The organism is Rhizobium sp. 05L419 (genome assembly GCF_056397845.1).
This window is the reverse complement of record NZ_JBFTOF010000028.1, coordinates 1-56215: the sequence shown is the minus strand read 5'-3', so window position 1 is coordinate 56215 and position 56215 is coordinate 1. Positions and strand designations below refer to the sequence as shown.

The following is a 56215-nucleotide window of genomic DNA, read 5'->3' as shown; positions in this document are numbered from 1 at the left end:
CTGGGCTGGGTGACGATGGCGATTTTCGGCGGCTATCACGCGCTCAATCCGCGCAAGGCCGAACGCCGCCTCGCCATGATCCAGTATTGCGTCTACACCGCCGGCGTCGTGCTGATGGTGCCGAGCCTGTACCTGATGCTGCTTGGCAATGCCGCGATGGAACCGATCGTCGCTATTTCGTCGATCATCACGTTCATCGGCGTACTGCTCTTTGCCTTCATAATCTTCTCAGGCGAGGAAGTGGCGGTAACGCCCTCGGCGCAATCCTATCGATGAGCGCCGCCGAATAGCTATGTCTTAGCGCTGGCGGTGCTCTCCCGCGAGGCAGAGGACCGTCCACCGTTACTAGTGCACGATCTGAATGCGAATTTGCTCTTTCGCCGCATAGGAATGGCAGTCGGTCGCCGCATCGCCGACAAATATCACGTCGCCATCTGAATCGAAGAGGCCCCAGCAGGGCTCGTCATCGACGTACACTTTCCTGACGTAGCCGAACGGTTCGGCATCGAAAAAAACGTTGGGTGCATCTGCAACAGTTTCAAGTTCTCGCATGGACAGCTCCGATGAGTCGCTTCTGTATTAGTGCATGCGTATATTGCATTCTGAAGCTGACGCGGAGCTATCCCGAAAAATAGGGAGGGGAAACTGAGGTTGACGTTCGGGCATACTGCGATCTGCGAATCGTTCGGACAATGCGGTCAGTCTCATCGGCTGCCCCAGTCTCCCGAATTCCATGACGCTATCAAGCGGTCTCCAAGGCACCACCAAGTGCGTTGCGCGTGGCCGATGAAATCCCTATCTAGGGTCGGAATTCATCATTGAAGGATTGTCCCATGGCCGATTTGAAGGCTCGTCACCGTCCCGTTGGCGCCACCGCCGTTCTCGGTCGCACCGGCTTCCCGCACGTCACTTCAGCCACCAAGGGCGAACTCGACATCGTCACGGGACCATCGCAGCCCGGGTTCAATCCGCTGGACCTGCTCTATTCGTCGCTGTCTGCGTGCCTCGTCCTCAGTGCCCGCATCGCGGCCAGTCAGCTCGGCGTTCTCGACCGGATCACCGAGATCACCGTTGACGTGACGGGTGAGAAAGCAACCGAAGGGCTCTCGCGAGTGCAGAAGTTCAACATTGCCTTTTCCATCAAGGGCGATCTCGATGAGGAGATGCGCCTGAAGATCGCACATGCTGCGGAAGACGAGATTTGCACGGTGAGTAACACCATCCGCGGAAATCCGGAGTTTTCGACCGTCATATCGGGTTGATTGATGCCTTGTTGCTGCGCCGGCACGGCAATTTGCCGTGCGTTGCGGATTTTGCATGCGGCTGTCGCTCTGCGACTATTCTCGACAGGTGGCTTCTGTTAATCGGCTGCTGGAAGGCGCCCTACGCAACCGAAGTGGCGCGGAAAGCATCGGAAATATGTCGCAGGCCCCTTCCGCCGTTACACAGCCCGCTCCGGCCAATCGATTTGCCCTGGCTGCCCTGGTTCTGGGTGGTGCGGCAATAGGCGGCTCGCCGATCTTTGTGCGCCTTTCGGACGTGGGTCCGATGGCCACTGCCTTCTGGCGCGTGGCTTTGGCGCTGATCCCGATCTTCATCTTCTCGCTCGTCAAAGGCAGCGACGCAGGCCCGAAGCCGCAGAAGCTGAAGGACTATGGAATGCTGATCCTGCCGGGCGTCATTCTCGCGATGGACCTTGCGTCTTGGCATCTCTCCATCACGATGACATCGGTTGCCAATGCGACGCTGCTTGCCAATCTGGCGCCTGTCTTCGTCGCTGGGATCGGCCTTCTGCTCTTCCACGCGACCGTGACGCGCGTCTTCCTGTTTGGATTGGCGCTTGCGCTTGCGGGCGTCGTCATTCTGAAGGGCGGCCCGGCAGCTCTCGGCAATGGCGACTTGCGGGGCGATGGTATCGCAGTCGTCGCTGCCATGTTCTACGCAGGCTACATTCTTGCAATCGGCAAGCTCCGCAGCCGCTTCGACACGATTCGCATCATGCTCTGGAGCACGGCGTCGGCCGCCGTCTGCGTGTTCCCGCTGGCCTTTTTCTTCGAGGGCAGCATGTTGCCGGCAACGGCGCACGGATGGGCCATGGTTTTCGGCCTGGCTTTCGTCAGCCACGCAGGTGGCCAGGTGGCGATCACCTATGCGCTAGCGTATCTGCCGCCGGCTTTCTCGTCGCTGACGCTTCTGCTGCAGCCGGTCGTGGCTGCAATCCTCGCCTGGATTCTGCTGAGCGAGCCGCTCGGGCCGATGCAGGCGGTCGGCGGCATGGTGGTGCTCGCCGGGATTCTGGTGGCCCGGCGAGGCTGATTGCGTTCAGGCAACCACGGCCCGCTCGACCCGGCGCGCGTCGAGGATGGCCAGTGCATCATCGACTGTGGGTGCAAGGGCCGCCCTGTCGCTGTTGCATGTGCCCCAAGCCTCGATGAAGCTGCTGGTCTTGCCGTAGCTGTTGTCCAGTACACAATGATCGGCACCGATCAGCACGGACATGATGTGTCCGTGCATGCGGTCGGTGATCACTTGCCGTGCCGAACTCAGGAGCGCCACGCCGCGATCGAAACGCTGCTGCGCCCGTTCGCGATAGGCAAGCTCGGTCATCCTTGCGCGACCGCCGATGCGGCCGGTCATCAGACCCTTGAGGATGGCGGCATGCTTGGTCTGCCGCTGGAAGTCCGCGGGGTCGTCCGTCCAGTCGGACTTCACGGTACCGGGACGGATCGTCGCCGCCGTCAGATCCTGTGCTGCGCCGACCTCCACATCATCGCGAAGGTTGAGCAGCAGTTCGTGCTGCGGTGCAGGGCGTTTCACCGGGCCGATGCAGAACGCAATGTCGGGGCACATGCGCACCTCGCACTGGAACCACAGCCGGGCAAATTCGAAGCTTTTCTTGTCCCGCACGAGCAATGTGAAGTTGCCGTGCTTTTCGATGGCGCGTGCCATGCTGTCGATGTTTTCCTGCGCGCGGAACTGCAGTGTCTGCGGCATCTGCACGATGGGTCGGCCTTGGTACTGAGCAAGCAGGTATTCACGAAAGTTGCTGTAGTGCGGCCACACATCCCCGAAGTTCCCGCCGCCGTTGATGAAGATGCGCCCGTGACCGATCGCGGCATCCATGCGCTCGCCGTCGAAGGTGGACATCTCGCTGACATAGGACGGCCGCGCGCGTTGGCGCTCGAAATAGGCAAGAGCGCCGAGCCAGATGGCGCTGTCGCCGATATTGGTGTGGTTCGGGAAGTTCAGGAGCGCGAAACGTTCGGACGGATCGAAGAGGTCCGCGTGGCAATTGGTGATCAGGCCCTGGAGGCGATTGATCGTCATGGTGTTCGATTCAGGCATGGAAGGCTCCTTGTGTCACTGACAAGAGGTCTGCATGGAAGCTCATGTTCTCTGTGTATCGGCCTGTCTGCGCGATGGCAGCAAGGAGAGAGCGAGCGCGATATAGGGGCGAATGGCCGACCGGCCGAATGTCGGCAGGAAGGCGGCGTAGATCAAAGCGCCGAGACCGACGCTGAGGCCCAGGGAAAGCCACCGGTTCGAGACATGGGCGACGATGACGGGATGTGCTAGCCAGACGCAGACTGCCATGAGCGCTGCGCCGCAGAAGGGCACTGCAACGGCCTTGAAGGTGCCCTTGGCGTCAATGCCGGCATACTTGCTCAGCACATACTGCTGGTAAGGCATGGTCAGCCAGGCGCGCAGTGTATAGCCCGCAGCAACGGCGACCACGCCGTAGGGAACGAGCAGCCACGTTAGCACCAGCGTTGCGGCAAGCTGCAGCGCCGCCACCGAAAGGATAGATTCCGCCCGGTTGACGGCCGACAGCGCCGAGGACGCGAAGAAATTCATGACGAACGGCACCGACATCAGCACCAGCACCGTGGCTATGTCGCCGGCATTGCCCCACTTGTCGCCGAAAAGCAGCGCGATCATGTCGTTGGACAGTGCGCCGAAGCCGAGAAGCAGCGGGATGGTGCCAAGCGCCGCCGCGCCGACGATCTTGTTATAAGCATTGCGGAAGGCCACCCGGTCGTTCTGCAGCCGCGACAGCGTCACCAGAGCCACGCTGCCGATCGGCGCGAGCACGGCTTGGCCGATCAATTCGATCAGCCGCCAAGCGATGCGATAGCGCCCGACCTCGACCGGTCCGTACCAGCGCGAGATGAAGATGTCCTGCACGCGGGCGAGCAGCATCCACATCAGCTGCGTGACGACGAGGCTGATGCTGAACAGAAATACCGAGCGGAACAACGGGACGTTGAACCGGAATTTCGGCATCCAGGGATAGGCCACCCAGCCGAGCAGCACCGTTACCACGGCGTTGACCGCAGTTTGGGCGACGAGCGCCCAGACACCCCAGCCGAGGTAGGCGCAGACGACGGCGGTGATGCCGGAAAGCAGGCTGGCGGCGATCGCCTGTGCCGCGAGGTTCTTGTGACCGAATTCACGCGCAAGGCGCGCGTTATGAATGACGGCGAGCGAGGACACCGGCAGCAATGGCGCCAGCCAGCGCAAGATGCCCGCGACGGAGGGATCCCGGACCAGATCGCCATAGTAGGGGGCAAACACGAACACGGTGGCCCCCACCATGCCGCTGAAGGCAATCGTCGCCCAGAAGGCGGTGTCGGCGAGCTCTTCGTCAAGGTCGAGTTGTCGGGTGATGGCATCGCCCAGTCCCGCATAGGCGAGAACGCGGCCGATCTCCACGAAAAGACTCGCCAGCGCAAAGGTCCCGAAATCGCCGGGACCGAGAATGCGCGCAAGGATGACGAAAATCACGAAAGTCGCGACTGTGCTCCAGGCAACGCGAATGACCGACCAGAGGACGGAGAGGGCGGTTTTCTTCTTAAGCTCGGCGCGGGCAATTGCCGTATCAGCCATTCACTGTCCAATCGAATAGGCGCGAGCAATCGCGCATTTGTCTGCAGGCGCAGAGGCCGGTTAAGCGGGGCGTCCCGACTTCTGGCCTCGCCAATAGGCGAGCATGCCGGTGAGATTGTCACGAAGCTGACTGCGATAGGTCAGGCCAAGCTCGTCGCTGAGCTTGCGCCGGCCGATCGCTTCCAGAACCGCCTGCCGGATATCCCAGCGCAGCATGCCGCGCATGTTGGAGCGGCGGTCGAACAGGTACTTGGCGTAGAGCGCGCCGTTGCCGAAGGCATAGCCGCTCTGGAGCTTCTTGACGTCGCCCAGTTCGCGGCGTCCGTGGAAATGCTTGACGGCAAAGTCTGGCAGATACTCCACGCGGATGCCGGCGTTGAAGGCGCGGTGTACGTAATCGGTGTCCTCGCCCGAGCGGAACGGCGAGCCGGCCCCGAAGCGGGTATCGAAGAGGCCCACGGTCTCGATCAGCGTGCGCGGAAAAGCCATGTTGGCACCGTGAATGAAGCCGCCGGCATGCAGGTCGCTGGTCAGCACCGCGGGCTCAAGCTCTGTCTTTATCGTCACCGGCAGGTCGCGTGCGTCTCCGAGCTCAATCCGGCCGCCACGCATGATAGGCTGCTTGTCGGCCGCAAAGAGCGACGCGAGCAGGCTGAAATAGTCGGCGAAGATCTCGCAATCGTCGTCGGTGAAGGCGAGGATGCGACCTCGCGCTGCCCTCATGCCGGCATTGCGTGCAACGGCGAGCCCCGCCGTCCCCTCATAGACAAGGTTGGTGCTGATCTGCGCGGTCTTCGCCCATTCGCGCACGAGGTCGGAGGTCGAATCGGTGGAACCGTTGTCGACGAAGACCAGTTCCAGTCTCAGGTAGCTTGCCTGGCGGGCGGCGATAGAAACGGCATCCAGGCAGTTCGTCAGTCCATATGCCCGATTTCTCGACGAGATGATCAGGCTGATGTCCACGGGCTGAGGAGGCATTCATTTTCCCCTTCTGCGATCGATGTTGAAGCGAGGATAGGGCGCGCATCCGGCCTCGACAAGAAACATTTTGCATTGCAGCAAAGCAGTACAGGAGGTTGAAAAAACAAAAGAATGTGGTGATTTCTTGCTTCATTATTATAAATCAGCGCTGACGGGTTTTAAATCCGAAACATCATGAATTTAAAGAATAGTAATTGTAATAATTCGTGTTCTCGTAATATTGTAACCGATTGATTGTTTGGTGGTTACCTATGTTTTCACGATCTCAATTCAGGATATACCTAGGAAATATGCATATTTATGTTCTGTCTGCGTCGGGTTCGTATGGCGGCGGGTCATTTACCAATTAAGGTTCTTCGCATTTGCGAAAAGCCTCATGCGGGAAAGATTAGTGTTTCAACCTGCCGGTCCCATCGGCAAAAATTGCYAGCCTGGCTCACGCTTTGCTGCCGCAGATCGGCGGCTGTCGCTTCCAGAAACAATGCCGAAGCAGTAGTCGAGCAGACGTTCGGCTCGGGAAACCATCACGCCAGAACGCCCGGTCGTCGGCAATGCTTCATCGTCCGCAGGCGAGGGCCACCTTAGACTTTGGAGCTTGCTTCCGGATACAGGCCCGTGCCGGATCATTACTCATCTTCGTTCAGCCATTTGCGGATAACAGGCACATCGGCGTCGCCGAGGTCGTGACCGCTGGGGATGACAGTCGAATCAACGGTGGCCCCTGAGCTCTTCAGGCGGGCTTCGAGGTCGGTGGCATATTTGCCGTAGGCATCCGTCTTGCCGCTGATGACAAGCAGGTCAGTGCCCTTGAGGTCGGCATGCGGAAAGTTGCTGAGAACTGGCATGGAGCGCAGAAGCACTGCTTTGTGCACCAGGTTCGGGTGGAGATAGAGCAACGAGTTCAGGAGATTTGCGCCATTGGAATAGCCGACGTAGACGAGCTTCTTCGGGTCCAGCCCATAGGATTTGACGGCCCCGTCGATGAACGCTGCGAAGGCTTCCGCCTCATTCTTGATGTCMTGTTGATCGAAGGAGAAGGGCGTGATGCGCTTGTACCAGCGCGGGATGCCTTCTTCGGTGGCGCGTCCACGCACGCCGAGGAGCGTGGCGCGAGGGGCAACCTGGTGCAACAGCGGCATGAGCGTTGTTTCGTTCCCGCCCGAACCGTGCAGCAACACCAGAACGCTGCCGTCCGGATCGGGCGGCGTGTAGAAGCGGTGCACGAAGGGCAGGTCCCGATAGTTGATGCGTGGTTCGCCAGGCATCGAAAATTGCGGCAGCACGACCTTCAGGTCCTTGAGATCCATGATGGCGTCCTTTGGGACGAAAAGCTTGCTACCGAGCGTGGCCTGCGGTTCGTCGACCGTCATGCCGGGCTTGTCCGTCGCCAGCTCGATCAGCGTTCCTCCCGGCTCGCGAACGTAGAGCGAGCGGAAATATCTGCGGTCATGCATGTTGGTTGCTGACGCACCCTCCTCTTCGAGGGTCTTGTGGACGCCGAGCAGTGCTCCGTCGTCGGCGGCCCGGAAGGCGACGTGATCGAACGTCCCCGTTCCCGGCGCGCCGGACCAGAACCCCTGCGCATTGCGGATATCGATGACATCGCCGGATTGCGAAACAAGCCTGTCTATATTGCCGCGGTTTTCCTGGAAACGGTAGCCGAAGTGGCTTTCCACGAACTTGCGGCTTTCCGCCGGCTTCTCCGTGAGCATCGTGGCGCCGCGTACCCGCTGGATTGCATGCTCGAGCGGAACGCCGGCGCCGTCCCACGCAGCCGGGGACTTGAGCTTCGGTGCGCCAGCAAGCTTGACGATGATATTGTCAGGATCCTTCAGCCGCAGAACCGGCTCACCGAATTCGTCCGCCGGACCTTCGGATCGCAGGCCGAAACCCATGGCGCGCGTCAGCCAGTAGCCGATGCTTGTCGGATCGATCGCCAGCGACAGTTCGCTCAGTTGGCCGAAGCCGGGGCGGCCCGGGGCACCGTCCTCCCAGACGAGGAATGTGACGAGCGATCCGGGTGTGCCCTCGGCGTCGCCGTAAAAGAGGTGGAGTTGCGTCGCGTCCTCGAAGCCGGCCGTCTGCTTGACCAGTCGCAGGCCGAGGAAGCCCGCATAGAAATCGACGTTTGCCTGCACCCTTCGGGTAAGAAGCGTGATGTGATGAATGCCAGATACCATAGGAAGCAGCCCGGATTGCATGGGGGACAGAAACAGCGCGGAGATGAGAGTGAATATGAGTATCATGCCGTCGCAGATGGAGTGTCTCGTGAGTGTTCCGCACACAGAATAGGGCATCTCCGCGGGGCTGCAAATCCAAAGTGTCAACGCTCTCTAGCGCGACCTCCAGCTGCTGCAGCGTTGGCGGCTTGACCATGCAAGCGCGCGCCGAGCGCCTTGGCGTTGCATGTCGTCCTCGTCGCTGGACGTGCTGAGGATGCAGACGGGGATCCTGTTCAGTCGCCCGTCCGCAGAAAGCGCACTCAGCACCTCGAACCCATCCATGATCGGCATATTGATGTCGAGCAGCATCAGGTCGATCGACGGATCACGGCCGCCGGCTGCGCGCTCTGCCAGAAGCCGCATGGCATCGCGCCCGTTGCTCGCGATATGAAGATTGAAGCTGACTTTCTCGCGCTTCATCAACTTGATCTTGAGGATCTGTACATCTGCGGGACTATCCTCGACGAGCAGGACTTCTGCCAGGCGCAGAGGTCGCCCCGCACGCTGTTCGGACCGTTCTTCGTGCAGCCCGTTCCGCGGCATGCTCTGTGCTCCTGGCCGGGCAATCGGCAGGCGGCGACTGCAGATCATGGGATGCTATGGCGAGGAAACGCTTCGTCTGTTCGTCGTCGCCAGCTGACACATCTGGCCGCTCTGATGACATGCTGCAAATCTCCAACCCCAGGCGGGCGGAGAATAGAAAGCGGGCGCCGGCTCTGCAACCGGCGCCCCACATTAATTTCGCATTGGCAACCTTCTTAGCCGGCCGACTTGCGCGGCTCCGGCGGAAGGATTTCCGCCTTCGCCTCGTTTGCCGTCACAGCCGCACGATGGCGCCGGCGCCAGTCGCCGAGGAAGAGCAGGATCGGCGCTGCGATGAAGACCGACGAAGCGGCCGCGACGAGGATGCCGAATACCATCGGCACCGCGAAGCTTTCCACTGCGCTGCCGCCCCAGATCGCCATCGGAAGCATGGCGAGGAAGGCGGTTGCACCCGTGTAGAGGCTTCGTGCCAGCGTCTCGTTGATCGACTTGTCGATGATCTCGCGAAGCGGCATCGACTTGTAGAGGCGCATGTTTTCGCGCATGCGGTCGTAGACGACCACCTTGTCGTTCACCGAGTAACCGACGAGGGTCAGAAGGGCTGCGATGGCCGTCAGGTTGAAATCGAGGCCGGTCAGCGCAAAGAAGCCGACCACCTTTGTCACGTCCAGGATGAGCGTTGCGATGGCGCCGACCGCGAACGGCCATTCGAAGCGCCACCAGATGTAGAACAGCATCGCAAGGCTGGCGAGCACGACAGACATGATGCCGGCCCATGCGAGTTCACCGCTGACTTTCGGGCCGATTACGTCGGTACCGGTGACGGTGGCCTGTGGATCGAGCTTGACAATTTCATCCTTCAGCTTGGTGACTGCGGCCGTCTGCGCCTCTTCGCCACCTTCCTGGCGCTGCGCGCGCACGGCCATGGTATTGTTGTCGCCGAAGGACTGCAGCGAAACCTCGCCGAGCCCGAGCTCGTTGAGCCCCGTGCGGAAGGTTGAAAGGTCGACTGTGCCGCTCGTCTTGACCGACATCTGAATGCCGCCCTTGAAGTCGACGCCGTAGTTGAGGCCCGGAGTGATGAAGAGCACGATCGATGCGACCGACAGGATGGCCGAAACCGTCACACCGATAAATCGTGCCTTCATGAAGTGGATGTTCGTGCCATCTGGGATCAGGTGCAGCGGCAGAAGCGGCTTGATGTGAATGACCTTCATTTTGCGCCGGCGGGCGATCGCGATCATCACGACGCGTACGATGGCCACAGCTGTGAACATCGAGATCATGATGCCGAGGCCCATGGTGACGGCGAAGCCGCGAACGGGGCCGGAGCCGAACCAGAATAGGATAGCGGCGGCGATCAGCGCCGTCATGTTGCCGTCGACGATCGTCGAGTAAGCACGGCTGAAGCCGGCATCGATGGCGGCAAATGCGCTCTTGCCCTTGCGGGTTTCTTCGCGGATGCGCTCGTTTATGAGGACGTTCGCGTCGACCGCAAGGCCGATGCCGAGCACGACACCGGCGATGCCGGGCAGTGTGAGCGTCGAGCCGATCAGCGTCAGGCCGGCAAACGTCAGGATGACGTTGAGCGCCAGAGCGGCGTTGGCCAGAAGTCCCCAGGCGCCGTAGAGGAAGAAAATGAAGGCGGCGACGAAGGCGAAGCCGATCAAGCCGGAATAAACACCCTTCTTGATGGCGTCTGCGCCAAGGTCGGCACCGACGGTGCGCTCCTCGATGACGGTGAGCTTGGCGGGCAGGGCGCCGGCGCGCAGCATGGCGGCGAGCGTCGTTGCGCTGTCGGCGGAGAAGCTGCCGGAGATCTGCCCGGAGCCGCCGGTGATCGGTTCGCGGATAACGGGCGCACTCAGCACCTTGTCGTCGAGAACGATGGCAAAGGGATTGCCGACGTTCTGGCGGGTGATATCGGCAAAGCGGGTGGCGCCAGCGCTGTCGAAGCGGAAGCTGACGACCGGCTCGTGGGTGTTCGGATCGAAGCTCACGCGAGCATCCGACAGGCGGTCGCCCGAAATCTCGACGCGGTCGAGAACGGGGTAGGCCTGGCCCTTTTCATCCTTCAACATCGTCACGCCGGGTCCCGGCGCGTTGGTCGGGGAGAGCATGTGGAAGGACATCTTCGCGGTCGAGCCGAGAAGCTGGCGAAGGCGTGTGGGATCCTGGGCACCCGGCAGCTGAACGAGGACGCGATTTGCGCCGATGCGCTGGATGGTCGGTTCGGCGACGCCCACCTGGTCAACGCGCTGGCGGATGACCTCGAGGCTCTGCTGGACCGCCGAATCGACGTTGCTGGCGATCCCGGCAGGCGAGAAGCCGACCGTGATATTGCCGCCGCTTGCGTTGACCGACAAATCCGACTGGCCGGCGCTGATGCCGGTGCCGATCGTGTTGCCGAGCGTCTTGAGCTGGGTCACTGCATCGTCGCTCTGCGCCGGATCGGTCAGCACGACGACGATCTGGTTCTGGTTGCGAACGACCGACTTCGTGGCGATGTTCTTTTCGCGAAGCACGCGGCGGGCATCCTGCAGAAGCGACTGCAGCCGCTCGCGGGTCAGGTCCGCTTCGTCGACTTCGAGCACGAGGTGCGAGCCTCCGCGAAGGTCAAGGCCGAGCGAAACCTGGCTATGCGGCAACCAGGACGGCATACGCTGCAGGACGGATTGCGGCAGGGCGTTCGGCAAGGCGATCAGAATGCCGAGGAGAATGACCACCGTATAGGTGATCACCAGCCATGGTGAAGTGCGCATATGGTTGTTTATCCTTGATAACGCTTGACCCTGCGCGTGTCGCGCGGGCGGCGTGTCGTAAATGCAGATAGGAAGCGCCAGTCAGGCGCGCATGATCAGGCCGTTGCCGTCGGCGGCCCACGCGAATCGTAGGCTTTCGCGCCGATCGCATGAATTGGCAGGCCGATGGGCGACGAGAGTGATGGACCGCGACCAAAGGCAAATTTGACAGTCGGAGGATTTGCTAGGATCGCTTCGCCGGAATCGAAGGCCACATATTTCGGCGCTATCCTGCGGTCGGCCGCGAGAATTCCCCGCACCCCGTCCCGCGCACTGAGTTGCAGCGGCTGGCCGTCCTTGCTGGAAGACGAGAATGCATTCGGCCCGCGCGCCGGACCCAGGCTCAGGTTGCCGCCGAAGAGAAGTCCGAGATAAGCGAAGATCGCGACGGCCAGAGAAACGGCAACGCGACCCGTCATGCGGCGTGCGTCGAGCCTCATCCCGTGGTCGTCTGCATTTTCAATCTCGAACCGGCTCAACGGCGCAGAATTCTCTCATTCTTTGACTGGAGAAGGAGTTTCCTCGGTCTGGATTGTAGCAGCCTCGGCCTCGTCTTCATAGGGTTCACTGTCATGATGCACTTGAGAGAGGCGGTCAAGCATGCCCATCGCGATTTCCCGCTCGCCCATGATGACGGTGTCGGCGCCATATTCCTTGAGTTCTTCCACTTCCGCGTCAGAGTGCGCACGGGCGACGATCAGGACGCCGGGATTGGCAGCGCGCCCCTGTTCGGCGACGCCGCAAGCTTCGAAGGCATTCGGGATCGCGATGACGAGGCTGCGCGCGCCGGCAAGGTTTGCGAGGTTGAGCACGTCACGCGAAACCGCATTGCCGCTGATGACCTCGATCCCTCGATCCCTGAGTTCGGCGATACGCTTGTCGGAGTCCTCGATCACGAGGAAGGGTGTTCCGGACGATTTCAGATTTTGTCCAACGATGCTGCCGACGCGCCCGTAGCCGACGAGGATGGCGTGCCCGCGAAGCTCGGTCTTGTGCACTTCATCTGCGACAGCCAGCGGTGCTTCGGTCGGCTCGGGGGCGGTCACTTCCTCGAGCTCTGCGGCCGGCTCTTCGCGCTTGGCCGGTTCGAGGAACGGACGCAGCCGGTCGCAGGCATAGAAGAGAAGAGGATTAAGGATGATCGAGATGATCGCGCCGGCAAGGATCAGATCGCGTCCCTCTTCTGGCAGCAGTCCCAGATCGACCCCCAGCGCGGCTAGAATGAAGGAGAATTCGCCGATCTGCCCAAGGCTCGCCGAAATCGTCAGCGCCGTTCCTATCGGCTTTCGGAACAACAGCACGATGAGAAAGGCGGCCAGCGATTTTCCGATAACGATGATGAAGACCGTGGCAAGCAGCGGGATTGGCTTGTCGACCAGAATGTTCGGATCGAACAGCATACCGACGGAAACGAAGAACAACACCGCGAAAGCATCGCGAAGCGGCAGGCTTTCCTGCGCGGCCCGGTGGCTGAGCTCGCTTTCGGCCAGAACCATCCCGGCGAAGAAGGCGCCGAGCGCCAGCGACACGCCGAAGAGTTTCGAGGCGCCAAAGGCGACGCCGAGAGCGATCGCAAGCACGCCGAGGCGGAACAGCTCGCGGGAACCGGTGTGAGCGATGCGGTGCATCGTCCAGGGGATGACGCGGCGGCCGAAAATCAGCATGACGCCGACGAACAGCGCCACTTTTATAAGCGTCATGGCGATGATGCCGCCGATGCCGAAATCAAGGCCGAACAACCGGCTGACGGCAGCGGAGAGTGGCTCAACTGCTCCGTGGCCGCCGCCGATGCTGGCGGCTGCCGGTATGAGGACGAGCGCCAGAACCATGGCAAGGTCCTCGACGATCAGCCAGCCGACCGCGATCTTGCCGCGTTCGGTCTCGACCAGCCGTCGCTCCTGCAGCGCCTTCAGAAGGACCACTGTCGAAGCGACGGAAAGAGCGAGGCCGAAGACCAGGCTCCCTCCCGTCGGCCATCCCATGATCGCTCCCAATCCCCAACCGAGCAGGGTGGCGAAGGCGATCTGAACGATAGCTCCGGGAACGGCGATGCCCCGCACGGAGAGCAGATCCTTGAGTGAGAAATGCAGGCCCACACCGAACATCAACAGGATGACGCCGATTTCCGCGAGCTCGGGCGCCAATCCCTGGTCTGCAACGAAGCCGGGCGTGTGTGGACCGACCAGAACTCCGGCGACGAGATAGCCGACCAAAGGTGGCATGCGGAGCCTGTTGGCAAGCGTGCCGAGAATGAACGCAAGCACGAGACCCCCGACGATTGTCGAAATCAAAGGTGTATCGTGCGGCATCATTCTCTCCCGAACTAGAAATCCCGTTTAAAATATGACATATATGACCTATATCAACCAATATGGGTGGTTTGACGGTATGGGTCAAGGCGCGAAAGAAACAATTCTGACACCTGCACTATGCCGCGCCGCTCGCGGATTGCTCGATTGGACGCAACTCGATCTTGCCGATCAGGCTGCCGTCTCGCGAAGCACCATCCGTGACTACGAAGGACAGCATCACGAAATCCACCGTGCGACCGAAGCGCAGTTGCGCACGGCTTTCGAAAAAGGTGGTGTTGCGTTTGTCGAAGTCGAGGGCGTAGGAACCTGCCTCTGCCTTCCGCCGACGCAATGATGTGTTACCTAGTGCCCGTTAAACAGCGCGGCGAGACTTTATACGCGTAGATGGTCTTGCCGCGATAGTAGCCGTCAGCCGGTTTCCAGGACGTGATGGCCTGCGAGGCCTGCGCGCAATCAATGGGCTGGGTCGTGATGAAGACAACGTCCTCGCTGACGTCGTTCGGCAACGGGAAAGTCTGTTCGTAGTAGTTTTCTGGTGCGGCTGCAGGCGGCCGCGCGTAGAGGCGAAACGGTTCGTTTCTGAGCGTATGGAACATATCGGCAAGAATGTCACGGCTGTCGCTGACGATGTCGGTGAGGCCGGATTGGCGTGCGAGATCGCCGGCCTCACGGCTGACGGCGCTGCGTCCCAGATAGCGTTTCATCGCCTCGTCGCCGTTCGGCAGCTCGAGCTGATGCGCGAAGACTGCTGCCAAGGGAAAGACGATGCTTGCGAAGCCATTGACGGCCAGGGAAATCCGCAAGCCTTTCGGCCACTCGCGGTGGAGCAGCCAGACGGCAAGGATGGTTCCGGCGACGTAGGCTGTCACGGCCCAGTTGGCATAGGCCTTGGCGACCACCGCCTGGAAGGTGATGAGAAGGATGACGGGAACCGAAAGCCAGATCAGCAACCTTTCGAATGGGTTGCTGTTGCCCCTGATGGCTCGGCAGACTGCCCACAGGATGGCACAGAAAACGATCGGTCCGACGACGCCGAATTGCGCCGCAACGAACTCGATGCCGTGGCGCAAGTCGATGCTGAGCGCGCTCCAATGCGCAATGCTCGTCGTATGCTTCACCGTCGTCGCATCGTGCGTGAAATTCCACCACAAGTTTGGCGAGGCCACGGCGATGGCTGCGGCAGAGGAAATGAAGAAGTCTCTCCAGGCGATGCGTGCCGATGGCATCAGGATCAAGGCGATCAAACCGCCGGGGACGACGAACAGGATCGCATATTTCGACAGGAAGGCGCAGCCGAAGGCGATCCCCAGGAGCAACGCCAGCCCGATCGAGCGTTGTTGGGTAAGGCCGAAATAGGCAAACAGCGCAGCGGCGAGGAAAAACAGAAGGACGACGTCGGTCGAGAAGAAGACGGATGACAGCGCCACACCCGGCAGGGTGATGTAGGTAGCGCCTGTCCAGCCTTCGATGTCAGGCCCAACGAACCGCTTGGCTGTCTTCATCAACAAAAAGGCGGTCGCCATGTGGATCAGCGGTCCGCAGAGCCGGATCCAGAATATCGACGTCGACCCGGAAATCTCAGTCATCGCCCGGATGATCCAGGCGATCATCGGCGGCTTTGAATAGTAGCCGAAATCGATATTTTGCGACCAGAGCCAGTATTGCGCTTCATCGACAAACAGATCCGTGCTGTCGAAATGTAGCGTGACGACACGCCACAGCGTGATGCCGAAGATGACGAAGAGACCTAGCCGGGCAGACATGAACCGGATTTCCGTTGCACTGCCCTAGGACCCAGGGGGGCCGGTACAGCTGTTGCATGACAATTAACGCGTCAGCGTCGTCATATTGTGATTTTATGACGGAGATTCAAAGGACGCGAAGAGACAAAGCGCCGCGGTTTGCCGCGATACGATCCAGCAGCGCAACGGCTGCAAGAACGGCTATCGCCAGTAAGCAGGAACCCAATCCGAGAACAATCATTGCCCAATCCTTCAGACGTCATGTCGTAGTTTGGCGGGGATATAGCACGAAGCTTGCTTCAGACTTGTAGCAGCCAAGCAACGCAAGCCCAGTAATTCATAGATGGTTATTCGCGTTGCCACGAAAGCGGGCATTCATAAAATGCGTATTAACCTTCAGGCAAGGAATTAACCATAAACATTGCACTCTACGTCGGAATGGGAAGATTGACTCGTCCCCACCAGGCATGACGCCGAACCGCCGTACCGGGTCGATCCGGTATCCATCTCTCAAGCAGCTTTGCAGCACTACGCACTGATCGGGAGGCTTCAGCCCGCCGGCGATTGCCGGTGTCCTGCCGCCTGTGATCGGCGCATGTTGGATGAAGCATGGATTTTTTTGCCGGGCGTCCGCCCGGACAGTGTTGGGGACAGGCGTTGGGGCAGGATATGCCATCGGATCAGGCACGAGGAGCACAGGCAGGCAGCCTGCGCGACCGACTGCGCTTTGCCGGCCTTGATACCGACCAGTGCGACATGGTGCGCCGCCACAGGCCGGCCCTTCAGCAGCATCTGTCGGCCGGCCTTCGCGATCTCTTCCACCGGTTCCAGTCGTTTCCGGATGCCGCGCGCAATTTCGAAAGCGAGCGGCAGGTCGAGCGGCTCCATGATCTGCAGGCGTCCCATTGGGACGTGCTGACGGATGCGCGTTTCGACAGCCTCTACGCGGAGCGCGTGAAAGTGCTTTCGGATACCGAAAGCAAAATGGGCCTCGACCCGCGCTGGCATATCGCTGGCCATGGCGTCGTGCTCGAACATGCGATCGCCGGTCTTGCAGAGGAGCTTTCGGGACGTCCGCTCCTGCCGGGCGCCAAGCGTCGCGCCCGGGAAACAACCCAGCTTATGAACGCCATCATCCGGCTTGTCATGGTGGATGTGGAGATTGCCGTCTCATTGCGATTCAATGCGCTGCGGGCTTCCCAGCAACGGCAGCTTGCCGACCAGCGCAACGCCGACAAGGCTGAGGTCTCCCGGTTGTTTGCGGATGTCGTCGAGGGCCTTGCTGCCCGTGACCTCACGGTCCGTGCAGCCGTCGAACAGGACGGTCCACATCGCGACATCGCCGACGCGCTGAACGGCGCCCTCGATGTCTTGCAGTCCGAATTCAGGGCGATCAGCGAGAAGACGGCAGTGGCGGAGGCTTCGGTGCAGGTGCTCGGTGACTCGTCACGGCGTCTCGCGGACAATGTGTCCGGTCATGCCGAAGAGTTGCGGTCTTCGGCCGCGGCTCTTGCCGATCTTTCCGAAGGTGTTCGTCAGGGAGCTGCGGGTAGCCGCGCAGCCGAGCAGGCCGCCGCTTCGACCCGTGTAGCCGCTGAGGAAAGCGGGGAGGTTGTAGGCCGCGCCATCACTGCGATGGCCGATATTGAAAAGTCCGCCGAACGGATCGGCCAGATCATCGGCGCGATCGATGAAATCGCCTTTCAAACCAATCTTCTTGCCCTCAATGCCGGCATAGAGGCGGCACGRGCAGGCGATTCCGGCCGCGGCTTTGCTGTCGTCGCGCAGGAAGTACGCGCTTTGGCGCAACGCTCCGCAGATGCCGCACGCGAAATCAAAATGCTGGTCAGCACGACTAAGGCTCAGGTCGGCGCCGGCGTCCAGATGGTCGGTCGCACGCAGGATTCGATCGGCAGCATCGCCCGTCAGGTCACGGAGATCAACGCTGCGATCGCCACAGTCGCCAGCCAGGCGAGCGAACACGCTTCGGCCCTCGATATGGTCACCACCGACGTCAAGGGTCTCGGCGCACGCGTTGCGCAGGGGGCCGGCGCGGCGACGCAGTCCGCTGAAAGCGCGGATGATCTTCACACCGTGATCGTCGAACTCGGACGAACCGTTCGCGAGTTCCGCCTGGCCCGGCAAAATGCCGAGACGGAGCGACGGCCCGCGCGCGCCATCGAGGTGCAGTCTGTTCGGGCGGATATGGAGAACGACGACGAAGCTTTTGATTTCGTCCGTCCGCTCGCAAGCCTTGGGGGAGGCCGGAGTGTTTACTGAATCACTGGAACATGATGGCGGCTCACATTCGTTGAGCGCGCATCTGGGGACAAGGAAAAGCTGATGGCAGCAAAGAAGAGTGCGAAAACGCTGAACTTGGCAGCGGTCCTCGATCTAAACGAAGCGACGGTCTTGCGCGACAAGCTCCTGTCGCTCCGCGGCAGCGCCGTATCGATCGATGCCTCTGCCGTCGAGCGCGTCGGAACGCTTGGCGCACAGGTGCTTATGGCGGGAGCCAAGACCTGGGACGAGGACAAACTGGCGTTCACCTTCACCAAGGTCTCGGACGCATTTCAGAAAACCATGCAGCTGATTGGTGTCGACATCCACCATCTGCTTGCCAAGGAGATCCGGCAATGAAGAAAAAAGTGCTGACCGTGGACGATTCACGGACCATTCGAAACATGCTCCTCGTGACCCTGAACAATGCGGGTTTCGAGACGATCCAGGCAGAAGACGGCATCGAAGGACTTGAGGTTCTGGAAGAATCCAACCCGGATGTCATCGTCACCGACATCAACATGCCGCGCCTCGACGGTTTCGGATTTATCGAAGGTGTTCGCCGCAACGAGAAATACCGGGCAATTCCGATCCTGGTTCTGACGACCGAAAGTGATGCGGAAAAGAAGAACCGTGCGCGCCAGGCCGGTGCCACCGGCTGGATCGTCAAACCTTTCGACCCTGCCAAGCTGATCGATGCCATTGAGCGCGTAACCGCTTAAACTCAGGATTTTCGACTATGGATATGAACGAAATCAAAGAGATCTTTTTCCAGGAATGCGAGGAACAGCTCGCCGAACTGGAGTCCGGTCTTCTGAAAATGAATGATGGCGATCGCGATCCGGAAACCGTCAACGCGGTCTTCCGTGCCGTCCATTCGATCAAGGGCGGCGCTGGCGCCTTTGGTCTGGACGATCTCGTCGCCTTCGCACATGTGTTTGAGACCACCCTTGATTGCGTTCGTTCCAACAAGCTTGAACCGACACAGGACGTCCTAAAGGTCATGCTGAAGTCGGCCGACGTTCTGGCGGACCTGACCAACGCCGCGCGAGATGGCGGCCGCGTAGACGAAAGCCGCAGCCGCGGTCTCGTCAAGGAGCTGGAAGCGCTGGCCAATGGCGAACTTCCGTCTCCATCTGCCGCGGTGGAAGCGCCGGCACCGGTTGCAGCCGCACCGAAGGTAACCGACGACAGCGGTTTCCAGCCGATCCCCTTCTCGTTCGACGATTTCGGTGACGAGGAAGAGGCGGACTCCGGGATGCCGTCGTACGAGATTACGTTCAAGCCGCGATCCGATCTTTACTCCAAGGGTAACGACGCCACGCTTCTGTTGCGCGATCTGAGCCGCCTCGGCGAGATGAGCTGCTATTGCAACATGGATGCGCTGACCGGTCTCGAAGAGCTAGATCCGGAGGCCGCCTATTTCCACTGGACCATCACAATCAAAACGGACAAGGGCGAGGACGCTATCCGTACCGTCTTCGAATTTGCAGAATGGGATTGTGACCTGGAGATCAGGGTTGCTGCGGAAGAGGCGAAGGTTGCCGCTGGCGAAGAACTGCCGATGATCCCGGTTCCGTTCGATCTGTCGGTCCTCGACGGCGATGCCGGTGATGTTCCGGCTGAGTTGCCGAAATCCGACATTGCCGCTGCGGTGTCCGCCGCTGAAACATCGTCCAACGTCACGCAGATCGCTGCCGCGCGCGTCGAGAAGAAGGAATCTGCTGCGGCTGCTGCCGCAAACGCTGCCGCCGCAGCCCAGAACAACGCCGCTGCGAGCGCCGGCCAGACGATCCGCGTCGATCTCGATCGCGTCGACCGTCTGATCAACCTGGTCGGCGAGCTCGTTATCAATCAGGCGATGCTCTCGCAGAGCGTCATCGAAAACGATACGACCGGCACCTCCTCGATCAACATGGGTCTGGAAGAGCTGCAGCAGCTGACACGCGAGATCCAGGATTCGGTCATGGCGATCCGCGCGCAGCCGGTGAAGCCGGTCTTCCAGCGTATGTCGCGTATCGTTCGCGAAATCGCCGACATGACGGGCAAGACGATCCGCCTGATCACCGAAGGTGAAAACACCGAAGTCGACAAGACGGTCATCGACAAATTGGCCGAACCGCTGACGCACATGATCCGCAATGCTGTCGACCACGGCATCGAAACCCCCGAGAAGCGGGCTGCAGCCGGCAAGAACGTCGAAGGCACGGTTCGCCTGACTGCGAAGCATCGTTCGGGCCGCATCCTGATCGAGCTTGCCGACGACGGTGCCGGCATTAACCGGGAGAAGGTGCGCCAGAAGGCGATTGCCAACGACCTGATCCCGGCCGACAGCAACCTGACCGACGAGGAAATCGACAACCTGATCTTCCTGCCGGGCTTCTCCACGGCCGACAAGATCTCGGACATCTCGGGCCGCGGCGTCGGCATGGATGTCGTCAAGCGCTCGATCCAGGCGCTCGGTGGCCGCATCAACATCACATCGAAGCCCGGTCAGGGTTCCGTCTTCACGATGAGCCTGCCGCTGACGCTCGCCGTTCTAGACGGCATGGTCGTGACGGTTGCCGGGCAGACGCTCGTGGTGCCGCTGACGGCAATCGTCGAAACGCTGCAGCCGGAAGCCGCCGCGATCCATTCCTTCGGCGCCAACCATCGCCTGATCTCGATCCGCAACAGCTTCTGCCCGCTGGTCGATGTCGGTCGCATCCTGAACTTCCGCGCGACGCAGGCCAACCCGGTCGACGGCGTTGCTCTTCTCGTCGAATCCGAAGGGGGCGGTCAGCGCGCCCTCATGGTCGATGCGATCCAGGGCCAGCGCCAGGTCGTCATCAAGAGCCTGGAAGCGAACTACACGCACGTTCCGGGCATCGCTGCTGCGACCATTCTCGGCGACGGTCGCGTGGCACTCATCCTGGACGTCGACGCAGTCGTGGGGGCTTCCCGCGGTCAGGCGTTGAAGCAGGAAATGTCACTGGCAGCGGTGGGATAGTATTATGTCGTATGCCGTGAAAAGTCTGAAGGATGGAGATCGCGAGCTCATCGCGTTCCGCATCGGTGATCAGGAATTTTGCGTAAATGTCATGTCGGTGCGTGAGATTCGCGGCTGGACGCCGGCAACGGCGATGCCGCACTCGCCCGCCTACATGAAGGGCGTCATCAATCTGCGCGGCGCGGTGCTGCCGATTATCGATCTGTCGGCTCGCCTCGGCATGCCGCCGACCGTGCCGACAGCGCGTCACGTCATTATCGTGGCCCAGGTACACCGCAAGGTCGTGGGTCTGCTGGTCGATGCAGTGTCCGATATTCTGACCGTTACGGAAGACAACGTTCAGCCCACGCCTGAGATCGCCTCGGAAATGCAGCGCCAGTTTGCTCGCGGTGTCCTGGCTATCGACAAACGCATGATCTGCCTCCTCGAACTCGAAGCCATCTTCCCCGAATCGGAAAGCGAAGCAGCATGAATGTCCTGAGTGCGAAAGACGTGAGGCAGGGGAGCCCCGACGAGGTGCTGGCGAGCGGCGAATATCCGCTGACGCGCCGCGACCTCACGGAAATTGCAGCGATGATCTACTCGGACGCGGGAATCTTCCTGAACGAGACCAAGGCATCGCTGGTCTATTCGCGTCTTTCCAAGCACATTCGAAACCTCGGTCTTTCGGGTTTCAGGGAGTATTGTTCGCTCGTCTCTTCGCCAGCCGGGGCGGCCCCTCGCCGGGAGATGCTGTCGCATCTGACGACGAATTTCACGCGCTTCTTCCGTGAGAACCATCACTTCGAGCACCTTCGCGATCATGTGCTGCCCGAATTGCTGCAGCGCGCCAAGATGGGCGGCAGGGTTCGTATTTGGTCCGCTGCATCCTCGGACGGCCAGGAACCTTATTCGATCGCGCTCACCGTCCTGTCGATGATGCCGAATATCGCCGACTACGACTTCAAGATTCTGGCGACCGATATCGATCCGAAGATACTGGCCATCGCCCGTGCGGGCGCCTACGACGAAACTGCGCTCGAAACCGTTTCGCCTGCCATGCGCAAGCAGTGGTTCAGCGAAGTCGAGATTCAGGGGCGCCGGAAGTTTCAGGTCGACGACCGCGTCAAGCGGCTGATCACCTACAACGAGCTGAACCTGATGGCCCAATGGCCGTTCAAGGGCAAGTTCGACGTCATCTTCTGCCGCAACGTCGTGATCTATTTCGACGAGCCGACGCAAATGAAGATCTGGTCGCGCTTCGCGGAGCTACTGCCGGAGGGCGGCCACCTCTATATTGGCCATTCCGAGCGCGTCTCCGGCGACGCCAAGAACGTCTTCGACAATATCGGTATCACCACGTACCGCTACACGACCAAAGGCTTCGGGAGGAAGGCATGAGCGCGCCTGCACGGGTTCTTGTCGTCGATGATTCCGCAACCATGCGCGGTCTTATCACGGCCGTGCTGAGTTCGGACCCGGACGTCAGCGTCATCGGTCAAGCGGGCGATGCGCTTGAGGCGCGCGAGGCGATCAAGAAGCTGAACCCGGATGTGCTGACACTCGATATCGAGATGCCGAACATGAATGGCCTCGAGTTTCTCGATAAGATCATGCGGCTTCGCCCGATGCCCGTCATCATGGTCTCGACGCTCACGCATCGCGGTGCCGATGCGACGCTGGCAGCGCTTGAGATCGGCGCCTTCGATTGCGTTGGCAAGCCGCAGCCGGGCGACGCCCGCCCGTTCGCAGACCTGGCTGAAAAGGTCAAGGCGGCAGCCCGCGCGCAACGCCGCCAATATACGCAGCCCGCCCCGGTCACGCCCCCCCCCGCCGTTGCCGATTTCCGTGTCGGCCGCAAAATCGTTGCAATCGGTTCATCAACAGGCGGCGTCGAGGCGCTGATCGCCGTGTTGCAGAAATTCCCGGCCAATTGCCCGCCGACCGTCATTACGCAGCATATGCCGCCGACCTTCACCAAAAGCTTTGCCGACCGCCTCAATCGCCTCTGCGCGCCGGTGGTTCAGGAAGCGACGGATGGTGCGCGTCTGGAGATCGGCAAGATCTATCTTGCCCCCGGCGGCGAGCGCCATCTTCAGGTGGTCAATGCGCACGCGCCCTGCTGTCGCCTCGTTGAGCGCGACCCCGTCAACGGCCATCGGCCGTCGGTCGATGTGCTCTTTGATTCCGTTGCCGAACTTGCCGGTCGCAATGCCGTCGGTGTGATCCTGACCGGTATGGGACGCGATGGCGCGGCCGGGCTCCTTAAGATGCGCCATGCCGGCGCCCGCACGCTCGGACAGAACGAGAAAACCTGCGTGGTCTACGGCATGCCAAGGGTCGCCCACGAACTCGGTGCCGTCGAGCAGCAGCTGCCGCTGAATGCCATCGGTGAAGAAATTTTGAAAATGACAGCCGCCCGAAAGGAAGGAATCGACTAATGTCTATCGCAGAGAAAATCAAAGTTCTGATCGTCGACGATCAGGTAACGAGCCGCCTGCTGCTCAGCGACGCGCTGACTCAGCTCGGCTTCAAGCAGATCACGTCGGCAGGCGACGGCGAACAGGGTATGAAGATCATGGCCCAGCAGCCGCATCACCTGGTGATCTCCGATTTCAACATGCCGAAGATGGATGGTCTCGGCCTGCTTCAGGCCGTCCGCAGCAATCCGGCAACGAAGAAGGCAGCCTTCATCATCCTGACCGCACAGGGCGACCGTGCTCTGGTGACCAAGGCAGCTGCACTCGGCGCCAACAACGTCCTGGCCAAGCCCTTCACCATCGAAAAGATGAAGGCGGCTATCGAAGCCGTATTCGGAGCATTGAAATGACTGTTGAGGTTGCGGCCCGCCGCGTCCATATCATTCAGGGCGAATGGAAGGTCCTGAACGATCCGAACGCGGTATTGACGACCATTCTTGGCTCGTGCGTGGCTGCATGCCTGCGGGATCCCGTGGCAGGCGTCGGAGGTATGAATCACTTCCTCCTGCCCGGCAATGCGACGACTCCGACGACCGGTGGGGATGCGACGCGCTACGGCGTGCATCTCATGGAACTGCTGATCAACGGTCTTCTGAAGCAGGGCGCGCGACGCGACCGGCTAGAAGCGAAGATCTTCGGCGGGGCAAAGACGATCTCGACATTCTCCAATGTAGGAGAACAGAATGCTGCCTTCGCCACGCAGTTCCTGAGGGACGAAGGCATTCCCGTCGTCGGATCCAGCACCGGTGGCGACCATGGACGCAAACTCGAGTTCTGGCCGGTCTCCGGCCGCGCCCGGCAATATCCACTGACAGGTGCGGAGACGCAAAGAACCGTCGCCCTCGAACAGCGTCCGGTTCCTCCGCAAAAGCCGGTCGAAACCAGCATCGAATTCTTCTGAGCCGAGGTTCCAATGAGCGTGAATACCAAGATGGAGCAACCGTCGCCGACCGAGGCGCTTCCCGATATTTTGATGCGGGTCGTCTCGGAACTGCACGACGTCGCCTATCTGATCGAGCGGATCGAGCCTCAACTGCTAGACCTGGGCGGTGGCGCCGATCTCCTGAAGTCGTCCGAAAGCATGAAGGTCATGCAGGGCATCGACCTGGCCGTCCAGAAGACCCGCGGCCTCGCGGAGTTCATCGATACCATCACCAGCGAGATCTCCAATGATTGGATGGTTGATGTCGCGACCGCGCTCAGCCTCGTCAAATTGAGTGAGATGCAGCACGCGTTGGCCGGTGCCATGCGTCATGGCCATTCGCAACCCCTCAACAAGGCCGCCGGAGACTTCGACTTCTTCTAGACGGACTTCACCTCGCACCTCGACACGAAACGCTCGCACAAGTTTCGGCCCCTATTGTCGAATGAGGCAATAAGCCTGCTTTGTCTGTGAAGATCGTGCGAGAACAGAATGAATCTGTTAAATCAATTAGTTCAGATTGTTAGGAACTTCAGTTCGCTGGGGCGGAATCGCTTGTTGGCGTTGGCCGGCATTGGGGTGGTTTCCGTTGCGCTTATTCTGGGTGCGGCCTTTTTGGTCAACAAACCCGCTCAGGAAACGCTGTATGTCGGGCTCGACGCGCCGGATCTGAACCAGATCAGCATCGCGCTTGCCGAGGCGAATATCGGTTTCCAGGTCGGTACGGATGGGACCAGCCTTACCGTTCCTGCCGGCATGACCGGCAAGGCACGCCTTCTGCTTGCCGAGCGCGGCCTGCCGAACAGCGCCAACGCGGGCTATGAGCTTTTCGACAATGTCGGTTCACTCGGTCTGACCTCGTTCATGCAGGAAGTGACGCGGGTTCGAGCGCTTGAGGGCGAGATTGGCCGCACGATCCAGTCCATTTCCGGCATCACCGCAGCGCGCGTTCATATCGTCATGCCCGAGGTCGGCAACTTCCGCAGAGCCGAGCAGAAGCCGACGGCTTCCGTCATGATCCGCGCCGGCGCCTCCACCGGCCGCACCGCAGCCACCTCCATCCGTCATCTTGTAGCCTCGGCAGTGCCGGGGCTCGACGTCGGAGACGTCACGATCCTCGATTCCGCCGGCCAACTGCTCGCGTCCGGCGACGATGCAAGCAACAGCTCCCTGAACCGTTCGCTGAACATCGTCCAGAACGTTCAGGACGAGGTGGAATCAAACATCGACAAGGCGCTCGCCCCCTTCCTCGGCATGGACAATTTCCGCTCCAGCGTGACCGCCGATCTCAACACCGACAGCCAGCAGATCCAGGAAACGGTCTACGATCCGGAATCGAAAGTGGAGCGCTCCATCCGCACGACAAAGGAAGCGTCCCAGTCCCAGCAGAAGCAATCTGACAACGCGACGACGGTCGAACAGAACATTCCGCAGGCGGCACCCGACTCAGGCGGCGCCAGTGGTCCTGAGTCGCAGGACAAGTCGGATAAGAAGGAAGAGCAGACCAACTACGAGATCAACAGCAAGACCACCGCGACGACCCGCAACAGCTACAAGGTCGAAAAGCTTTCCGTCGCAGTTGTCGTGAACAAGGGCCGTATCGCGAAGATGGTCGGCGAGCCGGTCGATCAGGCTAAAGTCGACGCCTATCTGGCAGAAATGCAGAAGATCGTAGCCTCCGCAGCCGGCACCAGCGCCAATCGCGGCGACGTCGTCACGGTCACGGCGATGGACTTTTTGGACAACCAGCTCCTCGAGGATACCGGTACTGGCGTCCGCGTGATGGATATGCTGAGCCGCAACCTGGCCGGCATCATCAACTCGCTCGCCTTCGTCGTGGTCGCCTTCCTGGTGGTCTGGATGGGTGTCCGTCCGATGGTCCGCAGCGTTGCCGGGGGTGCATCCATCGGAGGCGACACCTCACCGGAAGGTGCCGGTCTGGAACTGCCCGATTTTGCCCCGACGACCGGCGCGGGCAGCGGTGGCGCGCTGATGGACGGCTTCGGATCGGACTTCGGTTTCGACAGCACGGAAGATCTTCTCAGTCTGGGTGACGACGACGGCAACTTCAATCGCCGCGTCAAGGAAGGTCCGGAACGCAAGCTGAGCCGAATGGTCGAAATCAACGAGGAACGCGCTGCGAAAATCCTCAGAAAATGGGCGGTCGGAAACGCCGCATAACAGAAGGCCGGGCAACCGGCCTTTTTCATTTGTGTGCACTCAAAGACACCGTTCCCGGCTTCGATTCGCGTTTGACGCGAATCGTGTTGCCACAAGGCCTAGAATCATCCTAATTTCAATAGGCTTTCAAAAGACGAGATCGATGTGCGAATCGGCGCACAAAATGCAGCGGAAGTAAATCCCAAGAACTCGGAGATGGCGATTTTTCGCGCTTGGCGTAGGCTTGGGTGATTCGCGGAGAAGCTGCATATCTGTACAGGAAGCCGCGGATCTAGCTTCTGTCGTGATCGGTTCTCAGCCGCAGGATTTGCCAATGGACATGCATATATTGCAAGCTCTCAAGAGCGATACTCACACGGCAAACTTCGTCGGCATCGCCGCAACGAACCTGTCATCGCGCGACGAACTGATAACACAGTTGTGCGAGGCGTTAAGCACGGGAAGGTTGCAGCCCGGACTTCGTATCCTCACCGACTATGTCGGCGCTTCTCATTATCTTCTTGCCCGGGCCGACCTGGTTCAGGAAGCCGGCCTGGACTTTGTCGTGACGTCGGATTGGCCGTTCGACTTGGTCACCAACCTTGGGGATACGTTCGTCGGAGGCTTTGCCCGCGCCACCGAGCTTGAAAAATGCATGCAGCTATTCCAGCCCCACTTCGCACTCCTGCCGTCGACGGCCGAGGTGCCGGATGGCGCAAGCCGCCAGTACTGTTCGTTGATGTTCAACATCGGCCGCTCGCGGCTCGCATTGATGTTCCTGTTCGATGACGGCTTCATCCTGTCTCAGGAGCGGTTGCGGGACGTTGGCCTGCTGACTGCCTATTTTACAAGCTTGCTGCAATGTGGCGTATCCAAGAGCGATCGCGACTTCGAGTTGACCGACAGAGAGCTGGAATGCCTCTTCTGGATCGCCGAAGGCAAGACAAGTGACGAAATAGCAATGATCCTTGGTATCTCACGCAACACCATCAACAACTACATCACCAGCGTCATGCGAAAGACAGCGACAAAGACTCGCTCTGAAGCCATAGCGTTCGCGGTCAGGAACAATCTCGTTTAGGGGAACGGCTTATGGCGCATTCAGTGGGCAGGACTCTGGGCAATTCGGATGGCATGCGGGCTTTGCGGAGCGGTAAGGTGAGCAGCCGATCGGACCTTTTTCCTCGCCTGGTTGCGATGCAGAAGCTGGCCGATGCTCAGAATTTTGCCGTCTACCGAATGACCGGATCGGGCTTGCCTGCCAAGCAGCGGCTGGTTTGCGAGCTGGAGAATTGGGGTCCCGCCAACGCCGGTTTCAGTAAGGCTTTTGCCGATGCCTACGGTGATGCGCTGCTCGAGCACATCGAGAAATCGCTTCTGCCGCTTACCTGGGCCGGCGGGCATGATCGGGGGCTTCCTGGCCCCGCTGGTCTCGGGCCGTTCATGGCGCGCCTGCAGGATGGTCTTGTACCCTTTTCCGGCATGGCCTTTCCCGTTCGCCTCGGCGCGATCGGAAATGGCTTCGTGGTCTTCACAGGCGACGACCTCGATCCGCCGAGCGACATGATCGTGGAGCTTCACGGTCGATCCTGTCATGTAATCATCGATCTTCTGTCGCTGGACGAACGGCGCGTAAGCGCTGCCGAAGCGCTCAGCGAGCGTGAAATCGCCTGTCTGCAGCTGGCCGGCGACGGCCGGATCAGCGAAGAGATCGCAGAAAAGCTTGGCCTGTCAGTCCACACCGTCAACGCCTATCTCGGTTCCGCGACAATCAAGCTGGATTCGGTCAACCGTATTCAAGCGATCGCAAAAGCAATTCGGCTTGGCTACATCAGCTAACCCGAACGATATGGCGGATGCTCAGCTGGCCAGAGCCTGCAGCGGCGGGACACTATAGCGGGCGTTCTGAAGGCTGCGCTCCAAGAAGGCGGTGTTCTCGTCCGGATCGGCCGAAGGGTTCTCGAACGCGATGTGGTTGATCTCGATGCCGGCAAATTCCGCGGCGAGAGTCAGCTGTGCATACACGGTCACGCCGCGCGGCTTGATTTCGAGATCGATCACGACCTCCGGCTTGCCGCCCCATTCCAGCGTGTAGCTGCCGCCATGGCCGAAATTCACCGTGCCGGGGTGGAAAAACATCTCGGCTGCCGAGGAGACGAGATCGGTAAGGTTGCCGTAGTACTCAAAGCGCAGGATCGAGATCAGGTCCGAAGCATCCAGAAGCCGCAATTCTGTGGCGACCTGACTGATTGCTTCTGCAAGAATTTTTTCACGCTGGGCAGAGTAGGGGCATTTTTTCATTCGGCTATTTTACCCGTTTGTTCTTGGCCTGTGTCGCGTAAACCCGATGAATGAGCTCTGCAACGGCCTTGTAAAATACAGACGGGATGACGTTATCGACCGAGACTTGCGCAAACATGGAGCGAGCAAGAGGCGGATCCTCGAAAACGGGAATCCCGTTCGTTTCCGCGATTTCTCTGATTTTCAAGGCAATTAGATCCTGGCCCTTGGCAATGACGACAGGCGCATCGTTTTCCTCGCGCACGTAGCGTAGCGCAACCGCGTAGTGAGTCGGGTTGGCGATCACCATGGTCGCGCGGGGGACGCTGTCGATCATCCGGCGCCTCGCGCGGTCGCGCATCAAAGAGCGTTGGCGGCTTTTTACGAATGGGTCGCCTTGAGACTGCTTGTTTTCTTCCTTCACCTCATGCCGGGTCATCTTAAGTTCGGTGAACCAGTGATGCCGCGTCCAGAAGAAGTCGGCGATCGCGACCACGGCAGTCGCGACAAGCACGACGATAGTAATTTTCTGCATCCCCGACATCATGCGCGTGAAAATCGTCGAAGGATCCGAGAACATTGCGTCGATCGCGCCGAAGTATTCGTTCTTTAACACGAAGAACATCACGATACCGACGATCAGGATCTTGACGAACGATTTGCCGAACTCGATCAAGCCCGGCAGGCTGAACATGCGCGACCAACCCTTGGCCAATGAAATGCGCGAGAATTGCGGACGTATGCGCTCAAGCACCGGCGTCGGCAGGTTCTGCGCGATCGACGCTGCGACACCAAATGTCATGAACAGGATCATCGCCGGCGCCAGGAGTGAGGCTGCAACCCAGGCGAGGTGGACGAACAGCGAAAGCGCGTCCGGACCGGTCTCGAGCTTCCACTGATCCGGCTGTTCGAAAATGTCCTTGAGCGCCTCTCCAACACGGGTGAGGCCTGTCGGCAGGAAGAAGATCAGATAGACGAAGGTGGCAAGAACGGTCGCAAAGAGCGGCAGCTCACGCGAAAACGGTACGTTGCCTTTGTCGGCCGCGTCGCTTTTCTTTTTCGCGGTAGGGTCTTCTGTTTTGCTGTCCTTGTCGTCGTCGGCCAAGGTCGCGACCCTCCATCACAAAGAAAAAGCCGCACCAGAGTGCGGCCGTTTCCAAGGGTATCTGTCGCGACTGCACTGATCAATCGCGACAATCGAAAGCAGCCCGACTGTGCACAACAACAGCGCCTTATGCCGCCGCTGCTCCGTCGCTTTCTGCTTCCTTGAGCTGGATCTGCCCGGAATTGGACAGGCGAATCGCTTCCTGGGCGATGGCGCGCCGCGCAATCGCGATCTCGCGCGGGTTGATGCCGACCGTGCCGCTCTGCAGATCCGATTCGATCATGCGCCGCTGGCGCGGGCTGATCGAGGCGAGAACCGTCTCGCGCATCTCCGAGGACGCGCCACGAAGCGCCATGGTCAGGATATCTGCCGAGGTGTCGTTCAGCAGCATCACGCGGCTGCGCTGCGGCATCAGCATGAGGTCCTCGAACAGGAAGATCTTCGGACGAACCTTGTTGACCGATTCGCGGCTGATCGATTCCAGCGACGTAAGCAATGTATCGACCTGCGGCTTTTCCATCTCGTTCATCAGTTCCGCCACCTTCGTCGAGCCGATCGAATTCTTCTCCGCATCGATCTCGGCAAGCAGCGTCATCACCTGTTTCTCGATGATCAGCGCAGCTTTCGGGCTGACGGCCTTCAGGTTGACGGTGCGGTTCATGATATCCGCTCGCCGGCTGTCCGGGATCTGCATCAGGACCTTGGCGCCGAAGGAGGATGGCATCATGGAAAGGATGTAGGCGACAGTCTGGGGATGTTCGCGCAGCAGGAACTTGCCGATGAAGACGGGATCGCCTTCGCCGAGGCGGTCCCAGATAGATGTTTCGTAGCCCTGGAAAGCCGTGCGCCGGCCCAGCAGACTGTCCACCTCGTCGGGCGTGAGGCCTTCTTCGAGGATGCTCTCGATCGCCCGAGCGTTGTCCATCAGACCCGCCCCCTCGGTAAAGAGGTCCTCGAACTCTGCAACGAGACTGAGCAATTCATCCGGGGGGATGGCGCGCAATGCCTGCGCCGATCCGATGATTGTCTGCAGTTCGGCCTGCGTGAAATACTTCAACAGCCTGCCAGCAACCCCTTTTCCCATAGCGAGAAGAACGGCCGCTGCTTTTTCAGCCTGGGTCAACGGTTTCTCGGCAAGAGCGCCGCCGAAATCGTCAAAGTCCATCATGGTCTAACCTCTCCGTCCCAACATCGGGATCAGGCTTTCTTTGAGCTCAGTACTTCAATCAGCTTCACACCAAACCGCGTGTCGTCGTTTTCCAGAACAGTGATCTCGCCGCGCGCAATCTTGCGCCCGTTGACCATGATCTCGACCGGCTCGCCGATCTTCTTGTCGAGTGCGATCGTCGCGCCCTCGTTGAGGTTCATCAGGCCAGACACCTGCATGCGGCTGCTACCGAGCATGATCTGGACATCGATCGGAATATCCATGATCAGGTCGAGGTTCGACTGCATGGCGCTGCCCAGCGGGGCCGCCGCCGAGGCAGGGGCGCCGAACGACGAACCGCCCAGGTCTGTGGCACCACCAAAGTCCGTGGCACCAAAGTCCGTGGAGCCGCCGAAATCGTCGCCGCCGAATGTCGTCTCGCCGACTGCGTCGAGATCTCCGCCGAAGGTCGAGAGATCGGTGCCGCCGCCAAATGCGTCGGCTTCCTCGCCGAAATCAGGCATTCCACCGTCCGCGTCGGTCTTCAAAACGCCGCGCAGGTCGTCGATAGCCTGATCGAGTTCGGCCTCGTTGCCCGGAAGCTCGAGTGAGAGATCGCTGTTCTGGTTTGTCTTCTTCGTCGCCATGAAATCACTATTCCAGTTGAAACTTGCCTCAACCTGCCTTGGGGCAGGGGGACGGAAACGGGCTAATTCATTAAGTGGCGGATGAGCTCGTCATCCGAGTTGATCGTATCCTTGACCCGAACGGTATAATTCTCGCCCGAGCGTCCAAACTCACATATGTAGAGCTCCCTGCTGTTGGCGCTTACATCGACCCGGACATCGCCGCTGTCATGGAAGGGGATAACGTCGCCTGCCGCCAGCTTCGAGATCGTCCGGAGCGTCAGGTCCTGCAAGCGGATCTTGGCATCGAGGGTGACCTGTGAACGACGTACTTGCTCCGTGAGCTGCTCCGTCCACTTCGATGATTTTGCGGACTGGTTCTGCGCTCGCGGCGCCGCAACCGTCGTTTTCAGCAGCGCTGCCTGAGGCGCGATAAGTGAGAACTCGGACGTAATTCCGGAAAGGGTGATCGACATCGTGATGGCGGCCGCGAATTCGTCGACCCTGTCGTCGGCGGATTTCATCGGCGTTTCGATCGCGTGCGGCTGCTCCAGCATGGGTTCAAAGCCGCCTGGTGCGTTCACCGCGGAACGAAGCACATTGGCAATCTTTTCGAAGACGGTGACGGCAAGTTCAAGCTCGATGGCGGAAAGCACGCGATCGGCCGGTTGCTCGACCGTTTCTGGCGACGCTCCCAACAGGTGTTCCATCAGGGTAATGATGAAGCGGTTGCCGCAAGCCAGCGTCACATTCTGCGACCAGTTGCGCAGCACCGCATGAACGAGCGTGACGCTCTCGCCGAGATCGGCAATCAGGTCGCTCTTATAGCCGCGGTGACAGCCAATATAGCTCACCTCGACGTCCAGGTTGGTCTCGCTCTTGATGATGTCGGGCAGGAATTCGCAGTAGACGTCGCCGAACGAGCTGCAGAGCTTTTCGATTGTTGCCCGGTCGCCAAGTCTGCCCGTCAGTTTCGCGAGAAGAGCGTCGTCCATCAGTGGTTTCTGGAGTGGAGCATTCATGTGCTTACGCCGCCTTGTTCTCGCCGCCGGGGTTCATCATTTCCTGCTCGACGGCGTCGATGGAAGGTCGCTCATAGGCCGAGATCGTCTTGCGGCCGTATTCCAGGGCGACTTGCGGTACCGAGCCGTTCATGTAGGCAAGCAACGTCTGCTTCACGATGACGTAGAGACGATGCTGCTTCGAACGTACAACCTTGATCTGGGAGACCAGCGGCGAGCAGAGGCAGTAGGAAAGCAGAATTCCGAGGAAGGTGCCGACGAGCGCCGAGCCGATCAGGTGGCCGAGAACTTCTGGCGAATCGTTGATATGAGCCATCGCTTTGATGACGCCGAGAACGGCGGCGACGATACCGATCGCCGGGAAAGCGTCGCCCATAATCTGGATGGCGTGATACGGCTTCATCTTGTCGTGAAGGATCGTATTGATCTCTTCGTCCATTAGCGCCTCGATCTCGTGGGAGCGGGCGTTGCCGATGATGATCAGGCGAACGTAGTCGCAGATGAACGCCGTGATCTCCTTGTTCTTGAGGACAGTCGGAGCTGCCTGAAAGATCGAGGATTCTGCCGGATTGTCGATGTGGGCTTCAATTTCGTTGCGGGACTTCGTGCGCAGGTCGCGCATGAGCGAATAAAGGACACCGAGCGTATCGAGGTAGTTCCGCTCCTTCGGGACAGAGTGCTTGAAGGCCTCGCCAAGCGCCTTTCCCGAATCCTTAACAACCTTCATCGGGTTAGCCATGATGAAGCTGCCCAGGCCGGCGCCGCCGATGATCACGAGTTCGAAAGGCTGCCAGAGCGCCTCCAGATGCCCGCCCATCGCCATGAAGCTGCCGACGATGCAGCCGCAGGTAATCACAAATCCGATAATGATATTCATCGTCAGTCCAAACCTGATCGTTATTTTCAACCGAAGGGATAGGATTTCTGGCTTGCGTGAGGCTGATGACCGGCCCTGAAAATCAAGCTTTTCGCATACCAGCTTCGCACAAGGATTTGCTGTCAGGTTGCAGGCGACGAATGGGCATCCGTGCCCGTTTCTGAGATGCCGCCTCAGCGGACCCGTGGTCGAACCGACTGCAAACGCACGGGTTTCGTACCGTTCATCGCCAATGCCAGGAGCTTACCTCGATGCAATCCGGTCTTTATGTTTCGTTGTCGTCCCAGATGGCGCTTGAACGACGCCTCGACACTATCGCCGACAACATGGCGAACGTGAACACGACCGGCTTCCGCGGTACGGAGGTGAAATTCAACCAGATGCTGAGTGAGACAGGTAACAAGATCAATGCCAAGATCGCGTATGTCTCGCAGGGCAACGATTACCTGTCCGGCGACAACGGCGAACTCGAGCACACCGGCAACATGCTCGATTTTGCGATCAAGGGCGATGCATGGTTTTCGCTCGACACACCTGCCGGAAAAATTCTGACCAAGGACGGCCGCTTTACGCTTAAGGATTCGGGCGAGCTCGTGTCGGTGCGCGGCTATCCGGTCCTCGATGCAGGCGGCGCGCCTATCCAGCTCAACAAGGCCGGCGGAGAGCCCAAGGTAGGCTCAGACGGATTGATCTATCAGGACGGCAAGCAAGCTGGTTCGCTTGGCCTCTTCGAAGCAGATATCAGCAAGGGTTACCTGCGCTACGAAAACAGCGGCATCATGACCACCGAAACACCGCGCGCCATCACCGACCGCTTCAACGTCGGCGTCCAGCAGGGTTACCTGGAAAACTCCAACGTCAATGCTATGCGCGAAATCACGCAGCTGATCGAAGTCAACCGGGCCTTCGAAAGCATGGCTTCGCTCTCCAAGGACAGCGAGGCTTCCTTCGGTGAGGCAATCAAGACACTCGGTGGCAGCCGCTAACCGGAAGGTCTGAAGCATGCCCAACGCACCCCTCACCGAAGGTGTTCTTTCGCCCAAGCTTGCGCACCTTGCGGGCCTGACAGATCGATACGCCAATCCAGCTTTTCTCGTCGCTCCCGGCGGCCATGTGCAGACGATTGCGGCGGGGCACTACACCGTCACCGGCTTGTCGCGCCATGTGCGCCTGGGCGAGTTCGTCGCCCACAAATCGCCGACCGGCGTCCACCTCGGCGAAGTCGTCAGGGTGGAGCCGGAGCTGACTTATGTCTGCCCGATCGAACCGGGCGAGCCGATCGGCATACATGACACGGTCATCCGCAAGGGTGCCTTCCGGATTTCTCCGTCCGCCAGTTGGTGCGGCCGCACGGTCAATTCGCTGTGCGAGCCTATCGATGGCCTCGGCCCGATTGGTGAGGGGCTGGACCGGCGCTCGATTTCCAACACCGCGCCGCCATCGATGACGCGCCAGCGCGTGGAAAAGGGTTTCAAGACAGGCGTAAGGGCGATCGACATCTTCTCGCCGCTCTGCCTTGGGCAGCGTCTTGGCATTTTCGCCGGTTCGGGCGTCGGCAAGTCCACGCTGCTGTCGATGCTCGCGCGCGCCGATGCCTTCGACAAGGTGGTGATTGCGCTGGTTGGCGAACGTGGCCGCGAAGTGCGCGAATTCATCGAAGATACGCTTGGCGCTAACATGAAGAAGTCGATCGCGGTTGTCGCAACCAGCGACGAAAGCCCGATGCTGCGCAAGATGGCGCCGTTGACGGCCGTAACGATCGCCGAGTATTTCCGGGATCAGGGCGAGAACGTCCTTCTGATTGTCGACAGCGTTACCCGCTTCGCTCACGCAATCCGCGAAGTCGCCACTGCCTCGGGCGAGCCGCCCATTGCACGCGGCTATCCGGCTTCCGTATTCACGGAGCTGCCGCGCCTGCTGGAGCGAGCCGGACCAGGTCCGGAAGGTACGGGAACGATCACGGCGATCATCYCCATCCTCGTCGATGGCGACAACCACAACGATCCGATCGCCGACTCGACCCGCGGTATTCTCGATGGCCACATCGTGCTGCAGCGCAGCCTCGCCGAGGAAGGGCGCTATCCGCCGATCGATCCTCTGGCCTCGATATCGCGCCTGGCGCGCAAGGCCTGGACGCCGGACCAGGAAAAGCTGGTCTCGCGTCTGAAGACGCTGGTCCATCGGTTCGAAGAGACGCGGGATCTGCGGCTCATCGGCGGCTATCGCCAGGGCGCTGATCCGGATCTGGACATGGCGGTCAAGCAGGTACCGATTATTTACGATGTTTTGAAACAGTCGCCCGGCGATGCCGATTCGCAAGATGCCTTCGCCGACCTAGCTGGCGCGCTGAAGGCTGCTGCTGGAATCGGCAACCAGCCGGGCATTCGACGATAGAGAGGCGACACGTGACCGATTTCGACGATGACGAGAAGATCGCTCCGCTGAAGCCGGAGGGCCGCCGGCGAACCGCCTTTCACGATCGCGCGCTGACCGTGGCCGGCCTGCTGCTGGCCGGCGCATCCGCGGTTTTTCCGTGGTACGTCTTCTTCAACGAGGACAAGTTCGGCATCAACGTCGCGCAGGGCGAACGTACGCGCGATCTGCCGGATTGGCCGGCGCGCAACGTTTTCAGTGTCTCGCCGCTGGCGATGGCGAACAAGAATCAGCCCGACAAGCCTGACGTGCCGGTGGATCCACTGACGACGGCCACCGTCACCAGCATCGGCAAGGAGGACGACAAGGGGATGCCGGCCGAGGACCAGCCGTTCCCTGGCAATTCCGGCTTCCGCCTTCTGCATGTGGCAAACGGCAGAGCGCTGATCGAGGATACCTCAGGGATGTACGTTGTCCGCGTCGGCTCGATCCTGCCGGACGAAAGCCGCCTGGCAACACTGGAAGAACGCGACGGCAAATGGGTTATCGTCACCTCGAAGGGCGACATCTACCAGCGCGACTAGGATTGACGTTCCGAATCTTTTGAAGGCTCCTCCGGCAACGGGGGAGCCTTCTTGCATTCGTCGAAGGTTCTGAACGCCGGCATTTCGAGCCCGCATAATCCGTAAGTCTGACGCAAGATTACCGTCGTAGGTTCAGGTCAGTAAAAACGGAGAGTTCCTATGCAACCGATTCAACTATTCGACTTGGCCTCGCGGCAGGCGGAATGGCTGACGATCCGTCAGGAGGTTGTTGCCGGCAACATCGCGAACGCGAACACGCCGAAATTTCGCGCCAAGGACATTACGCCCTTCCAGTCCGTCCTCGATAAATCGGACGTGACGATGGCGCGGACCGACCCGGCGCACCTGAGCGGCAACGATCTGAGCACCAAAAGCGACATCGACGTCAAGGACGCCGCGCTTGATCAGGAGATCGGTACGCAGGAATCCGGCAACACGGTCGGTCTTGCAGAGGAGCTTTCCAAATCCGGCGAAATCAAGCGCCAGTACGAGCTGAACACATCGCTCGTCGGCTCCTTCAATCGAATGATGCTTATGACGGTGAAGAGCTAAGATTATGGATCCCTTGTCAGCCGCCCTTAAAATCGCAGGTTCCGGTCTCGAGGCGCAATCGACGCGTCTTCGCATCGTTTCGGAAAACATCGCCAACGCCCGCTCGACCGGGGATACGCCGGGCGCCGATCCGTATCGCCGCAAGACGATCACCTTCGGCGAGGCGGTCGACCGCGCCAACGGCGTAACGACGGTCAACGTCAAGAAGCTCGGCGTCGACGAGTCGAAATTCACGACCGAATACGATCCGAGCAATCCCGCTGCGGACGCGAAAGGTGTCGTCAAGCTGCCGAACGTCAACATGCTGGTCGAGATGGCCGATATGCGGGAAGCAAACCGCTCCTACGACGCCAATCTGCAGACCATCAAGCAATCCCGCGACCTGATCTCGTCGACGATCGATCTACTGAAGAGCCAATGATGATTAGCAATGTAAACAATATCAGCTCCCTGTCGATAACGCGCGACCTCGCCGGCGTCGATCTCGGTAAGTCCGCTGCATCGTCGTCTGCGCAAAGCGCGGTGAGCGATGGAAGCTTCGCATCCGTTCTCGGCAACGTTGCAAACGGTGCGGTCAACACCCTGAAGAATGCCGAAAACATGTCCTTCGCCGGTATCAAGGGGACCGCAACGACGCGTGAAGTCGTCGATGCCGTTATGCAAGCCCAACAGACACTTCAGACAGCAATCGCCCTTCGCGACAAGGTCGTCTCGGCCTTTCTCGAAGTCACAAAGATGCAGATGTAGTTGATTTAAGGACGAAGCCATGAGAGCGCTTGCCATTGCTGCCACGGGTATGGATGCCCAGCAGACCAATCTTGAAGTCATCGCGAACAATATCGCGAACATCAACACGACCGGCTTCAAGCGCGCCCGCGCTGAATTCACGGACCTGCTTTATCAGACAGAACGTGCCAAAGGCGTCTCCAACCGGGCCAACCAGGCCATAGTTCCGGAAGGTGCCAACATCGGCCTCGGCGTGCAGACGTCGGCTGTCCGCAACCTGCACATCCAGGGCGAACTCGCGCAGACCGGCAACGATCTCGATGTCGCGCTGGTCGGCCGCGGCTTCTTTCAGATCCAGGCTCCGGACGGCACGACGCTTTACACGCGCGCAGGTGCTTTCAACAAAAACGAGACTGGCCAGATCGTGACGGTTGACGGCTATACCGTCGCCCCGAACATCACGATTCCGCAGGGCTCGACGCAGTTGACCATCAGCCGTTCGGGTGAAGTCTCGGCAAAGCTTCCGGGCGCATCGGTTCCCTCGGTCCTCGGCCAGTTGCAGATCGCCGATTTCGTCAACGAAGCTGGCCTCCAGCCTCTCGGCGACAACCTCTTTTCCGAAACGCCGGCTTCTGGTCAGCCGGTCGTCGGCACGCCCGACGAAGAGGGCTTCGGTTACCTCAAGCAGAGCTACCTGGAATCGTCGAACGTCGATCCGGTGAAGGAAATCACCGAGCTGATATCGGCCCAGCGCGCCTACGAAATGAACTCCAAGGTCATCACCACCGCCGACGAAATGGCCTCCATCGTCAGCAAGAACCTGAAGTAACAGGGAAGAGCCGAAACATGATGTTTTGCCGGGTTAGAAACATCCGCGGATGGGCAGCCGCCGCCGCGATCGTCGTCACCAGCATTGTCTCGCCACCGGCGGTCGCTGCCGGAATGGGCTATGCAGTGGTCCCAACGACGACCATCTATCCCGGCGAAACCATCTCCGGTGCCCAGTTGCAGGAGGTGGAGGTAACCAATCCCAATCTGGCGGGCGACTATGCAAAGTCAGTTGGCCAGGTCGAAGGAATGATATCCAAGCGGACGTTCCTGCCTGGACGTACGATCTCGATTTCGGCGCTGCGCGAGCCTTACACAGTGACGCGCGGATCTTCGATCCGCCTTGTGTTCACGCTAGGCCCGATGACGATCTCGGCTGCGGGATCGCCGCTCGAAGACGGCATGACTGGCCAGCTCGTCCGCGTTCGCAACATGGATTCCGGTGTCATCGTCAGCGGCACGGTGCTCGCCGACGGCACAATACACGTGGCCGCAAAATGAAGATAATTTTTCGCCTTTTTATTACGCTCGCATTTCTGTCTCCGAACTTCGCGTCGGTCGCGCCTGCTGCCATGACGTCTCGCATCAAGGACATCGCCTCGCTTCAGGCGGGCCGCGACAATCAGTTGATCGGCTACGGCCTGATCGTCGGCCTTCAAGGGACCGGTGACGGGTTCCGTGCTTCGCCGTTCACGGAGCAGTCGATGCGCGCGATGCTGCAGAATCTCGGCATTTCGACACAGGGCGGTCAGTCCAACGCCAAGAATACGGCCGCCGTCATGGTCACGGCCAACCTGCCGCCCTTCGCGAGCCCGGGCAGCCGCATCGATGTCAGCGTCAGTTCGCTTGGCGATGCCACGTCGCTGCGCGGCGGCACGCTTGTGATGACCTCTCTGTCGGGTGCCGACGGCCAGATTTATGCGGTCGCACAGGGTTCTGTCGTCGTGTCTGGCTTCACCGCCCAGGGCCAGGCCTCGACTGTCACCGAAGGTGTCACCACCGCTGGCCGTGTTCCGGGAGGGGCCATCATCGAACGCGAATTGCCCTCGCGCTTCAAGGATTCCGTCAATCTGGTGCTGCAATTGCGCAACCCGGATTTCTCGACCGCCGTCCGTATCGCCGACGTCGTCAACGGCTATGCCTCACGGCGCTTCGGCGGCCCCGTCGCCGAGGCGAAGGATGCCCAGGAAGTGATCGTCCAGAAGCCTCGGGAAGCCGACCTTACCCGCCTCATGGCCGATATCGAGAACCTCGCTGTCGAAACGGATACGCCCGCAAAGGTCGTCGTCAACGAGCGCACGGGAACGATTGTCATCGGCGCAGACGTGCGCGTCTCGCCGGTTGCCGTCAGCTACGGTACGCTGACAGTGCAGGTGACTGAAACACCGCAGATCATCCAGCCCGAGCCATTTTCTCGGGGCGTGACCGCCGTCCAGCCGCAGACAGATATCGCGGCCCAGAAGACGGGCGGCAAGGTGGCGCTGCTCGATGGGCCTGATCTCAAGACGCTGGTGGCTGGCCTCAATAACATCGGCGTCAAGCCGGATGGTATCATCGCAATCCTCCAGGGCATCAAGTCGGCCGGTGCACTGCAAGCGGAGCTTGTGCTGCAATGATGAAGTCCTCGGGTTCGAACGTGGTTGTTCTTGAGCTGATACGGCGTCTGGCGCTGCCTGCTGCCGCCATCGTGTTGTTGACGATTCCGGGCGCCTTCGCGCAGGAGGCGCGCTCGACCGCTGGCGGCGAGCTTACCTCGGAGGAGGAGATCAAGCAGTTCTGCACGAATATCGCCGATCCGGCACGCGACCAGCGCTACCTGCTGCAGAAGCAGGAGCTGGAGAAGCTGCGCGCCGATGTCGATACCCGCATTGTCGAGATGCAGAAGCGCAAGGACGAATATCAGGATTGGCTGAAGCGTCGGGATGTTTTCCTGAAGCAGGCCGAAGCGGGCCTGACCGATATCTATAAGAAAATGAAACCGGACGCTGCTGCCTCGCAGCTTCAGGAAATGAGGATCGAGGTTGCTGCAGCCGTCGTCATGCGGCTCAATCCGACGCAATCGAGCCTGATCCTGAACGAGATGGATCCGAAGAAGGCGGCGGTCATCGCCAACATCATCGCCAGCGCGTCCGATCCCAATACGTCGAAGGACCCCTCATGAACAAGCTCCTCCCGGCGGCAATCGGTGCCGTAGCTATTCTCGCAGGCTGCGCGTCGCCGCAAGCGGTCAACGAGATCGGCCGAGCCCCTGCAATGAGCCCGATCGGCAGCGGCCTTGCCTATGGTCAGACCTCGCAGATGTCGATGTATCCGAAGCAGCCGCGCCAGGTCGCCCAGGGCTATTCGCTCTGGAGCGATTCCCAGGCCGCGCTGTTCAAGGACGCCCGCGCCCTCAACGTGGGCGATATCCTGACCGTCAATATCCAGATTAACGACAAGGCGAAGTTCGAGAATGATACCAGCCGCAGCCGGACCAACTCGAGCGGTCTCAACTGGGACGTCAACGCCAACGTCATGGGTTGGAACCCGTCGTCGAAGACCGATCTGACCTATGGTTCCGACACGAGCACCGACGGCAAGGGCAAGATCGACCGCTCCGAAACGCTGAAGCTCATGGTCGCCGCCGTCGTCACCGGTATCCTCGAGAATGGCAACCTGGTGATCAGCGGCTCTCAGGAAGTTCGCGTCAACCAGGAAATCCGTATTCTGAACGTCGCCGGTATCGTGCGTCCGCAGGACGTCGATGCCGACAACCTGATCTCCTACGAGAAGATTGCAGAAGCGCGAATCTCCTACGGCGGTCGCGGTCGCCTGATGGAAGTGCAGCAGCCTCCGCGCGGCCAGCAGGCCGTCGATCTCTTCTCGCCGCTCTGAGGCCGAATACCATGGCAAACGCAGAAGCGCCCGAAGGCCAGTCGAAAAAGAAGTCGGCCGCTATCATGACCGTCGTCGGTCTTGCGGTCCTGACGCTGCTCGGCGGCGGCGGCGGCTGGGTCGTCGGCGGCATGGTTGCCCCCAACATCAGAGGGGCGGCACAGGAGGAGCAGGCTAAGGAAGCCAAGGACGCTGCCACGCAGAAGAAGGACGGCGAGGCCGGCCTGCCGCGCATCTCGACCGAAGCCAACAACGTCGTGCAGCTCGAGCCGATCACGTCGAACCTTGCCTATCCCTCGGAGAACTGGGTTCGCCTTGAGATCGCGCTGCTTTTCAATGGCCCGCCGGACGTGAAGCTCGCTGAGGACATTCATCAAGATATCCTGGCTTACGTCCGCACGGTTTCGCTCCAGCAGATCGAAGGCCCGCGCGGCTTCGAATATCTTAGGGATGACATCCAGGAGCGTGTTGACCTTCGAGCGCAGGGACGCGTATCGAAGATCATGTTCAGGACCTTCGTCATCGAATGATTCGATTCCTCGTGATTTTGGCAGCCATGGTGGCGGCTCCGGAGCTGGCGCACGCCCAGCAATTGCCGACGAACCTGCTGAACTTGCCGGTTGATGGTTCGGTGGCCGCGTGGATCATCAGGACCTTCGGCCTGCTCACCGTTCTTTCGGTCGCGCCAGGCATTCTGATCATGGTGACGAGCTTTCCGCGCTTCGTCATCGCTTTTTCGATCCTGCGCAGCGGTATGGGCCTCTCGTCGACGCCCTCGAACATGATCTTACTGTCGCTGTCGCTTTTCATGACCTTCTACGTCATGCAGCCAACCTTCGATCAGGCGTGGCAGACCGGCGTGCAGCCTCTGCTTGTCAACCAGATCAACGAACAGCAGGCAATTGAGCGAATAGCCGAGCCGTTTCGTACGTTCATGAACCACAACACGCGCGAGAAGGACCTTGCCCTTTTCGTCGATCTCGCGCGCGAACGCGGCCAGACGGTCGATACCGGCGAGAAGATCGACTATCGCGTGCTGATCCCCGCTTTCATGATTTCGGAAATCCGCCGCGGCTTCGAAATCGGGTTCCTGGTGGTGCTTCCCTTTCTGGTCATCGATCTGATCGTTGCGACGATCACCATGGCGATGGGCATGATGATGCTGCCCCCGACATCGATTTCCCTGCCGTTCAAGATCCTCTTCTTCGTCTTGATCGACGGCTGGAATTTACTCGTCGGCAGTCTGGTGCGATCGTTTCACTGACCATTGCGTTCGTGCTCGTCGATCCTCGGCCGGGCATTTCTCCAGCAGGAAGAATAGCGCGAGCCGTTCACCRAAAAGCCCTATTTTTTACCTGTGATGATGCAGTGCTGGCGCCCTCGGTCAGGCAAGGTTCACACAAGAGTTTTCCGGAATAGATGGAGACGTTCCTGCTACCGGATTATCTTCCATATGACCCATGAATGCCCCTTGTTTCCCGCTTCGGACACGAAAGTCCACAGTCGCCTTGTCCCAACTGAGCCGCGGCGGTTCATATGAAGGTCGTCATCCTTGCCGGCGGCCTTGGTTCCAGGCTCGCCGAGGAAACGTCCGTTCGCCCCAAGCCGTTGGTTGAAGTCGGCGACAAGCCGATCATCTGGCATATCATGAGCATCTACGCTCATCACGGGCTGAACGATTTTATCATCTGCGCCGGCTACAAGGGCTATATGCTGAAGGAATACTTCGCAAACCTCGCCCTTCATCATAGCGATATCACTGTCGATCTCGGCCGCAACAGCATCGAGTATCACGGCGGTTCGGCGCCGAATTGGCGCGTGACGGTCATCGACACGGGGATCAACACCTTGACCGGCGGGCGTATCAAGCGCATCCGGAAGTATTTGCCCGACGACGAACCCTTTTGCCTCACCTACGGCGACGGTGTCGCCGATATCGATATCACCGCGGAAATCAAGTTCCACCGCAGCCATGGGCTGGACGGCACGGTCTGTGCCGTTCTTCCCCCTGGCCGCTTCGGCGCGCTCGAAATGTCGGGAGATCTCGTTTCGAATTTCGCCGAGAAGGTCCGCGGCGACGGGCAGCGGATCAACGGCGGCTTCCTGGTTCTGCAGCCCTCGATTATCGATCATATCGAAGGCGACGACACCGTCCTCGAGACCGGACCCCTGGAGAAGCTCGTCCGGCTCGGCCAACTCGCCGCGTTTCGCCACGACGGGTTCTGGCGACCCATGGACACGCTTCGCGAGCGTACGGAACTTGACGACTTGTGGCGATCGGGCAAGGCGCCCTGGAAGGTCTGGGCATGACGAATTTCTGGGCCGGACGCCGCGTCTTCATCACTGGGCACACGGGCTTCAAGGGTGCATGGCTCTGTCTGTGGTTGCAGCGCATGGGCGCTGAAGTCCATGGCGCGGCGCTGGCCGCCGAGCCTGGCTCGCTGCATCAGATCGTCGCTCCCTGGTCGGGACAGCATCATACAACGCTCGATATCCGCGATAAGGATCAACTCGTGGCGGCGCTGAAGGCCGCGCGGCCCGAGGTCGTGATCCATATGGCGGCTCAGGCGCTGGTTCGTCGCTCCTATGCCGACCCGGTTGAAACATTTGCTGCCAATGTCATGGGCACGGTGAACCTGCTTGAAGCCGTTCGGGCATCGGGAACCGTAAGTACGGCGCTCGTCGTCACATCGGACAAGGTATATGAGAACCACGGCGAGGGCCGGCCGTTTTCCGAGCTCGATCCGCTTGGTGGCAAGGACCCCTACAGCAATTCGAAGGCCTGTGCCGAACTCGTCTGCAGGAGCTATCGCGACAGTTTCATGGCCAAGGAAGGCATTCTGGTCGCCACCGCCAGAGCCGGCAACGTCATCGGCGGCGGCGATTGGGCCGAGGGCAGGCTTGTCCCCGACTTCATGCGCGCCATCGGCGACGGCAAGAACATCAGTCTGCGCTATCCCGACGCCGTGCGCCCATGGCAGCATGTGCTCGAACCGCTCAGCGGATATCTTGCGATGGCCGAGGCGCTCGCCACGCGCCAGGGCGGGTTGCCGGAGGCTATGAATTTCGGGCCCGACCCGGACAGTTTTGCAACCGTGGCCGACGTCGTCGATGCCCTCAGCACCGCGTGTGGCCTGGCGAGGGGCTGGGAGATGGCTCCCGGCGCGCACCCGCCGGAGGCCGCGACCCTGACGCTGACCTCGCAGCTTGCCGCCGCCTCGCTCGGCTGGCGGCCGAGGCTGGGCCTTGGCGAGACGATCGAGTGGACGTCGGCGTGGTACGCCGCACATCGCGCCGGACGGGAGATGCGCAGGTTCACGCTCGACCAGATCGAGCGCTACGAGGCGCTGGCGCCGACGAGCGCGCTCGTCTCTGTCCATGCGCGCATGGCCATGGCCGGCTAGGCGGGCATGGTTGCAACGAAAATCAACTGAAGACGACGAGCGTCGGGTGCGGTCTCGAGCCGGTCGATCGCTCAGGGAGAGTTTCAAATGACGACCGAGGATATCAAGCTCAGCATCTGTATTCCGACCTACAACCGGTCGGCATTCTTGCGCCGGGCGCTGCAGTACTATCTCGAGAATATTGATTTTCCCTTCGCCTATGAAATCGTCATCTCGGACAATGCGTCTACGGATGATACGTCTGCGCTGGTCGAGGAGTTCATCGGCCACGGCTTGCCGATCAAATACTTCAGGCGCGCAACCAATGGCGGGCTTGAAGTCAATGTTATGAGCGTTTTCCATCTTGTCAGGGGCAGGTACGCCGTCTACGCGGGGGATGACGATCGGCTAATAATGGATGGACTGAGGGAAGCGGTCGACTATCTCGAAACCAACCCGGTCGTCAGCGCCTGCTATGCCCCATGGTACCAGCACAACGAGATCGAAGGCCGCGACACGCACCTCTTCTTCGAACTAGAGAGGGACGTGCGCTTTGTCCGCCGCGGCTTCAGCGAGGTTTTCGACTTCGTGACCGAGGGACACATTTTCCCGGAAGCGGCAGTCTTCAGGGTCTCTGCGTTGCGGTCGCTGCCGATCCCCGGCGTGTTCTGCTACTCTCCCTTCATGCATCTTGCCCATTTCCTCGATTTCGGCGATATCGCCTTCCTGAAGAAGCCATTTTATCGCTCGATCATCCAGAGCGCTATCGCTCGCGACCGCGTTCAGGCAGGCCACGACGAAGCCATGACCTCATGGGATCGATACCGCGGCGGTCTGGAGTACTTCCTGCACACTGGATTGAAGCGTGGTGCGATGACCCTGAGCGGGGATCGCGGCGGTCGCTATAAGCATGTGATAGAGCAGTTCGTCTTCGTTCGTATGAGTATTGCCCTCAAGCTTTGGCTTGGGAAGAAGAACTATCTGAAGGGTCACGAGATCTACGTGCGACTGGCTGCAAATGGCCTCGCCGGAACGCCGGACCTCCTGCCTCTGCGGGATGTACTGCCGCGCATGGCGGCCTTGCAGGCGCTTGCCTGGACTGCCGGTGCGGTTGCAGGTATCAGCCAGCTGGTCCTTCACGGCATTGGCAATATAGCGCCGGTCGAACAAATGCTGCGCGAGCTCGGCTTGCCGCAGGATGTCTCCGTGCTTGACAAGGTGGACACCGACGAGCCAGCCGACATCGCAAAGACGCTGGTCCTGGTGCCTGGTGACGCCGAGAGGCAGAAGTTCCTGGAGCGCGGCTTTATGCAGAACCTCGTTCTGCGCGAATCGGACCTCTCGGCTTCCATTCTGGTCTAGTTATCGGCTGCGATTTGGTTCGCCGTCTTGTGCTCTGTTTTTCCCCACATGAGGATGTTCGAAGTTGAACATACAACCGCTCGGCCTGTCTGGCGTATTTTCCGTAGAGATCGAAAGGCGCACGGACGAAAGAGGCTTCTTCGCGCGCTCCTTCTGCGCGCGCGAGTTTGCCGACAAGGAGCTCGAAACGACGTGGGTGCAGGCAAACACGTCATTCAGCGCAGCGAAGGGCACCGTCCGGGGCATGCATTTCCAACGCCCGCCGAAAGCCGAGGTCAAGCTCGTGCGTTGCGTTCGCGGTGCTGCGCTCGACGTCGTCGTCGATATCCGTGCGGGTTCGCCGACCCATGGTCGCTGGATAAGCTATGAACTGACGGCCGAGGCGCGCAACGCGATCTACGTTCCGCACGGTTTCGCCCATGGTTTCCAGACGCTGGAGCCGGATACGGAGCTGATGTACTTCGTGTCCGAGTTCTATTCGCCGGATGACGAGGGCGGCCTGTGCTACAATGACCCGCTGCTGGCGATTGGCTGGCCGCTGCCCGCTGCGAACGTTTCTCCGAGGGACCTCGCCCATCCGTCGTTCGCCGAGCTCCAACCGGTCGAATTGGCCTGACCGGACACTGGGCGTTCAACCCGCGCGGCTGTTTGGAGAGCTTCGGAAGCCTAAATAACTCCGTTGATGGTAACGCCCGGTCAAAGCCGGGCGTCTGATTCTCAAGCCGATGAGTAAACCCGTCGTCGGCGTCACTCCTTGATGAGATATGCTCCCGGCGCGTTTGCCCACGGGAAACGGCGCAGCGGCGACTTGATGCCGCGCTCCTTGGCGAACTCGTCCCAGGCCAGTGTTTCGCCGGGCCACTTGCTCGTGGCGTATTCGTCAAGAACGATCACGCCGCCGGGGACGACACGGTCCCAGCAGCGCTCGAGCACGAGCTTCGTCGGCTCGTAGATGTCCACATCGAGATTGATGAGGCAGAACCGTGCTTCCGGGTTTTCGTCAAGCCAGCGGGGCAGGGTCTGGTTGATATCGCCGGTGACGATGTTGCCGCGGTTGGTCGGCAGCACGCCATCCTCGTTGTGAAGCTTCATGAGTTCCATGAACTCGTCGAGGAAGCTCTCCGAACTTAGGCCGCCCGGTGTCTTCTGAATGCGTGTATCGGTGTCTCCGTCCTGCTCCGCAAGGCTTGGGAACCCAGCAAAGCTGTCAAAGCCGAAGACCTTCTTGTGGGTCGCCGTTGGTGTGAAGACTTCCAGGAACTTGTGCCAGCTGAAGAAGGACTTCCCGTAATATACGCCGAACTCGACGTAGTGCCCGGGCAGATCCTGAGTGAGCTTGAAGAGTTCGTAGTGGGCCAGTTGGCGAATGAACGAGCGGCGGCTGGCGTAGACCGGGAAGAGGTCCATGTAGTGGCGAACGTCATGCGGCCATCTCTGCGTGATGGCGGCGAGCTTGGTGAAGTAGGAATTCTCGCCATCGGAGGGGTAGAAGAAAGTATCGGTCTGCATGTCGGAATAACTCCGTTAKGGTGAATCTCTGTGCAGTGATGTCTCACACTGCTGTCCGGGCGGGCCGGCTGCCTCGAAATCGCTGAGGCTGTGCGGGTAGAACACGACGACATCCGCGTGCGGAATAGCCGGGACCCGGCGATCAACAACACGTGCTCCACTCCTAGTCAGCCCACGCGTAGAGCACGCTTTCCATAAACTGGGGCGAGTGATGCCGGAGCGCCATCTGGTATTGCGGCACCAGTTCCTTGAGACGGATCGCGATTTCATGAATATCCGATGGGTAGTGGTAGACGCAGATCGCGAGCTTTGGCCTGAACTTGACGATGGTCTCTTTCGCCCCTTCGATCAGCGCCATCTCCATGCCTTCCACATCAGCCTTTATGAAGCTCGCCCGCATGCCGTTAAGGTAATCGTCGAGAGACTGGATTTGAATCTGGGGGGCGCCGGCATCGGATGGCGAACTGTTCGTCTCCAATTGCAGGCTCTGCAGCTGTCCGTTGTGCGTCGCCGAGGACATGGTGGCATTTCCTGCGCCAAGGCCGACCGTGTTGAGATGGATTGCCTCCGGTGGCAACGCCCATTCCTCCGATAGCCGAGCGACCCTCTTTGACATTGCCTGGAATTGCCGGGCACCCGGTTCAAAAGCGTGAATTTCCCTGAACACACCATAATGTGCCCACAGGAAGCGTTCGATGCTGTCGCCTGTATAGGCACCCGCATCGACATAGGTCTCATTTTCGGCGCCGCAGAACCTTGGAAGGCAAAAATACTGGTCCTTCTCGAAGATGTCCTCGCAATAGCTGCGGTTTCCGGTGAGCATGACCATCAGTATCGACTGCAATACGTGCTGGGAACGCTCATCCGTGAAAAGCGGGGCCACGCCAGCGAAAGCATCAAGATGACGTGCTGCGTAATATCCGTCAAATGAGACGTGCGGGATTGTTCGGTCCGCAAGGAAGCGCGAAATCGCCCCGACGGCATGCCGGGCCGTAATGAAAACGAGATCCGGGCGAATGCTCTCGACGTCATCGGACAAATGAACCTTCACGCCGCAGACGACATCACCGGCTTTTGCGGGGTCGCCGTCGAAGCACGCCACGAGGTTCATTCCTTGCTCGATGAGCCACTTTGCTGCCCAGCGACCGAGGAAACCTGTGCCATAGATGGCGACGCGCGCGTTTGGCCGGCCAATGATACTCGCCGAGGCGGCTTCAACAGCCTCAACGCCTGGCGTCAGTTTGTCCACGGAGAACGTCATACGCATTGTCTCTCTTCGGGTATTGCATAGACGACCGCTCCGGTGCCGCACCATCCGTGCAGGCGCATGAGGAAGCGGTAGCCTTCCAGGTTTTCCATCAGCCATGCGGGCGTGCGCCAGATGCCGTCGTCGTTATGATAGGTGGTTGCGGCGATGATCGGGCGATGTCTCGAAATCGTCTTCCGGGCGCCTTTCAGCGCAAGCAGCTCTGCACCCTCGAGGTGAAGCTTCATGAAGGTTGGCGAAAGATGGAGGCTGTCGATCGTCGTAGTTGGTCGAAAACTCGCTCCCGTCGCCGCGATCTGGGAAGCGTAGCCGAGGCCTCCGTGAAATGGTTGCGTGCGGCTTTCGGCGTCGAGCAATGCATCCCATACCGTGATCCGGTCTGCGATCTCTGGCGGCAATTTCGCAATCGTTTCCAGATAGATGCTCCGGCTCGCGCCGTCGGGTTCGATTGCGACGATCGAAGAGAATGCGTTTGCGGTTGCATTCAGGAAGCGCAGGCTGACCTGGCCATGGTGCGCACCGGCATCGAGGAAGATTTCGTCGCGGGTCAGACGCTGAGCGACTTCCGGTATGAAGAACCTGTCATGGGTCGTCACGGGGGCTTCGGAGAACATCCATTCCTCTCGCAACCGGCGCCAGGCGAGGAACTGCAGGTGGTGGGCGCGGGATTGATCGTCCGTCCATCGATCCAGCATCGAGGCCGTTTCCGCAACGTCTTCGGCTCCGAATGGCGCGGCGAACCAGCCGTTCGACAGCGGATGGCGATCGCGGAAAGATTCGGCGATGTCGTAGAACGGAACCACATTCGCCCAACCGTCAGCCCTCAGGGCCATTTCAAGTGCTCGATAGGGGCTCGTGACGACGCTGACGGCAAGCAGGGCGTTCGTCTTGAATTTCTGCGGTACGTCGGCAGGTGCGACGACGTTCAGGCCGCCCCACGCCGGGTTGGACGAGAGCTGTCCCGCGTTTCGATCGACGACCATTGCGATGTCGCAGCCGACGGCCTCGAGATGCGCGCGTGCGAGCAGGCCAAGCTCGCCGCCGCCGTAGAGAACGAGCGGCTGCCTGAGCGTTGGCGGCTGCCGGTCTGCGACGTCTGCTGCAATGTCGCGAAACAGGCGTTTTGCCAACCGGCGGTCGCAGGCCGGGCCAATGTCTCGGGCAGGCGCGGTCTCGTCGTTGTTGGCCCCACTCGCCAGCGCTGCGGCTCCCCGCTGCTCCATTCCGTTCTCTCGGTCCTGTTGCTAGGTTCACACCGGCAAAACCCTGATTCGGATTGTTCCAAATGCTCCCAAATTCACTAGGGCCAGTTATCATGCACTACCTTTCCCGGGGCTTGTCATGGCCCGCGTAGTCCTCACCGGCGCAACTGGCTTCGTCGGCCGTCAGATTCACAGGTGGCTTGCGGATGCCGGCCATGAGGTAACGGTCGTGCTGCGTCCGGGATCGGAAGAGCGATTGATCGTACCCGTTGATCGGCAGGCGTTGTTGACGAGCGCCGACCTCTTTGCCGAAAGCGAGGAATGGTGGAAGACCGCCTTGACCGGCGTCGATGCGGTTGTCCATTGCGCCTGGTACGTCGTGCCGGGGAAATATCTGGACGCGTCGGAGAATTTCGATTGCGTAAGCGGGACGTTACGCATGGCCAGAGGCGCTGCTGCAGCGGGCGTCCGCCATTTCATCGGCGTCGGCACCTGCTTTGAATACCTGCTTCCCTCTGAGGCGCTTGCTGTCGACTCCGAACTATCGCCCGCGACACTCTACGCGGCATGTAAACTTTCCGTTTACCATATGCTGACACAGTTCTTCACGAAGCAGGGAACGAACTTCTCCTGGTGTCGTCTGTTTTATCTCTTCGGAGAGGGCGAACATCCGGCGCGTCTGGTTCCCTACGTTCGTGAACGGCTGGGCAAAGGGGAGGTCGCAAGGCTTTCCGCGGGAACGCAACGACGCGATTTCCTCGATGTTGTCCAGGCTGGGGCGATGATCGCCAATGTGGTTGCCACAGGTCAGTCTGGCGCAATCAACATATGTTCAGGTAAATCGATCACGATACGCCAACTGGTGGAGGCGATCGCCGACGAATACGGCAGGCGCGACCTGTTGGAATTCGGCACGGCCGCCATTCATCCATCCGATCCGGCCGCTGTCGTGGGTATCTGCAACGCTATCCTACCCAATTGCTCGCCGGAGGCGAATTCATGAAAGCCCAGTTGAAGCCGCGTATCAATCTCGAAGACCGTACGGCGCTCGAGACGGTCATCCCGCTGTCGACACCGTTTATCGTGTTCGTGGATCCGGCAAGTTCATGCAACTTCAAATGTACCTTCTGCCCGACCGGCCACCGCGACATGATCGCCGAGACCGGACGCTATCAGGGCGCAATGAAGTACGAGGTGTACAAGAAGGTCATCGACGATCTCGCCGCGTTCGAAAACCCGATCAAGGTTCTGCGCCTCTATAAAGACGGCGAGCCGCTGCTCAACAAGCGTTTTGCCGATATGGTCGCTTACGCCAAGAAGAGCGGCTACATCGAGTACATCGACACAACCACAAACGGCACGTTCATAACGCCCGAGCGCATGGCGCCGATCATCGCGGCAGGGATCGACAAGATCAACATCTCCGTCGATGGCATGAACGTCGAACAGTACATGAAGTTCACGGGCTTCAACTTCGATTTCCCGAAGTTCGTAGAGAATGTCAAGTGGCTCTACGACAACAAGGGCGACTGCGAGATTTCGATCAAGATCCCCGGTGAGCTGATCACCGAGGCGCAGAAGCAGGAGTTTTTCGACACGTTCGGGGACTATGCGGATCGCATCTTCATCGAGAACTTCGCACCGTGCTGGCCGGAGTTCGACATCGAGAAGCATACCGGCGTGCAGATCACCCAGGGCATCTACCAGCAGGAAATCGGCAATACCGACACCTGCCCCTACATTTTCTACGGCTGCTCGGTGAACGCAGACGGTCTCGTCAGTTCCTGCTTCCTCGATTGGGGCCGCAAGCTGATCATTGGCGATGCGCGGACGCAGACGATGAAGGAGATCTGGAACTCCGACAAGATGAACAGCCTGCGCCTGCAGCATCTCGAAGGACGGCGCTGCGAGAACCAGACCTGCGGCAATTGCGGTCAGCTCACCCACTGCCTGCCCGACAGCATCGACGCGCATCGCCCGATGCTGCTCGAAAGGTTCAGGAACCTCGTCAAGATCAACCCCGACGTTCCGGCTCCCGGCGGCGTGCGAATGCCGTTCCCCGTAGCCGCTGAATGAACGTTCTTCATCTGACGCCGCACCTGGGTGGCGGCGTCGGCAAGGCCCATGCGGCGATAGCGGCCGCCAGTTCGCGGGATGTCCGGCGCACCTACTTTCTTCTCGAAGAGCCGCGGGATCGGCGCTTCCCGGCTCTTGTCGAGGCAGCCGGCGCGACGTTGATGACAGGCGGACCGGCCGAACTTCAGACAGCCATCGAGGCTGCTGACGTTGTCCAGATCGAGTGGTGGAACCATCCGCGCCTCTATCAATGCCTCAGTGAATGGAGCCTCCCGGCCATGCGCTCGGTTGTGTGGGCGCATATCTCCGGTCTCTTTCCGCCGCTGCTTCCAGAGCGTCTCGCCGAGATGCCGGATCGACTGCTTTTCACCTCACCTTGCTCGCTTCAGGCAGAAAATCTGCGGAATCTCCCTCAGTCCCTGCGCGCGAGGCTTGGCGTGGTCAACAGCGGTTTCGGCTTCGAGCGCGTCGCAGGCCGCCTACAAAATCCCTCCGAGGCCGTCTATCTCGGAACTGTTGATTTTGTGAAGATGCATCCTGCTTTCTTCGAGATAGTCGATGCTGTCGGGCATGCGGATTTCAATGTTGCAATATGGGGGCAGTTCGACCCACACGGCGAGCCGGCGACACGCGCTGCCTCCATGCGCGAGCCGCCCCGCGTGTCGTTCAAGGGCGCACATGAGGATCCGCAGTCGATGTTGTCGAAGGCGGGAATACTGGTCTATCTCCTGCGCCCGGACCACTACGGCACGGCGGAGAACGTCCTTATCGAGGCCATGTCGCTGGGTGTTGCGCCGCTGGTCATGGCCAATCCAGCCGAAATGGCTGTTGTCGAGGACGCACGAACGGGGTTGGTCGCGACGGACCCGGCAGACGCAGCCGTGAAGCTTGCCTGGATGCTCCGGCATCCCGAGCAGGTGACGGCCATGGGGCGGGCAGCGGCCGCAGCCATCGCGCAAACCCACAGGCCGGCATCGTCGGCGTATGCTCTGCAGACTTGCTACAAAGAGCTGTTGTCGCAGCCGAAGCGTGTGGTCGGTTTCACGGAATTTCTTGGCACGAACGCCGCCGATTGGTTCCTGTCGACGCAGACGCGGCACGGCGGGCCGCTCGCAACGGCTGATTTCTCGTCATCCGGCGCGGCATCCAAGGGCAGCCTCGCGCACTTCCTGGCATGCATGCCAGAGGACGCCACGCTCAGATCCTTGACACGATAATTCCCTACTGTCTGAACTGCTGCATCGATACGCGTTCGCGTGGGGAGCATTTGATAACGCTCCCCGCCGCAGTCGTCAGCCAAAGTCGAAGAGCTTGTAGCCGCCGGTATCGGTCGGCTCCGCGATTGTATCTTCAGAGCTAAACTGTTTATCGCGGACCGCTCGCGCCGGCACGTCGATGTGGTCGGGATCGAGCCCCTCTCTGGCGCGGGCAACGGCCAGCTCGTATCCTGTTTCGATGTGGCGGCAGAAGCGCTCCGCATCAAACAATGGCTTGATGAACCTGTTGTCTTCGATGGTCTGCTTTAGCGTTGTAACGCGATCGGGGTTTTCATAGAGCTCCACGGCCAGGTCTTCATAGCCCTGTGCGTCGGCCGCCACGAGTTCCGGCAGCCCGATCGCGTTGAGCAGGCTTTCACTCACCCGCGAAGCGAAATTCGTGCCCTTGAGCGTAAGCACCGGCAATCCGCCCCAGAGCTGTTCTGAGGTCGTGGTGTGACCGTTATACGGCCAGGTGTCCAGCGCAAGATCGGCAGCCTGTTGCCGGTCGATGTGAGTCTGGTAGTCGGCGCGCGCGCAAAAGATGACGCGTTTTGTCGGGATGCCCTGCTGCGTGAAATATTGCTTGAGATTCGCCTCGGCGGCGGGAGACATCGCCAGTATCCACAGAACGCTATCAGGAGCTCGTCGCAGGATATTGCACCAGACGTCGACGGTCGCGGGCGTAATCTTGCGGCTGCCGTTGAACGACGCGAACACGAATTTGTCCTGGGGCAGGCCAAACTGCGCGCGATCTACCGGGCGTGGTCGTGGCCGATGAACGGGATCATTGGGCTGATAGGTGTCCGGTAGGCGGATGAACTTCTCATGGTAATGCGGCTTGGAAGACTCCGGCAGAACGTAGTTGTCGCCGATGATGTAGTCGACATCTGTGTCGATCGCGCTGCCCGGAAAGCCCAGCCACGAGACTTGGACCGGCGCGACGCTGTGGTTCAGAATGCTATAACGCGTCTCAAAGGTTGGACCTTTCAGATCGACGAGAACATCGATGTTATGCTCCCGCATAAGCGTCGCCGCTTCTTCGTCGGACATTCCCACGATCCGGACTATGTTGCCCCAACGGCTTCTGTCTGCCTTGTTGCGGGCAAGGCCTCTCTCGTCGGTATGGCAATACAGCGTTACCTCGAAGCGGTCGCGATCATGAAGCTCGAGCACGCGACGCAGGAGCTTCATGGTTGCGTGATCGTCAAAGAGGTCGTTTGAGAGGTATCCGACACGAATCTTGCTCGACCATGTGTGCGGCCGGTTTCTGCGCTCCGCAACATGCGCCTCGCTTATGGGCTTGTGGCGGCCCTTCGCCAGCTTGTTCAACGCCTCGTCGCCGCACCACTGCAGGACATAAAACTCGGTATCGTGCTGAAGGATGTCATGCTCGCCTTTTGCGAGCAGCTCGTCCACCAGACGCTGATGCCTCTTGACGGCAGTCAGATCGCAGACCGCGCGACCGAAAATGAGAAACAGCATCCGCATCGACAACACGTCGGGAAATCGCTTGAAAAGACTGCGAGCGAGGAAAGCCTGTGATTGGTCGTTCGGATCGTTCCTCAGCAGTTTGACCGCCAGGCGTGTATGCTCGACGTTGCCGCTTTCCGCCAGGATCTTTCGGAAGGGACTAAGCAGGTCGTCGCGTCCCCGTTCCAGATAGATCGATGCAAGGATATGGGCGATGTCTGCGTCGAGGTGCCCCTGCGCCATCAAGCGCAGCCCCAGAAGGAGCGCATCTTCCTCGTTGCCGCACTCAAAATGGAGCGCGGCGGCCCTGCGCGTGAACTCAAGCCCGCTGGAGCCACCCGCCTCTCCGGCGAGGGCAAAGGCACGGGCCGCGTCCGCCTTCATCCCCAACTGCAGCAGGGTTTTGGCGAGGAGGCCGTAGGTTTTGGAATCCTTTTGGGTCTCCAGAAGCGTATTGAGCGTCTCCAGCGATTTCACGTAGCGCCCGCTTTGGTAGTCTTTCGATGCTGCGGAAAACGAAACCATACTGTTCAAGGTCAACCCCGTTCAATCTTCAAGCTGTGGGAACCCAACCGCGTTCGCTGATGGGCGAGCGATGCGTTTTGGTGGCAATCTATCGGATACGCTTGCATGCGAAGCTTGCCTGTAGCGGGAGGCGCCTATCCAAGGGTCCTGTGCCGCAGCCGGGCGTCAAGTCCTGCGCGCGAATGGTTGCAATTGATTAACCATTTGTATCGGCTTAGGAATTTGCAACTGCATTTTAATCAGTTCGCAAGACTTAGCTGCAAAATTGTTCCTCGACATGACGGGTTTGGTCCTGAAATAAATCGACCAAGTAGCATGAAGCTGAACCGTCATTGCCGGTAAATAAGTCCGGTAATGTCCTCCATCGTATCTAGTTTTCGGGGACGAATCCATGACAAGCATCAATACCAACAACTCCGCAATGGCCGCTCTGCAGACGCTGCGCAACATCAACGGCAATCTGTCGAAGACACAGAACGCTGTTTCGTCTGGCGAGCGCGTCGGCAAGGCTGCTGACAACGCTGCTTACTGGTCGATCGCAACGACGATGCGTTCTGACACCAGCGCTCTCTCGGCTGTCTCCGACGCTCTCGGCATGGGCGCTGCCAAGGTCGATACCGCTTACACCGCAGTTCAGAGCTCGATCGACGTTGTAACCGAGATCAAGGCTAAGCTCGTTGCCGCCACCGAAGAAGGTGTCGACAAGACCAAGATCCAGGACGAAATCACACAGCTGCAGGCTCAGCTGAAGAGCGTGGCTGCATCTGCCTCGTTCAATGGTCAGAACTGGGTACAGAACAGCATTGGCGCAACGATGAGCGTCGTCTCCTCGTTCGTCCGCGACTCCTCGGGCGGCGTTTCCGTCACCAC

At 60.0% G+C, this 56215-nt stretch carries 57 protein-coding genes and 1 pseudogene (1 of these 58 cut by a window edge); 38 read left to right on the top strand and 20 right to left on the bottom strand.

Annotated features, from left to right (window positions below; genetic code table 11):
* Nucleotides 1-276: the 3' portion of a hypothetical protein gene (locus AC1DMK_RS26140; RefSeq protein ID WP_477863212.1), read on the top strand. 129 nt of this gene lie to the left of the window's left edge; 276 of the gene's 405 nt are visible here — the last part of the coding sequence; the start codon falls outside the window, past its left edge; the stop codon is at nt 274-276.
* Between the two features lie 69 nt (nt 277-345).
* Here AC1DMK_RS26140 and AC1DMK_RS26135 read toward each other — a convergent pair whose 3' ends face one another.
* Nucleotides 346-552, bottom strand: coding sequence for a hypothetical protein (locus AC1DMK_RS26135; RefSeq protein WP_037060824.1), 207 nt, complete (start codon nt 550-552; stop codon nt 346-348).
* A 281-nt stretch (nt 553-833) separates the two neighbouring features.
* Here AC1DMK_RS26135 and AC1DMK_RS26130 point away from each other — a divergent pair, with 281 nt between their 5' ends.
* Together AC1DMK_RS26130 and AC1DMK_RS26125 are read left to right on the top strand one after the other, a co-directional pair.
* Nucleotides 834-1262 (top strand): OsmC family protein, encoded by a 429-nt coding sequence (locus AC1DMK_RS26130; protein ID WP_477863209.1) that lies wholly within the window; start codon nt 834-836, stop codon nt 1260-1262.
* 157 nt (nt 1263-1419) lie between these two features.
* Nucleotides 1420-2316, top strand: coding sequence for a DMT family transporter (locus AC1DMK_RS26125; protein WP_037060973.1), 897 nt, complete (start codon nt 1420-1422; stop codon nt 2314-2316).
* Between the two features lie 6 nt (nt 2317-2322).
* On the opposite strand, the gene AC1DMK_RS26120 is transcribed toward AC1DMK_RS26125, so the two are convergent.
* The 8 genes and pseudogenes from AC1DMK_RS26120 to ybaL all read right to left on the bottom strand — a co-directional run bounded on the left by AC1DMK_RS26120 (nt 2323) and on the right by ybaL (nt 13743).
* Nucleotides 2323-3345 carry a polysaccharide pyruvyl transferase family protein gene (locus tag AC1DMK_RS26120; protein ID WP_037060826.1) on the bottom strand — a complete coding sequence of 341 codons (1023 nt, stop codon included), beginning with the start codon at nt 3343-3345 and terminating at the stop codon, nt 2323-2325.
* A 42-nt stretch (nt 3346-3387) separates the two neighbouring features.
* A complete protein-coding gene (locus AC1DMK_RS26115) occupies nt 3388-4887 on the bottom strand; it encodes a lipopolysaccharide biosynthesis protein (protein ID WP_477863207.1) in 1500 nt (499 codons plus the stop codon).
* 60 nt (nt 4888-4947) lie between these two features.
* Complete coding sequence (locus AC1DMK_RS26110) at nt 4948-5865, bottom strand: glycosyltransferase family 2 protein (protein WP_477863205.1); 918 nt, start codon at nt 5863-5865, stop codon at nt 4948-4950.
* Between the two features lie 629 nt (nt 5866-6494).
* Nucleotides 6495-8048, bottom strand: coding sequence for a VOC family protein (locus tag AC1DMK_RS26105; RefSeq protein ID WP_477863203.1), 1554 nt, complete (start codon nt 8046-8048; stop codon nt 6495-6497).
* 62 nt (nt 8049-8110) lie between these two features.
* Nucleotides 8111-8576, bottom strand: a pseudogene (locus tag AC1DMK_RS26100) (response regulator); the annotation flags it as partial.
* Between the two features lie 272 nt (nt 8577-8848).
* Nucleotides 8849-11395: a protein translocase subunit SecD gene (gene secD, locus AC1DMK_RS26095; RefSeq protein ID WP_037060833.1), complete on the bottom strand. Its 2547-nt coding sequence runs from the start codon at nt 11393-11395 to the stop codon at nt 8849-8851.
* 95 nt (nt 11396-11490) lie between these two features.
* Nucleotides 11491-11874 carry a hypothetical protein gene (locus tag AC1DMK_RS26090; RefSeq protein WP_037060975.1) on the bottom strand — a complete coding sequence of 128 codons (384 nt, stop codon included), beginning with the start codon at nt 11872-11874 and terminating at the stop codon, nt 11491-11493.
* A gap of 54 nt (nt 11875-11928) precedes the next feature.
* Nucleotides 11929-13743, bottom strand: coding sequence for a YbaL family putative K(+) efflux transporter (ybaL, locus tag AC1DMK_RS26085; protein WP_037060835.1), 1815 nt, complete (start codon nt 13741-13743; stop codon nt 11929-11931).
* Between the two features lie 34 nt (nt 13744-13777).
* Here ybaL and AC1DMK_RS26080 point away from each other — a divergent pair, with 34 nt between their 5' ends.
* Complete coding sequence (locus AC1DMK_RS26080; protein WP_477863200.1) at nt 13778-14080, top strand: transcriptional regulator; 303 nt, start codon at nt 13778-13780, stop codon at nt 14078-14080.
* 4 nt (nt 14081-14084) lie between these two features.
* Here the strand turns inward: AC1DMK_RS26080 and AC1DMK_RS26075 are convergent, their stop codons facing one another.
* Nucleotides 14085-15509 carry an ArnT family glycosyltransferase gene (locus AC1DMK_RS26075; RefSeq protein WP_477863198.1) on the bottom strand — a complete coding sequence of 475 codons (1425 nt, stop codon included), beginning with the start codon at nt 15507-15509 and terminating at the stop codon, nt 14085-14087.
* A 648-nt stretch (nt 15510-16157) separates the two neighbouring features.
* Between AC1DMK_RS26075 and AC1DMK_RS26070 the strand changes: the two genes are divergently transcribed.
* From AC1DMK_RS26070 to visR, 13 genes are all read left to right on the top strand, one after another.
* Nucleotides 16158-17768 carry a globin-coupled sensor protein gene (locus AC1DMK_RS26070; RefSeq protein WP_477863196.1) on the top strand — a complete coding sequence of 537 codons (1611 nt, stop codon included), beginning with the start codon at nt 16158-16160 and terminating at the stop codon, nt 17766-17768.
* Between the two features lie 63 nt (nt 17769-17831).
* Entirely contained in the window at nt 17832-18128 is a 297-nt protein-coding gene (locus AC1DMK_RS26065) for an STAS domain-containing protein (protein ID WP_037060843.1), read from the top strand.
* On the top strand, nt 18125-18490 hold the full coding sequence (gene cheY1 / locus AC1DMK_RS26060; RefSeq protein ID WP_003545492.1) for a chemotaxis response regulator CheY1: 366 nt from the start codon (nt 18125-18127) through the stop codon (nt 18488-18490). Before AC1DMK_RS26065 ends, cheY1 begins: the two co-directional genes overlap by 4 nt.
* 17 nt (nt 18491-18507) lie before the next feature.
* Nucleotides 18508-20757, top strand: a complete 2250-nt coding sequence (locus AC1DMK_RS26055; protein WP_477863193.1) for a chemotaxis protein CheA — start codon at nt 18508-18510, stop codon at nt 20755-20757.
* 4 nt (nt 20758-20761) lie between these two features.
* Nucleotides 20762-21229 (top strand): chemotaxis protein CheW, encoded by a 468-nt coding sequence (locus AC1DMK_RS26050; protein WP_037060847.1) that lies wholly within the window; start codon nt 20762-20764, stop codon nt 21227-21229.
* Nucleotides 21226-22137 carry a protein-glutamate O-methyltransferase CheR gene (cheR, locus tag AC1DMK_RS26045; protein WP_037060848.1) on the top strand — a complete coding sequence of 304 codons (912 nt, stop codon included), beginning with the start codon at nt 21226-21228 and terminating at the stop codon, nt 22135-22137. Before AC1DMK_RS26050 ends, cheR begins: the two co-directional genes overlap by 4 nt.
* Nucleotides 22134-23177, top strand: coding sequence for a protein-glutamate O-methylesterase CheB (gene cheB / locus AC1DMK_RS26040; RefSeq protein ID WP_037060849.1), 1044 nt, complete (start codon nt 22134-22136; stop codon nt 23175-23177). The genes cheR and cheB overlap by 4 nt, the downstream gene beginning before the upstream one ends.
* Nucleotides 23177-23566 (top strand): response regulator, encoded by a 390-nt coding sequence (locus tag AC1DMK_RS26035; RefSeq protein WP_037060851.1) that lies wholly within the window; start codon nt 23177-23179, stop codon nt 23564-23566. Before cheB ends, AC1DMK_RS26035 begins: the two co-directional genes overlap by 1 nt.
* A complete protein-coding gene (cheD, locus tag AC1DMK_RS26030; RefSeq protein WP_037060852.1) occupies nt 23563-24117 on the top strand; it encodes a chemoreceptor glutamine deamidase CheD in 555 nt (184 codons plus the stop codon). Before AC1DMK_RS26035 ends, cheD begins: the two co-directional genes overlap by 4 nt.
* A 12-nt stretch (nt 24118-24129) precedes the next feature.
* Nucleotides 24130-24522 (top strand): chemotaxis protein CheT, encoded by a 393-nt coding sequence (gene cheT, locus AC1DMK_RS26025; RefSeq protein WP_037060854.1) that lies wholly within the window; start codon nt 24130-24132, stop codon nt 24520-24522.
* Between the two features lie 108 nt (nt 24523-24630).
* Complete coding sequence (fliF, locus tag AC1DMK_RS26020) at nt 24631-26319, top strand: flagellar basal-body MS-ring/collar protein FliF (protein ID WP_037060855.1); 1689 nt, start codon at nt 24631-24633, stop codon at nt 26317-26319.
* 313 nt (nt 26320-26632) lie between these two features.
* Complete coding sequence (visN, locus tag AC1DMK_RS26015) at nt 26633-27379, top strand: transcriptional regulator VisN (protein WP_037060859.1); 747 nt, start codon at nt 26633-26635, stop codon at nt 27377-27379.
* An 11-nt stretch (nt 27380-27390) separates the two neighbouring features.
* Complete coding sequence (gene visR, locus AC1DMK_RS26010) at nt 27391-28137, top strand: transcriptional regulator VisR (protein WP_037060862.1); 747 nt, start codon at nt 27391-27393, stop codon at nt 28135-28137.
* 21 nt (nt 28138-28158) lie between these two features.
* Here visR and AC1DMK_RS26005 read toward each other — a convergent pair whose 3' ends face one another.
* From AC1DMK_RS26005 to motA, 6 genes are all read right to left on the bottom strand, one after another.
* Nucleotides 28159-28599 carry a hypothetical protein gene (locus AC1DMK_RS26005; RefSeq protein ID WP_477863188.1) on the bottom strand — a complete coding sequence of 147 codons (441 nt, stop codon included), beginning with the start codon at nt 28597-28599 and terminating at the stop codon, nt 28159-28161.
* A 4-nt stretch (nt 28600-28603) separates the two neighbouring features.
* The gene (gene flhB / locus AC1DMK_RS26000; RefSeq protein WP_037060866.1) at nt 28604-29683 is read right to left on the bottom strand and encodes a flagellar biosynthesis protein FlhB; all 1080 of its coding nucleotides are present in this window, start codon (nt 29681-29683) and stop codon (nt 28604-28606) included.
* Between the two features lie 127 nt (nt 29684-29810).
* Nucleotides 29811-30851 carry a flagellar motor switch protein FliG gene (fliG, locus tag AC1DMK_RS25995; RefSeq protein WP_477863186.1) on the bottom strand — a complete coding sequence of 347 codons (1041 nt, stop codon included), beginning with the start codon at nt 30849-30851 and terminating at the stop codon, nt 29811-29813.
* Nucleotides 30852-30880: 29 nt separating this feature from the next.
* Nucleotides 30881-31477: a flagellar motor switch protein FliN gene (gene fliN / locus AC1DMK_RS25990; protein ID WP_477863184.1), complete on the bottom strand. Its 597-nt coding sequence runs from the start codon at nt 31475-31477 to the stop codon at nt 30881-30883.
* A gap of 62 nt (nt 31478-31539) precedes the next feature.
* Nucleotides 31540-32478, bottom strand: a complete 939-nt coding sequence (locus AC1DMK_RS25985; RefSeq protein ID WP_477863182.1) for a FliM/FliN family flagellar motor switch protein — start codon at nt 32476-32478, stop codon at nt 31540-31542.
* 4 nt (nt 32479-32482) lie between these two features.
* Nucleotides 32483-33355 carry a flagellar motor stator protein MotA gene (gene motA / locus AC1DMK_RS25980; RefSeq protein ID WP_037060875.1) on the bottom strand — a complete coding sequence of 291 codons (873 nt, stop codon included), beginning with the start codon at nt 33353-33355 and terminating at the stop codon, nt 32483-32485.
* A gap of 251 nt (nt 33356-33606) precedes the next feature.
* Between motA and flgF the strand changes: the two genes are divergently transcribed.
* The 17 genes from flgF (at nt 33607) to rfbC (ending at nt 46653) form a co-directional block, all read left to right on the top strand.
* On the top strand, nt 33607-34341 hold the full coding sequence (gene flgF, locus AC1DMK_RS25975; protein ID WP_477863180.1) for a flagellar basal-body rod protein FlgF: 735 nt from the start codon (nt 33607-33609) through the stop codon (nt 34339-34341).
* 16 nt (nt 34342-34357) lie between these two features.
* A complete protein-coding gene (gene fliI, locus AC1DMK_RS25970) occupies nt 34358-35749 on the top strand; it encodes a flagellar protein export ATPase FliI (RefSeq protein WP_477863178.1) in 1392 nt (463 codons plus the stop codon).
* Between the two features lie 11 nt (nt 35750-35760).
* Complete coding sequence (locus tag AC1DMK_RS25965; RefSeq protein ID WP_037060879.1) at nt 35761-36312, top strand: hypothetical protein; 552 nt, start codon at nt 35761-35763, stop codon at nt 36310-36312.
* Between the two features lie 159 nt (nt 36313-36471).
* The gene (flgB, locus tag AC1DMK_RS25960; protein ID WP_037060880.1) at nt 36472-36864 is read left to right on the top strand and encodes a flagellar basal body rod protein FlgB; all 393 of its coding nucleotides are present in this window, start codon (nt 36472-36474) and stop codon (nt 36862-36864) included.
* A gap of 4 nt (nt 36865-36868) precedes the next feature.
* Nucleotides 36869-37285 carry a flagellar basal body rod protein FlgC gene (gene flgC / locus AC1DMK_RS25955; protein ID WP_037060881.1) on the top strand — a complete coding sequence of 139 codons (417 nt, stop codon included), beginning with the start codon at nt 36869-36871 and terminating at the stop codon, nt 37283-37285.
* Complete coding sequence (gene fliE / locus AC1DMK_RS25950; RefSeq protein WP_037060977.1) at nt 37285-37611, top strand: flagellar hook-basal body complex protein FliE; 327 nt, start codon at nt 37285-37287, stop codon at nt 37609-37611. The genes flgC and fliE overlap by 1 nt, the downstream gene beginning before the upstream one ends.
* Nucleotides 37612-37630: 19 nt before the next feature.
* Entirely contained in the window at nt 37631-38419 is a 789-nt protein-coding gene (gene flgG, locus AC1DMK_RS25945; protein WP_037060883.1) for a flagellar basal-body rod protein FlgG, read from the top strand.
* Nucleotides 38420-38436: 17 nt separating this feature from the next.
* Nucleotides 38437-38919: a flagellar basal body P-ring formation chaperone FlgA gene (flgA, locus tag AC1DMK_RS25940; protein ID WP_037060884.1), complete on the top strand. Its 483-nt coding sequence runs from the start codon at nt 38437-38439 to the stop codon at nt 38917-38919.
* Entirely contained in the window at nt 38916-40034 is a 1119-nt protein-coding gene (locus AC1DMK_RS25935; protein WP_037060885.1) for a flagellar basal body P-ring protein FlgI, read from the top strand. Before flgA ends, AC1DMK_RS25935 begins: the two co-directional genes overlap by 4 nt.
* Nucleotides 40034-40579: a MotE family protein gene (locus AC1DMK_RS25930; protein WP_477863231.1), complete on the top strand. Its 546-nt coding sequence runs from the start codon at nt 40034-40036 to the stop codon at nt 40577-40579. The genes AC1DMK_RS25935 and AC1DMK_RS25930 overlap by 1 nt, the downstream gene beginning before the upstream one ends.
* Nucleotides 40576-41292 carry a flagellar basal body L-ring protein FlgH gene (gene flgH, locus AC1DMK_RS25925; protein WP_037060889.1) on the top strand — a complete coding sequence of 239 codons (717 nt, stop codon included), beginning with the start codon at nt 40576-40578 and terminating at the stop codon, nt 41290-41292. The genes AC1DMK_RS25930 and flgH overlap by 4 nt, the downstream gene beginning before the upstream one ends.
* Nucleotides 41293-41303: 11 nt before the next feature.
* Nucleotides 41304-41822 carry a flagellar basal body-associated FliL family protein gene (locus tag AC1DMK_RS25920; protein ID WP_477863173.1) on the top strand — a complete coding sequence of 173 codons (519 nt, stop codon included), beginning with the start codon at nt 41304-41306 and terminating at the stop codon, nt 41820-41822.
* On the top strand, nt 41819-42556 hold the full coding sequence (fliP, locus tag AC1DMK_RS25915) for a flagellar type III secretion system pore protein FliP (protein ID WP_477863171.1): 738 nt from the start codon (nt 41819-41821) through the stop codon (nt 42554-42556). The genes AC1DMK_RS25920 and fliP overlap by 4 nt, the downstream gene beginning before the upstream one ends.
* A gap of 272 nt (nt 42557-42828) precedes the next feature.
* Nucleotides 42829-43602 (top strand): glucose-1-phosphate cytidylyltransferase, encoded by a 774-nt coding sequence (gene rfbF / locus AC1DMK_RS25910; RefSeq protein WP_037060895.1) that lies wholly within the window; start codon nt 42829-42831, stop codon nt 43600-43602.
* Nucleotides 43593-44696 carry a CDP-glucose 4,6-dehydratase gene (gene rfbG, locus AC1DMK_RS25905; protein WP_477863229.1) on the top strand — a complete coding sequence of 368 codons (1104 nt, stop codon included), beginning with the start codon at nt 43593-43595 and terminating at the stop codon, nt 44694-44696. The genes rfbF and rfbG overlap by 10 nt, the downstream gene beginning before the upstream one ends.
* Nucleotides 44697-44783: 87 nt before the next feature.
* On the top strand, nt 44784-46037 hold the full coding sequence (locus AC1DMK_RS25900) for a glycosyltransferase family 2 protein (protein ID WP_477863169.1): 1254 nt from the start codon (nt 44784-44786) through the stop codon (nt 46035-46037).
* Between the two features lie 64 nt (nt 46038-46101).
* A complete protein-coding gene (gene rfbC, locus AC1DMK_RS25895; RefSeq protein ID WP_477863167.1) occupies nt 46102-46653 on the top strand; it encodes a dTDP-4-dehydrorhamnose 3,5-epimerase in 552 nt (183 codons plus the stop codon).
* A 131-nt stretch (nt 46654-46784) separates the two neighbouring features.
* Here the strand turns inward: rfbC and AC1DMK_RS25890 are convergent, their stop codons facing one another.
* From AC1DMK_RS25890 to AC1DMK_RS25880, 3 genes are all read right to left on the bottom strand, one after another.
* Nucleotides 46785-47546, bottom strand: a complete 762-nt coding sequence (locus AC1DMK_RS25890; RefSeq protein WP_051973965.1) for a TylF/MycF/NovP-related O-methyltransferase — start codon at nt 47544-47546, stop codon at nt 46785-46787.
* A gap of 163 nt (nt 47547-47709) precedes the next feature.
* Nucleotides 47710-48813 (bottom strand): FkbM family methyltransferase, encoded by a 1104-nt coding sequence (locus AC1DMK_RS25885; RefSeq protein ID WP_477863165.1) that lies wholly within the window; start codon nt 48811-48813, stop codon nt 47710-47712.
* A complete protein-coding gene (locus AC1DMK_RS25880; protein WP_477863163.1) occupies nt 48804-50036 on the bottom strand; it encodes an FkbM family methyltransferase in 1233 nt (410 codons plus the stop codon). Before AC1DMK_RS25880 ends, AC1DMK_RS25885 begins: the two co-directional genes overlap by 10 nt.
* A gap of 118 nt (nt 50037-50154) precedes the next feature.
* Between AC1DMK_RS25880 and AC1DMK_RS25875 the strand changes: the two genes are divergently transcribed.
* The 3 genes from AC1DMK_RS25875 to AC1DMK_RS25865 are packed head-to-tail and all read left to right on the top strand — an operon-like array spanning nt 50155 to nt 53308.
* Nucleotides 50155-51018, top strand: coding sequence for an NAD-dependent epimerase/dehydratase family protein (locus AC1DMK_RS25875; RefSeq protein ID WP_477863161.1), 864 nt, complete (start codon nt 50155-50157; stop codon nt 51016-51018).
* Nucleotides 51015-52091, top strand: coding sequence for a radical SAM protein (locus AC1DMK_RS25870; protein WP_037060902.1), 1077 nt, complete (start codon nt 51015-51017; stop codon nt 52089-52091). Before AC1DMK_RS25875 ends, AC1DMK_RS25870 begins: the two co-directional genes overlap by 4 nt.
* Complete coding sequence (locus AC1DMK_RS25865; protein WP_477863159.1) at nt 52088-53308, top strand: glycosyltransferase; 1221 nt, start codon at nt 52088-52090, stop codon at nt 53306-53308. Before AC1DMK_RS25870 ends, AC1DMK_RS25865 begins: the two co-directional genes overlap by 4 nt.
* A 75-nt stretch (nt 53309-53383) precedes the next feature.
* Here AC1DMK_RS25865 and AC1DMK_RS25860 read toward each other — a convergent pair whose 3' ends face one another.
* Nucleotides 53384-55345: an O-linked N-acetylglucosamine transferase, SPINDLY family protein gene (locus AC1DMK_RS25860; RefSeq protein ID WP_477863227.1), complete on the bottom strand. Its 1962-nt coding sequence runs from the start codon at nt 55343-55345 to the stop codon at nt 53384-53386.
* 391 nt (nt 55346-55736) lie between these two features.
* Here AC1DMK_RS25860 and AC1DMK_RS25855 point away from each other — a divergent pair.
* The coding region (locus AC1DMK_RS25855; RefSeq protein ID WP_477863157.1) for a flagellin N-terminal helical domain-containing protein at nt 55737-56215 on the top strand (479 nt) is incomplete at its 3' end.

Bases quoted from the DNA above. Each gene is read 5' to 3' on its own strand.
- cheT (WP_037060854.1), top strand. From the start codon at position 24,130: ATGAGCGTGAATACCAAGATGGAGCAACCGTCGCCGACCGAGGCGCTT.
- AC1DMK_RS26075 (WP_477863198.1), bottom strand. From the start codon at position 15,509: ATGTCTGCCCGGCTAGGTCTCTTCGTCATCTTCGGCATCACGCTGTGG.
- AC1DMK_RS25920 (WP_477863173.1), top strand. From the start codon at position 41,304: ATGGCAAACGCAGAAGCGCCCGAAGGCCAGTCGAAAAAGAAGTCGGCC.
- AC1DMK_RS25875 (WP_477863161.1), top strand. From the start codon at position 50,155: ATGGCCCGCGTAGTCCTCACCGGCGCAACTGGCTTCGTCGGCCGTCAG.
- AC1DMK_RS26065 (WP_037060843.1), top strand. From the start codon at position 17,832: ATGGCAGCAAAGAAGAGTGCGAAAACGCTGAACTTGGCAGCGGTCCTC.
- flgG (WP_037060883.1), top strand. From the start codon at position 37,631: ATGAGAGCGCTTGCCATTGCTGCCACGGGTATGGATGCCCAGCAGACC.
- AC1DMK_RS25930 (WP_477863231.1), top strand. From the start codon at position 40,034: ATGAAGTCCTCGGGTTCGAACGTGGTTGTTCTTGAGCTGATACGGCGT.
- cheD (WP_037060852.1), top strand. From the start codon at position 23,563: ATGACTGTTGAGGTTGCGGCCCGCCGCGTCCATATCATTCAGGGCGAA.
- visN (WP_037060859.1), top strand. From the start codon at position 26,633: ATGGACATGCATATATTGCAAGCTCTCAAGAGCGATACTCACACGGCA.
- AC1DMK_RS25885 (WP_477863165.1), bottom strand. From the start codon at position 48,813: ATGCGTATGACGTTCTCCGTGGACAAACTGACGCCAGGCGTTGAGGCT.
- flgF (WP_477863180.1), top strand. From the start codon at position 33,607: ATGCAATCCGGTCTTTATGTTTCGTTGTCGTCCCAGATGGCGCTTGAA.
- visR (WP_037060862.1), top strand. From the start codon at position 27,391: ATGGCGCATTCAGTGGGCAGGACTCTGGGCAATTCGGATGGCATGCGG.
- flgB (WP_037060880.1), top strand. From the start codon at position 36,472: ATGCAACCGATTCAACTATTCGACTTGGCCTCGCGGCAGGCGGAATGG.
- AC1DMK_RS25890 (WP_051973965.1), bottom strand. From the start codon at position 47,546: ATGCAGACCGATACTTTCTTCTACCCCTCCGATGGCGAGAATTCCTAC.
- flgC (WP_037060881.1), top strand. From the start codon at position 36,869: ATGGATCCCTTGTCAGCCGCCCTTAAAATCGCAGGTTCCGGTCTCGAG.
- AC1DMK_RS26090 (WP_037060975.1), bottom strand. From the start codon at position 11,874: ATGAGGCTCGACGCACGCCGCATGACGGGTCGCGTTGCCGTTTCTCTG.
- cheY1 (WP_003545492.1), top strand. From the start codon at position 18,125: ATGAAGAAAAAAGTGCTGACCGTGGACGATTCACGGACCATTCGAAAC.
- AC1DMK_RS25880 (WP_477863163.1), bottom strand. From the start codon at position 50,036: ATGGAGCAGCGGGGAGCCGCAGCGCTGGCGAGTGGGGCCAACAACGAC.
- AC1DMK_RS26035 (WP_037060851.1), top strand. From the start codon at position 23,177: ATGTCTATCGCAGAGAAAATCAAAGTTCTGATCGTCGACGATCAGGTA.
- AC1DMK_RS26080 (WP_477863200.1), top strand. From the start codon at position 13,778: ATGACATATATGACCTATATCAACCAATATGGGTGGTTTGACGGTATG.
- AC1DMK_RS26005 (WP_477863188.1), bottom strand. From the start codon at position 28,599: ATGAAAAAATGCCCCTACTCTGCCCAGCGTGAAAAAATTCTTGCAGAA.
- AC1DMK_RS25935 (WP_037060885.1), top strand. From the start codon at position 38,916: ATGAAGATAATTTTTCGCCTTTTTATTACGCTCGCATTTCTGTCTCCG.
- AC1DMK_RS25860 (WP_477863227.1), bottom strand. From the start codon at position 55,345: ATGGTTTCGTTTTCCGCAGCATCGAAAGACTACCAAAGCGGGCGCTAC.
- AC1DMK_RS25985 (WP_477863182.1), bottom strand. From the start codon at position 32,478: ATGAATGCTCCACTCCAGAAACCACTGATGGACGACGCTCTTCTCGCG.
- ybaL (WP_037060835.1), bottom strand. From the start codon at position 13,743: ATGCCGCACGATACACCTTTGATTTCGACAATCGTCGGGGGTCTCGTG.
- fliP (WP_477863171.1), top strand. From the start codon at position 41,819: ATGATTCGATTCCTCGTGATTTTGGCAGCCATGGTGGCGGCTCCGGAG.
- cheB (WP_037060849.1), top strand. From the start codon at position 22,134: ATGAGCGCGCCTGCACGGGTTCTTGTCGTCGATGATTCCGCAACCATG.
- AC1DMK_RS26135 (WP_037060824.1), bottom strand. From the start codon at position 552: ATGCGAGAACTTGAAACTGTTGCAGATGCACCCAACGTTTTTTTCGAT.
- secD (WP_037060833.1), bottom strand. From the start codon at position 11,395: ATGCGCACTTCACCATGGCTGGTGATCACCTATACGGTGGTCATTCTC.
- AC1DMK_RS25870 (WP_037060902.1), top strand. From the start codon at position 51,015: ATGAAAGCCCAGTTGAAGCCGCGTATCAATCTCGAAGACCGTACGGCG.
- fliN (WP_477863184.1), bottom strand. From the start codon at position 31,477: ATGGCGACGAAGAAGACAAACCAGAACAGCGATCTCTCACTCGAGCTT.
- AC1DMK_RS26050 (WP_037060847.1), top strand. From the start codon at position 20,762: ATGTCGTATGCCGTGAAAAGTCTGAAGGATGGAGATCGCGAGCTCATC.
- AC1DMK_RS25865 (WP_477863159.1), top strand. From the start codon at position 52,088: ATGAACGTTCTTCATCTGACGCCGCACCTGGGTGGCGGCGTCGGCAAG.
- rfbF (WP_037060895.1), top strand. From the start codon at position 42,829: ATGAAGGTCGTCATCCTTGCCGGCGGCCTTGGTTCCAGGCTCGCCGAG.
- AC1DMK_RS26120 (WP_037060826.1), bottom strand. From the start codon at position 3,345: ATGCCTGAATCGAACACCATGACGATCAATCGCCTCCAGGGCCTGATC.
- flgH (WP_037060889.1), top strand. From the start codon at position 40,576: ATGAACAAGCTCCTCCCGGCGGCAATCGGTGCCGTAGCTATTCTCGCA.
- AC1DMK_RS26130 (WP_477863209.1), top strand. From the start codon at position 834: ATGGCCGATTTGAAGGCTCGTCACCGTCCCGTTGGCGCCACCGCCGTT.
- cheR (WP_037060848.1), top strand. From the start codon at position 21,226: ATGAATGTCCTGAGTGCGAAAGACGTGAGGCAGGGGAGCCCCGACGAG.
- fliG (WP_477863186.1), bottom strand. From the start codon at position 30,851: ATGATGGACTTTGACGATTTCGGCGGCGCTCTTGCCGAGAAACCGTTG.
- fliF (WP_037060855.1), top strand. From the start codon at position 24,631: ATGAATCTGTTAAATCAATTAGTTCAGATTGTTAGGAACTTCAGTTCG.
- flgA (WP_037060884.1), top strand. From the start codon at position 38,437: ATGATGTTTTGCCGGGTTAGAAACATCCGCGGATGGGCAGCCGCCGCC.
- AC1DMK_RS26110 (WP_477863205.1), bottom strand. From the start codon at position 5,865: ATGCCTCCTCAGCCCGTGGACATCAGCCTGATCATCTCGTCGAGAAAT.
- AC1DMK_RS26055 (WP_477863193.1), top strand. From the start codon at position 18,508: ATGGATATGAACGAAATCAAAGAGATCTTTTTCCAGGAATGCGAGGAA.
- AC1DMK_RS25900 (WP_477863169.1), top strand. From the start codon at position 44,784: ATGACGACCGAGGATATCAAGCTCAGCATCTGTATTCCGACCTACAAC.
- AC1DMK_RS26125 (WP_037060973.1), top strand. From the start codon at position 1,420: ATGTCGCAGGCCCCTTCCGCCGTTACACAGCCCGCTCCGGCCAATCGA.
- fliE (WP_037060977.1), top strand. From the start codon at position 37,285: ATGATTAGCAATGTAAACAATATCAGCTCCCTGTCGATAACGCGCGAC.
- AC1DMK_RS26115 (WP_477863207.1), bottom strand. From the start codon at position 4,887: ATGGCTGATACGGCAATTGCCCGCGCCGAGCTTAAGAAGAAAACCGCC.
- motA (WP_037060875.1), bottom strand. From the start codon at position 33,355: ATGAATATCATTATCGGATTTGTGATTACCTGCGGCTGCATCGTCGGC.